The organism is Gordonia sp. UBA5067, from assembly GCF_002414845.1.
In the GTDB taxonomy this organism is placed as follows: Bacteria; Actinomycetota; Actinomycetes; order Mycobacteriales; family Mycobacteriaceae; genus Gordonia; species Gordonia defluvii.
On sequence record NZ_DIAX01000051.1, the window covers coordinates 14,890 to 72,560 of the forward strand.

A 57,671-nucleotide genomic window follows, 5' to 3' on the forward strand; every position below is an offset into this window, starting at 1 on the left:
TCGAGGTCGTTGGTCGGTTCGTCGAGTAGCAGCACATTCGGCTCGGCCATCAGAACTCGCGTCAATTGGAGGCGGCGACGCTCTCCGCCGGAAAGGTCGCCGACCGGGGTGCGCTGACGGGCGGGAGAGAAACCCAGCCGCTCGGCAAGCTGACTGGCCGACATCTCCTTGTCTCCCACCATCATTCGGGTGGCGACGGCCTCCACTGCGTCGAGGACCCGCTGGTCGGGGTCAAGGTCGTCGAGTTCTTGGCGCAGCCAGCCGATCGACACCGTCTTGCCTTCGATCCGCCGGCCGGGCGCAACCGGCACTTCACCGGCCAGTGCGCGCAGCAACGTCGTCTTTCCGGAGCCGTTGACGCCGACCAGGCCGACCCGCTCGCCCGGGGTCAGTCGCCAGGTCAGGTCGTCGAGCAGAACACGGGAGGTGCCGTCCTGGGCCACCGGGGTCGTCAGGTGTGCGTCTTCCAGCTCAATGACGATGCGGCCCAGCCGCCGTTTGGCGAACGCCGACAAGGTGACGCTGTCACGCGGTGGGGGCACGTCGGCGATCAGCTTCTCGGCCGCCTCGATGCGATACTTCGGCTTCGACGTCCGCGCCGGCGGACCCCGCCGTAGCCAGGCCAATTCTTTGCGCGCAAGATTGCGCCGCCGCTCCTCGGCGGCATCGGCCAGTCGTGAGCGCTGCGCCCGCGCGAACACCCAGTCGTTGTATCCGCCGTCGTACTCGTCGACCCCGCCGCCGTGCACCTCCCAGGTGCGCTGGGCGACGGTGTCGAGGAACCAACGGTCGTGGGTCACGACGACAACGGCGTCGCCGCGCGCAACGAGGTGGTCGGCCAACCATTCGACACCCTCGATATCGAGGTGGTTGGTGGGCTCGTCGAGGATGAGGACGTTGGCGTCGGCCACCAGCGCTGCTGCCAGTGCCGCGCGGCGCCGCTGCCCACCCGACAGCTCGTCAGTGCGCCGGGTGAGCAGTTCGGCCACGCCGATGCCCGAAAGCACGTCACGGATCCGCGGATCCCCCGCCCATTCATGTTCGGCGAGACCGAGTGATCCGACGACGATGTCGGCGACCGTGGTGTCCGCTGGCAGCTCTGAACCCTGCGTGACGGTGGCGACACGCGCCTCACTCGCCCGCGACAGCCGGCCGCCGTCGGGCTCGGCGATGCCGGCCAGGATCTCGAGCAGGGTAGTCTTCCCGCCGCCGTTGAGGCCGACGACGCCGATCCGCTGACCGGCGTGCACCCCGACGCTCACCGACTCGAGCAGGGGTTTGATGCCGAAACTCTTGCTGATCTTCTCGGCGTTGATCAGTACCGGGTTGGCCGGGGCGGTCACCGAAAGTACCTCGCGACCGTGCCCATGGTGTCCGCCATCGACTGGCGGGTCACCGCCATGTGGTCGCCCGGGTACACGCCCATCGCCACCGCGACGCCGGCGGCGCGCAGCTGATCCTGCAATGCCAGGGTGCCGATCGGGCTGACGACGTCGTCGGTCAAGCCCTGTTCCAGACGTACCGGGCGAACGAAGCCGGTAGCCGGAATACCGGCGTAGTCCCGGAGTGCGGCCATGAACGCCGGGGAACTGCTCGTCGACCGCGCATACAGCGTTCCGGGCGCGACGGTGCGGAGCGCGACGACGAGATCGTGGACGCACAGATTGCGCGACTTGGCGACCCACTCCCGGCCGACGGGTGTCAGGTAGTCCAGGGCATGCACGTCGGGCCGCGCGTGGTTGAGCCCGCTCATCACATACAGACCAAAACCGGACATCGAGTTGAAGTAGCCGAGACTCGGGGTGCCGGGCTGCTGGAAGAGCGGCACGATCGTGGTGATCTGACTGGCCGGTGCGATCGCCACGGTGCCCAGCATCGTCAGCTCCGGCGCGTAGCGGGGTGCGACCCGCGACGCCCACAGCGCGGCGTGACCGCCCTGCGAATGCCCCAGCGACACCCATCGCTTGCCGATCACCGGGTCAATACTGCGCGCCGCCCGCACCATGTCGATCACGTTGAAGGCCGACGACCGGCCGCCGAGGTACTCGGCGACGCCGCCGCCACCGAGGCCGATGTAGTCGGTGGCGGTGACCACGTAGCCGCGCCGCAGGGCCCCGGAGATGGTGGGCTGGTCGCGGTCGAGGAGTTGCCCCGATTGCACGCTGGGCGCACACCTGGCCGAGATGCCGCTGGTGCCGTGGGCCCACGACACCACCTGCCAGCCGTCGGCGGGCACCGCGCGCCGGGGGTAGTAGACGGCACCGGTACTCAGCGCCGGCCGACCGTTCTGGTCGCGCGTCGTGTATCGAACGGCCACTCCGCGCGCGGCTTCGGACGGCAGGTTGACCGTGGGTACCGCCGATTGTGCCACCACGGTTCCGGTGACCGGGTCCGCCGACGCCGGCGGAGTCGCACACACGCTGGTCACCGCGAGAACCGCACCGAGGAACACCGTCACGATCCGCATGTGAGACACCCTATCGACCGCCCGACTACCCACTCAAACAATCCGGCACCCCGGCACTGGGCCGTGCGCGGTGCGCACGGACTTGGCCACGCCGCGACCGGCCAGTTCGGCGGCGACCCGCACCGCCGCCTCCTCGTCCGCGCACAGGAACGCGCACGTCGGCCCCGAACCGGAGACGATCCCGGCCAGCGCACCGGCATCGACCCCCGCGCTCAGCGTCCGGCGCAGCGTTGGCTGCAGCGACAACGCCGCAGGTTGCAGATCATTGTGCAGCAGCGCTGCGACCTGCTCCACCTCGCCCGCGGCCAAGGCCCGCAGCAGGTCGTCGGGCCGGTGCGTCACCGGCTCGGCGGCGGCTTCTTTGGCCCGCAGCCGATCGAGTTCGGCAAACACCGCGGGGGTGGCCAGGCCGGTCTTGGCGATCGCGAGCACCCAGTGGTACTGGCCGCGCGACAACACCGGCGAGAGCCGTTCCCCACGTCCGACGCCCAGCGCGGTGCCGCCGTGTAGCCCGAACGGCACATCGGAGCCGAGGTCGGCGGCCGCGGCAATCAGTTCGGCGCGACTCCAGCCGACGCCCAGCAGCCGGGTGCAGGCGAGCAACGAGGCGGCCGCGTCGGCGCTGCCGCCGGCCATTCCGCCCGCGACGGGGATCGACTTGCCGATCTCAATGGCCACTCTGGCATCCGGGTCGACGCGGACCGCCGCGCGCCCGGCAAGGTTGAGCGCGGGATCGTCGGGCACCTCGGCCGCCCCTTCGCCCGACGTCTGCACCGACAGCACGTCGGCTGCTCGTACGGTGACGTCGTCGAAGAGTGAAACCGCCTGGAACACCGTAGTCAGCTCGTGATAGCCGTCGGCTCGAACTGCACCGACACGAAGGTGCAGGTTGACCTTGGCCGCGGCACGCACCGTGATCGCAGCGGATCGCGCGCGGGGTTTGAGGGACACGAAACCTCAGGGTAGTGCAGTCCTCGCGAGCGCGACATAGTCGGCGACGCCGAGGCGCTCCCCGCGCACAGACGGATCGATACCGGCCGCCCGCAGACGGGCCTCGGCCTGCGGCGGCGAACCGGCCCACCCGGCCAGTGCGGCGCGCAACGTCTTGCGCCGTTGGGCGAAAGCCGCATCAATCACGGTGAACACCTGCTTGCGCGTCTCCGCGTCGCGCGGGTAGTCATCGGTCCGATCGATGCGCACGAGACCGGACTCGACCTTCGGCTCCGGCCAGAAGACGTTGCGACCCACCGAGCCGGCCCGCGACACCCGGCCGAAGTACCGGGCCTTGACGCTCGGTATGCCGTACACGCGGCTGCCCGGTTCGGCGGCCAACCGGTCGGCGACCTCGGCCTGCACCATGACCAGCGCGACCTGGAGTGAATCGACCTCCGACATCAAGTGCAGCAGGACGGGGACGGCGACGTTGTAGGGCAGGTTGGCGACCAACGCCGTCGGCTCGCCCGTCAAGTCCGACGCGGAGATCCGCAGCGCGTCAGCAGTAATAACTTCGAATGAATTCTGTTGTGCCGGAGCGTATTCGGCAACCGTCGCCGGTAGCCGGGCGGCTAATACCGGGTCGATCTCGACGGCCTCGACCGATCCCGCGGCACCGAGCAGCGCCAGCGTCAACGAGCCCAGCCCAGGCCCGACTTCCAGGACCCGATCGGCGGTCCCGACCCCCGCCGAGGCAACGATGCGACGCACCGTATTGGCGTCGTGGACGAAGTTCTGGCCGAGTGTCTTGGTCGGCCGCACCCCCAATTCGGCGGCGAGCCCGCGAATCTGGGCCGGGCCCAGCAGACGCGGCGACGGCGTCGTGGTCAGCGCAGGCCCAGTTTCGACGTGCACGCCGGCCACGCGCCCCATCCTTGCGCGGCCAGGGTCTTCTTGGCGATGTCGATCTGCTCCTCGCGGGTGGCGAGGTCGGCGCGCGGCGCATACTTGCCCCCACCCCACCGCAGCCAGGTGCCGGCGTCGAACTGGACGCCGCCGTAGAAACCGTTCCCGGTGTTGATCGCCCAGTTACCGGTGGCCTCACATTGCGCCAGCGCATCCCACACCGAGCCGTGCGGAACGTAGGGCGCGCCCGGCTTGGTCCCCACCCGTACGGTCGCCGCTACCGGCTGAACCAGCGTCTGCGAGTCCAGCTTGGTGCGCTTGACCTCTTTGCCGTTGACGACGGTCACCGTGTAGGTCACCCGCGCCTGGCCGGGCTTGCCCGGATTCTCGACGACCTTGCGGTCCCGGATGAGGTTCGCATCCGCTTTGGCGATCTGCGGCGGCGCCACGTTCTCCACTCGGGTCGACGCCACCGTGCGGATTCGCGTGACCGTCACGGCCATGTCCTTGGTTACCGGGGTGTTCGCGGCCGGCACCACCTTGTCGGTGGGCGCCAACGGTTTCCCGGTGCGGGCGAGCAGGTCGCCGACGGTCAGGGCACCGATCACCGGACGCCAGGTCACCGTGCCGTCGGTCACGGTCACCGGAACCGGCTTGCTGACCGCGATCACCGCGCCGGCCAGCGGCAGGGTGGTGAGGTCGGTGGCCGCCGCCCAGTTCGTGAGCTTCTGCTCACCCAGCAGTTCGTCGACGGTCGAAGCGGTGGTCGTCACCGCGCGTTTTTGCCCGTCCAGGTCGAGGGTGACCTGCTTGTGCCGTTTGAAGGTGACGGTCTGACCGTCGCGGAGCTTGGCCGCGGCCGCGGGGACGACGACATCGGCCGGCACCGGTGTATAGCCCTGTGCGCGGAGCACCGAGTCGACCGACAGCGCCATCGTCGACACCGTGCGGGACTGGCCGTCGACGTCGAGCGTGACCGTTTTGTGCGACGCGAGGCCGACGACGCCGCCCGCGGCAAGCGTGGCCAAGACGGCGCCGACCGCGATACGCGGCCGCAGAGACGTCGACCTGTTCACCCTGGTCAGGGCGCGCGGGGCTGCTGGCGCCGCCTTATGGCGGGTCACGTTGTGCGTCATCGATTCAAGTCCTGCTTCGTCGTTCCGTGTCTCCCTCACCCATCGACACGCCGACGGGCGGCCCGTTCACGACGGACATGTCACGAAATGATATCGAACTAGCGACTTTCCGGCCACCCGAAAGTGGACAACTAGGTGCTGAACAGCGACTTCTACGAGCTGATTCCATACACTCGGCGGGCATTGCCGCCCAATATCGCAGCCATCTCACCGTCGGACACGCCGCGCAACTCGGCCAGAAACCGTGCGGTGTACGGCAGACAATACGACTGATTGCGGCGCCCCCGATAGGGATGCGGGGTGAGGAACGGCGCGTCGGTCTCGACGAGGATCTGCCCGTCGGGCACGAGGAGCGCAGCCTCCTGCAACGTCTGCGCATTGCCAAAGGTCACGGTGCCCGAGAAGCTCAGCACATACCCCCGCTCGACACACTCGCGCGCTATCGCCGCGTCACCGGAGAAACAGTGCATGATCACCGTCTCCGGCGAGCCCTCGGCAGCCAGGATGTCCAGCAGCGCACGGTCGGCCTCGCGATTGTGGATCATCAGGGGCTTGCCGACCCGTTTCGCGAGATCGATATGCCAGGAGAACGCCTCGGCCTGTACCTGCGGCGAGGCACAGTCGGGCGAGCGCGACGGCCAGTAGTAGTCCAAGCCAGTCTCCCCCACGGCGACGACGCGCTCATGACGCGCCATCTCCTCGAGTTCGGCCTGCGTCTGCGCGGTGAGGTCGCCGGCATGCATCGGGTGCAGCGCCACCGCCGCGTAACACCGGTCGTCCCACTCGGCGGCCGCGATCGCCCACCGGGCGTCGACCATGTCGTCGGCCACCGTGACCACCTGTTCGACCCCCACCGCGGCGGCGTGGTCGAGGATGGCGGCCACGGTCTCCGCCGAGCGGCCGCCGCATGCGGCGAGGTGCGTGTGCGCGTCCACCAGTCCGGGCAGCTGCTGCGGATCGGGCGGAGGTTCGCGGCGGTCAGTCTTCTTGCTCACCGGTTCACCGTCTCATAGATTGGAGGTGCCCCTGTGCCGCCGGACGAGGAGTTCGGTCGCGGCGGCGTCCAGCGCGCACTGGCCGGATGAAGGGAAGCCGCATGGGACACGGGATGACCTGGACCGGAGTGGTGAAGAAGTCGCGCGAGCTGCTGGACGGCTCGAACTTGGTCACCGATGGCGGGCCGGAGCCTCACCGCACATGAACCTCACGGTCAGCCTGCAGGTCACCCTCGACGGCGTCGCCCAGGCGAACGGCGGCAACAACGAGGCGACGGACCCGGGATTCACCCGCGGCGGATGGGCGCTGCCGCACAACGACGGCGACGTCGTGCAATACATCCTTGACACCTGGCGGCGTCCCGACGCCTTCCTGCTCGGCCGGCGGACCTACGGCCTGTTCGAGTCCTACTGGGGCGCCCGCCGCGACGACCACAGCTTCGGCGAGGCGATCAGCTCGAAACCGAAGTACCTTGTCTCCACCACCGTGACCGAGCCGACATGGGAGCAGACGACGGTCATCACCGGCGATGTCGCGGCCCGCGTGCGCGAACTCAAGGCGCGGCACGGCGGCGAGCTGCTCGTGGTGGGCAGCACGGCGCTCGCCCGGTGGCTGCTCGAGAACGAGCTGGTGGACCAGCTGAACCTGGTGCAGTTTCCGGTCATCGTCGGCGAGGGCGAACGACTGTTCCCCGCACAGGGCCTGGATTTCGCGCTCGACCTGATCGACTCCCGCGTGTTCGGCACCGGCATCGTCGCCCTCACCTACGACGTGGTCGGTCGCCCCAACTACGCCTGAACGATCGTCGTCGAGACTCCGTCGGATTACCCGTGGAAAGGATCACGAGCAGATCGAGCCGACAGGGCCGCCGGACAGGCGCCGCGCCCGGTTGAGTCGCACGGGCCTACGTGGCGTCGCCCTCGACCGCAAACGCCACTATCGCTTTGACGAGTGTGCGCCGTTGCGCCGACGCCGGCGATGCCTCCGGCTCCAGAAGCCAGCGCAACACGTAGCCGTCCATGAAGTTCATCGCAAATAGCCCCAGCTCATCAACATCGATCGCCCAGTTCACCCTCGCGACCTCGGCGCACGTAACCAGCATCGCCGTGATGTAGGCAGTATTCAATCGGTACTGGAGCAGAGCGGTGTCGAGTATGGGACCACCGCCACGGATGCCGTTGGTGGCGATCTCGTAGGTCACCAACCGCCGTGTCGGCGTCGAAGAGATGATCCCCCACCAGGACTCCACGGCCTGGGTCAACAGGTTGTCCAGGCCCGCAACTCCACGCATGTCTGTTGCACCGGGCGGTAACTGTCCAGCGACTTGAACCACCTGATCAGCCAATTCCAGAGCCACTGCACGAACCAGTTCGTCCTTGCTCGGATAGAAGTACTGCAGCGTGCCCAAGGAGACACCGGCGGCCACCGCGACATCCCTCATCGTGAACGACGAGAACCCTAACCGCTCGGCCAACTCGACCGCCGCTTCGAGCAACTGCCGCCGCCTGGCCGAGGCTGTCATCCGTGGAGCCACGAGGTTGAGGGTAGCTCTGCGTCCACCCAGTCCAAGAAGTTCGATCGGTTGACCATCGGTATTCGTACGATTTTGGTATCTGTCAGTCGTACGATTATGGTATCTGTCAGTCGTACGATAAGTCTGTCCGACAGTCGGTCGCAGTCCTACCCTCGACTCCTAGAACTCGCAACGAAAGGCCAGTTGAGAATGAAGAGATTAGCCTCGAGTCATCGCCGGATATTCGGCGCCACAGTCGTCATCGGTGCGCTTTTCACCGGTTCCGTAGCCGGAGCATCCATCGCCGCTGCGGACGACGGCCCACCGGAACCCGGTCAGAATCAGATGCAGGGCCCCAACAGTGGGCCACCCGAGCCCGGCCAGAATCAGTTTCAAGGTCCCGGACAGACGCCAAGCCCGAAGAAGCCCGCACCGAAGGCCGGATTCTGGTTAGGTCCGTTCTGGATCGCTACCGATTCCTAAGCTAGAGCGCCCCCCACCTCGGTGGGGGGCGCCTTTGTATGTCGCCCCGCGAAAGGACTGCAGAACCACAATGAATAAAGATGCATATTCTCGACGCCGCGCACTGATCACTCTCGCCGCCGCCGGGCTAATTCCGGGCATCGTGGGCGGTGCCTCCCAGGCTCAGGCCGAAACCTTCACCATCAACGCGGTCGCAGACGGCAACACCATCGCAGCCAGCTCGTTCGGCGCTCCCGAATGGGGCGATCCAGACAACAACGGCTGCGCCCTGGTAGACGTTGGCCGCGGCCGAGTCATCGGATCTGGAAATCGCGATAGCGCCAACCCCGGCCGCATCTACATCAAAAGTGAACCAGTGGCGAACGGCACATATACGGTCGCCATCCGGTGCTACACCGGATTCTACTCGTCTTCGGTGGTCTCCAACCGTGTCGTCGTCACCGTTCCCGGAGCTCCGGGGTTCGGCAGCTAGTCTCCACACTCCCCGAGTTGCCTGAAACTAAAGGACCTTATCGTGAGACTTGTACGCAATTCCAGGCTCGCCGTTGCCATTGCAACGATCACAGCGTTCGGCGGCCTCGTGATCGGCGGCGTCGTGAATGGCAGTGGCGGAGCGGTTGCCGACGTAAATCCGCCATCGCACCACGGGTTCGGCGCATTCAATCCGAAGCTGCACAAACAAGGCGACCGGTGCACCGCTGCCGGGCGCCGCGGCGTGTGGGTGGTGGACCATTCGAAGTCGAACCACCGCTGGGTCTGCGACACCGACGACGGCCTGCCCACCTTCAACCCCAGCGCGCACGCAAAAGGTGATTCCTGCACGAGCAACGGCCGAGTCGGCGGGTGGATGCCCATCGATAGCGGACACGGGCGGGAGTGGGTGTGTTACACCGACCGCTGAGCATGCCCGGTGCATGTCAAATCACCATTTCCTGACATGCACCGAACGTGGTTGTCGCCGCGCAGCGCATGCAAGATTCGCGTAGCGTGTTCCCAATGCTGGGGCTGCCCGAATCCGTCACCGTTGCACTCTTCGACCTCGACGGTGTGTTGACAGACACCGCCTCGGTCCACCTGACCGCGTGGACCGAGGCGTTCAACAACCTCCTGCCCGACATCGTCGACGACGACGGCCACACCCCGGCGCCGTTCACCGAGTCCGACTACCGCGCGCATGTCGACGGGCGGCCCCGCGAAGACGGTATCAACGCCTTCCTCGCCGCCCGCCGGATCACCGTCGACCCCGATACCGTCGCAAAACTGGGGCAGGCGAAGAACCGCCGCTTTCTGGCAATCCTCGATCGCGACGGCGTGACCCCCTACCCCGACGCCGTCGCCTACCTGCACGCCGCCCGCGACGCCGGCCTGGGCATCGCCGTGGTGACCTCGTCGCGCAACGGTGGACCCGTCCTCGAGGCCGCCGGTCTGACCGAGTTCGTCGCGGTTCGGGTCGACGGCAACGACATCGTCGAGCGCCACCTCGCGGGCAAACCCGCACCCGACTCCTTTCTGCTCGGCGCAGAGCTGATGGGCGTTGGCCCCGCGGGTGCCGCCGTCTTCGAGGACGCGGTATCCGGGGTGGCGGCCGGATCTGCGGGCGACTTCGCCGCCGTGATCGGCGTCGACCGCACCACGAGCGAAACCCAGCCGAGCCCGCACGCCAAGGATCTCGCCGGCGCGGGTGCGACCGACGTCGTCACCAGCCTGGACCGGCTGCGCATCGGCGGGCAGCCGGAAGGAGCACCGCAATGACCCACTCCCATCCCGATCCGCACGGCCCCCTTCGCGAGATGGGCTTCGAGGTCCACCCGTGGCGACTCCAATGGAGCGGGCTGCGCGTCGACATGCTGGCACGCACCGAATCCCTGTTCGCACTCTCCAACGGCCACATCGGCCTGCGCGGCACGTTCGAAGAAGGCGAGCCGACCGTGTTGCCCGGCTCCTATCTCAATGGGTTCTACGAGTTGCGCGGCCTGCCGTACGCCGAATCCGGCTACGGCTACCCCGAATCGGGGCAAACGGTTGTCAACGTGACCAACGGCAAGATCATCCGGCTGCTCGTTGAAGACGAGCCGATGGATCTGCGCTACGGCACCACCGAGTCGCACACCCGGACCCTGGACTTCCGCACCGGCACGCTTCAGCGCGAAACCGTCTGGACATCGCCGACCGGCCGGACGGTGCGCATCCGCTCGGAGCGGTTGGTGTCGTTCACCAAGCGGGCAATCGCCGCCATCCACTACGAGGTGGAACCGCTCAGCGAGGACATGACCCTGGTCCTGCAGTCCGACCTCCTCGCGAACGAGCCCATCCCCGTGCCGGGCAACGACCCGCGCCTCGCGGCCGCCCTCGATTCGCCCCTGGTGTCGGACATGGCCGACAGCCGCGGCTACTCCGCCGTGCTCGCCCACCACACGCGCAACTCCGAGCTATACATGGCTGCGGGCATGGACCACATCCTGGATCTGCCGTCGGACGCGGAAACATCGATCCGCGCCGACGGCGACCTGGCGCGGCTGACCGTCTCGGCGACCGTGCCGCGAGGGCAGAAGCTCACCCTGACCAAGTACATCGGCTACGGCTGGTCGGCCCGGCGCTCGGTGCCGGCACTCGGCGCGCAGGTCGAAGCGGCACTCGCACTGGCCGTCGACACCGGCTGGGACAAGCTCGTCGCCGAGCAGACCGCCTACCTCGACGACTTCTGGCACGACGCCGACATCGAACTCGACGGCGACCCCGAATTGCAGCAGGCGGTGCGCTTCGCGCTGTTCCACGTCTTACAAGCCGGCGCGCGCGGTGAATCTCGTGCCATCCCGGCCAAAGGGCTAACCGGGCCCGGCTACGACGGGCACGCGTTCTGGGACACCGAGAGCTTCGTGCTGCCCATGCTCACATACACCCTTCCGGTCGCCGCCAGCCAGGAACTGCGGTGGCGGCACGCGACGATGGACAAGGCGAAGGCGCGCGCCGCCGAGCTGGCCCAGAAGGGCGCGATGTTCCCGTGGCGGTCCATCAACGGCGACGAGTGCTCGGGGTATTGGCCGGCCGGGACCGCCGGGGTGCACGTCAGCGCCGACATCGCCAACGCCGTCGCCCGATACCTGAACGCGACGAACGATGAACAGTTCGACGTCGAATGCGGCGTCGAACTACTCGTCGAAACCGCGCGCCTGTTCTCCGGCATCGGTCACTTCGACATGAACGGCGAGTTCCGGATCGACGGTGTCACCGGGCCCGACGAGTACACCGCAATCGTCAACAACAACGTCTTCACCAACCTCGCGGTGCAGCAGAACCTGCGCGACGCCGTCGCGGCCGTCCGACGGCAACCGGAGGTGGCCCGACGGCTGGCCGTCACCGACGAGGAGACGGCGCGCTGGGAGGCATGCGCCGACGCGATGTGCATCCCCTACGACAAGCAACTCGACATCCACCAGCAGTGTGAGTCATTCACCCTGCTCGGCCAATGGGACTTCGAGGCGTCCAAGGACCGCTACCCGCTGCTGTTGAACTACCCGTACTACGACCTGTACCGCAAGCAGATCGTCAAGCAGGCCGATCTGGTCTTCGCCATGTACACCCGCGGCGACGCCTTCGACGACAACGCCAAGAAGCGAAACTTCGACTACTACTACCCGCTGACAGTGCGCGACTCCTCACTGTCCGCGTGTTGCGAGGCGGTCGTCGCCGCCGAGGTCGGCTACCTCGACCTCGCCTACGACCTGATGTGCGAGTCGGTGTTCACCGATTTGCACGACCTGCACGCCAACGTCGAGTCCGGCTTGCACATCGCGGCGCTGGCCGGCGCCTGGATGGACTGCGTTGCCGGATTCGGCGGGATGCGCGACTTCGGCGGCAACATCACCTTCGCCCCGCGCCTGCCAAAACGGTTGACCTACATGTCGTTTCGCATGATTGTCCGTGACTCGTCGATCGTCGTCGCAATCGACCGTGAAACCGCGACGTATCGCTTGCTGTCGGGCTCCTCGATCACACTGGCGCATCACGGCGCGGAGTTCGAGCTGGACGGGACGCCGGTGACCATGCCGATTCCGGAACGGCCCGCACTGGTTCCACCCCTCGCGCCGCCGGGGTGTGAGCCGTATAGCCGTCCCGAGTAACCTGACTGGCACTATGGCCAGCCACTCCTCCTATGGCGAGTACCGCCCGTTCTACCTGACGACGGCGATCGCCTACCCCAATGGCGCCCCGCACATCGGGCACGCCTATGAGTACATCTCCGCCGATGCCTTGGCGCGGTTCAAACGACTCGACGGCTTCGACGTGCGGTTCCTCACCGGCACCGACGTCCACGGCCAGAAGATGCAGCAGACCGCACAGGCCCAGGGAATCGCCACCGCCGAGTTGGCGTCGCGCAACTCGGACGAGTTCCAGGCACTGCAGGAGCGGCTCGGCTCCAGCTTCGACCGCTTCATCCGGACCTCCGACGACGATCACAAGCGGGCGTCGACCGAGATCTGGAATCGGATGGCGGCGGCCGGTGACATCTATCTAGACAAGTACTCGGGGTGGTACGACGTCCGTGACGAGACCTTCTACGCCGAGGTCGACACCACCGTCGGCGACGACGGTCAGCGCGTGGCCGGCGACAACGGCCACGTCCTCACCTGGACCGAGGAGCAAACGTACTTCTTCCGCCTGTCGGCCTACACCGACCGGCTGCTCGCGCTCTACGACGAGGAACCGGGCTTCCTCGGGCCCGAAAGCCGCCGCAACGAGATCGTCAGCTTCCTGCGTGGCGGTCTCACCGACTTGTCCATCTCACGCACCACGTTCGACTGGGGCGTGCCGGTCCCCGGCAACGCCGGCCACGTCATGTACGTGTGGGTCGATGCACTCACCAACTACCTGACCGGGGTGGGCTTCCCCGACGACACGGCGCTGTTCGACCGGTACTGGCCGGCCGATCTGCATGTCATCGGCAAGGACATCATCCGGTTTCACTGCGTCTATTGGCCGGCGTTTCTGATGAGTGCGGGAATCGAACTCCCCAAGCGGGTCTTCGCGCACGGATTCCTCTTCAACAACGGCGAGAAGATGAGCAAGTCGGTGGGCAACGTGGTCGACCCCGTCGAACTGATCGACGCGTTCGGCCTCGACCAGGTGCGCTACTTCTTCTTGCGCGAGGTTTCCTACGGCCAGGACGGCTCCTACTCCGCAGAGTCCATGGTCGCGCGGATCAACGCCGACCTCGCCAACGAGTTCGGAAACCTCGTCCAGCGCACCTCCTCGATGATCGCGAAGTACTTCGACGGTGCGGTCCCCGCGCCGGGCGACTACACCGACGCCGATAGCGCCCTGCTGCGGCAGGCCGCCGAACTCCTACCAACGGTGCGTGCGCACTTCGACGCGCAAGCGATCCACCTCGGCCTCGAAGCGCTGTGGCAGGCCCTCGCCGAGGCGAACCGGTACATCTCCGCCCACGAGCCGTGGAAGCTGGCCAAGACGGATCTGGCGCGCACGGCATCGGTGCTCTACGTCTGTGCCGAGGTGGTCCGCATCGTCGCCCTGCTGACCCAGCCGGTGATGCCGCTGTCCAGCAGGCAGATTCTCGACCAACTGTCGGTACCGGCCGCCGACCGGGACTTCACCGCCGTCGACCGGCGCCTGACGCCCGGCACCGAACTGCCCCGGCCCACCCCCGTCTTCCCGCGCCTCGAGGCGCCCGCGCGGGACTGATCGGAGATGAGCCCCAGCGCGCTCGACGTGCTGCGGTCGTTGCACCGGCACACGCGCGAGGAGGGGCTGCCGCCGCCGGCGGCACTCATCGGTTCCTGGTTCGGGGCCGAGGCCGTTATCGCGCCCTCCCTCGAACTCGTCGCGGGTCTGGGTCCGCCCGATCATCCCGATCGGTTCTGGTTGGGGCACCTGGGCTTCCCGGTCCACAGCGAGCATGCGCCTTTTCCCAGTGTGGCGGGCGGGCTCGCCGACGCGATCCTCATCCTGCGCGGCGGTCAATGGTCCTATGCCGATGTGACGGGCGCGGCGTGCCCGGGCTGGATCACCGACGTGCTGACCTCTCCCCCGCCGCGGACCGAGCCGGTGACCGGGCACTGGCACGAGCCGTCGGCCCACCGCCGCGCCGACCACGGCCGGGCGGTGGCGGACGCGCTGGCGGCGATCGCCGCCGGCGAGATCTACCAGGCGTGTATCTGCACCCGCGTCGACGGGCGCCTGCGGGGAGAGCCGATCGAGTTCTTCGGGACCGTCGCCGCGGCCACTGCGCCGGTGAAGGCCGCCTTCCTCCAGGGGCCCTGGGGCACCGTCGCGAGTTTCTCCCCCGAATCCTTCCTGCGCCGCCGAACCGGCGCCGTCACCTCGTCGCCGATCAAGGGCACCGCGCCCGCGAGAGCCGATCCCGGCGTGCTGGCCGCCTCGGTCAAGGATGTCGCCGAAAATGTGATGATCGTCGACCTGGTCCGCAACGACCTCGGCCGGGTCGCACGCGTCGGGTCGGTGACCGTGCCCGAGTTGCTGACGGTCGTCGGCGCCCCCGGTGTGTGGCACCTGGTGTCGACGGTGCGGGCCGAGCTCGATCCCACCGTCGGCAACGATGCGCTGTTGGCCGCGACCTTCCCGCCCGCCTCGGTGACCGGCACACCCAAGATCCGCGCAGCCGAACTGATCGGCCGGTGGGAGTCCCGGCCGCGCGGGGTCTACTGCGGGGCGGTCGGTATCGCCGGGCCCGAGCACGAGCTCGACCTGTCGGTCGCCATCCGGACCGTTGAAGTCGATCGTGACGGTGCGATGCGCCTGGGCGTCGGCGGCGGCATCACCATCGACTCGGTCCCCGAGCGCGAATGGCAAGAGTGCCTGGACAAGGCGGCCGCCATCATCGCGGCGACCTGATCGCCGGCACTCATGCGTCGTGTGCGGCCTCGTAGAGTTCGCGCTTGGACGCCCCGGTCTCCTCGGCGATCTGGGCGCACGCGTCCTTGAGACGCATCCCGCCGCCGGCCAGGGTCCGTACCCGGCCCACAAGATCGTCGATCTCCGGGACCTGCGCCGCTCCCGGTGCCAGCACGACGGTGATCTCCCCCCTGACCCCGTCGGCCGCCCATGCGGCGACGTCGTCGAGACGCCCCCGACGCACCTCTTCGTAGGTCTTGGTCAACTCGCGGCACACCGCGACGCGCCGGTCCGGGCCGAGCGCGTCGACGGCGTCGGCGAGCGTGTCGGCCAGCCGGTGCGGCGATTCGAAAAAGACGACGGTGCGCGGCTCGGCGACCAACTGGGCCAACCACTTCCGCCGGGCGCCGGGTTTTCGTGGAGCGAAACCGTCGAAGCAGAACCGCTCGCACGGCAGTCCCGAAACGGCCAGCGCCGTCGTCACCGCCGAGGGGCCCGGCAGGCAGGTGATCGGCAGGCCGGCGTCGGCGCAGGCGGCGACGAGCCGAAACCCCGGGTCGCTGACCGACGGCATTCCCGCATCGGTGACGACGAGGACGGTGTGCCCGTTCTCGATGGCTTCGACCAGCCCGGGGGTCCGAACGGCCTCGACCTGGTCGTAGTAGCTGACGATCCTCCCGGTGATCACCACCCCCAGCCCGGCGGCCAGCGCACGGGTGCGGCGGGTGTCCTCGGCGGCAACGATGTGGGCCGAGGCCAGTGCCGCCCGCAGGCGCGGCGACGCATCGCCGTACTGTCCCATCGGCGTGGCGGCCAACACCAGGGCGCCGGCAGCGGGGCCATCCCCCCTTGGTTTCGCGTGCGCGGCACTCATGGTTGACCAGCCTAGGCGCAACCTCGGTCGCGCCCACTACCATCGACCTGGTGACGACCGCCGACGACAACGCCACCAGCAGTTGGCTCGTCGTTCGGCCGAGCGGCACGCCCAGGTCGATTTCCTCGCCGGGCGGCGTCGAGGACCTTGGCCGCAGCCCGGGCAGAACGATTCCGGACCCCGTTTTCGGCGCCGCGGACCGGCGGCGCGGACTCCTGGTGGGGATCGTCATCGCTGTGCTCGCCAGCCTCACACGACTGTGGGATCTGACGCATCCCACCGACAAGGGAACCCCGGTCTTCGACGAGAAGCACTATGTCCCGCAGGGCTGGCAGGTGCTCACCGGCGCGAACTGGATCGAGGACAACCCGGCCTACGGCCTCATCGTGCACCCGCCGGTCGGCAAATGGATGCTTGCGATCGGGCAAGCCGTGTTCGGCTACACCCCGATGGGCTGGCGGATCGTCTCGGCCCTGTGCGGCATCGCCATCGTCGTCATGGTCTATTGCGCCGCCCGCCGGCTCGCCCGCTCGACGCTGGTCGGCGCGATGGCGGGCATCCTCGCCATCTGCGACGGGGTGCTCTTCGTCCAATCCCGCATGGGCATGCTCGACATCTTCCAGACCTTCTTCGTCGTCGCCGCGTTCACCGCGCTGATCGCCGACCGCGACCAGATGCGCCGCCGGCTCGACGACGCCTACCATCGTCGCGGACCGTTCTCCGGCGCGTACGGCCCGCGGCTGGGCTTCCGCTGGTATCGCTTCACCGCGGGTGTGCTGCTCGGCCTCGCGTGTGGCACGAAGTGGTCCGGCATCTACTTCGTTGTCGCGTTCACCCTGATGTCGCTGGCGTTCGACGTTGCCGCGCGCCGCGCATACGGGGTCGAGCGGCCGTGGGTGGGCGTGTTGGCACGCGATCTCCTACCGTCGTCGCTGAGCCTGGCCGTGATGCCGGTCCTGCTCTACCTCGGCTCTTTCGCCCCGTGGTTCGCCTCGGAGACCTCGGTGTACCGCTACCAGGTCAGCGGCGGGGGCAGCGGCGCCCTGGGCTGGGTGCCGGCGGCGTGGCGTTCCCTCTGGTACTACCAGTCGGGGATCCTCAAGTTCCACGAAGGGCTGACCAACGCGGCCGGCAACCACCACCCGTGGGAGTCGAAACCGTGGACGTGGCCGATGGGGCTGCGCCCGATGCTGTATGCGGTGGAGACGGGACCGGACCGCTGCGGCGCCGACGAATGCGCGCGCGTGCAGATGCTGATCGGCACCCCGGCGATCTGGTGGGCCGCACTTCCCGTCCTCGCGTGGGCAGTGTGGTCGTTCGCGGGCCGCCGGGACTGGCGGTACGGGGTGGTTCTCGTCGCCTATGGCGCGGCATTCGCACCGTGGTTCGCCAACATCGACCGGCAGATGTACTTCTTCTACGCGACCCTCATGGCGCCGTTCCTCATTATCGGCCTCGCCTTGTGCCTCGGTGACGTCCTGCGCTATGGCGCGACGATCCCCAGGCGCGCGAACGATTCACCCTCGGATCGCCAAATCCTCATCGTCGGTCTGGTTGCCCTCTATCTGGCGGTGGTCATCCTCAACTTCGCCTGGCTGTGGCCGGTGCTGACCGGCGTGCCGATCACGAAACTGCATTGGCATCAAGAGATTTGGCTGCCGAGCTGGTCGTGACGAGCGGATCGTGGCGGATGTCCCGCACGAAGGACACACCGAGGGCGATCATCACGATGACGAACGGTAGGGCCGCCAGGATCGCCATCTGCTTGACCCCGGTCAGCGCATCGGCACTTCCTTCGCCGCCGCCGACGACAAGCAGCAGGAGCGCCACCCCACCGGTCAGCACGCCCCAGAAGACGGTGATCCAGCGGCTCGGCTCGTGGGCACCGCGTTGCGACAAGGTGCCCATGACCAGTGACGCGGAATCGGCGCCGGAGACGAAGAAGATCGCCACCAGGACCATCACCAAGACCGAGGCGATCCCCGTCAGCGGGAGATGGTCGAGGACGCGGAATAGCAGGTCCTCCTCGTCGCCGGCCGATCCGACGCGGTAGTTCGCGCCCTCGTTCTGCTGTCGGATCGCGGTACCGCCGAAGATGGCGAACCACACCAGCGACACCGTCGACGGCACGATCATCACGCCGACGACGAATTCGCGAATCGTGCGGCCCCGGCTGATCTTCGCCAGAAACATGCCGACGAAAGGCGTCCACGAGACCCACCACGCCCAGTAGAAGATGGTCTGCTCGGCGAGCCACTGTTCGCCGGCCCCGTCGACCGTCGCCGAGGATCGTGCGGCCATCGCCATGATCTGGTCGAAGTAGGAGCCCAGCGTCGTCGGAATGACGTTGAGGATGAACACCGTCGGTCCGACCAGGAACACGAAGACCGCCAGAATCAGCGCCAGCACCATGTTGATGTTCGACAACCACTGGATACCTTTGGCGACACCCGACACCGCCGACGCGACGAAGGCCGCGGTCAGCACGGCGATGATCGCGACGAGCATCATCTTCGACGGACTCGACACCCAGTTCACCGCCTCCAGTCCAGAGCCGATCTGCAGTGCCCCCAAGCCCAGCGAGGCGACGGTGCCGAACAGCGTCGCGACGATGGCAAGCCCGTCGATGACCTTCCCGGCCGGGCCGTTGGCGCGCCGCGATCCCAGGAGCGGCGTGAAGGCGGCAGACAGCAGCTGGCCGCGGCCCTTCCGATACGTCGAATAGCCGAGCACCATGCCTACCAGCGCGTACATCGCCCACGGGTGCAAGCCCCAGTGGAACATCGTGGTCGCCATCGCCGCCGGTAGATGGTTCCCCACCGTCCCCGGCGGGGTCCTCACCGTGGCACCCGGGGGTTCCTGCAGGTAGTGCAGCAAGGGCTCGTAGGCGCCGAAGAACATGAGCCCGATTCCCATGCCCGCGGCGAACATCATCGAAATCCAGCTGATCGTCCGGTACTCCGGCTTCTCGCCGTCGCGGCCCAACGGAATGCGGCCATACTTGGTGAACGCGACGACCAGCACAAAGACGACGAACCCACTGGCCGCGACGATGTAGAGCCAACCCATGTTGGCGGTGACCCACGTCATCGCGCTCGTCGTCGCGACACGCATCGAATGCGGGGCTACGATTCCCCATCCGACGAAGGCAAAGACGACGACAGCGGTGCTTCCGAATACCGCATAGTCCAGCCGAGGCTTGCTGACAACGTTCCGTACCCGGCCGGTTTCCACCAGCCCACCATAGGCACGCGGCTGCTCCTACGGGGTCACTCGCGCACGATCATGACCGGGCAGCTCGCATGCTGCAGGATCTTCTGACTGGTCGAACCGAGCAGGAGACCTTTGAAGCCACCGCGTCCACGGCTGCCGGCGACGATCAGCGACGCGCCGCGCTCGTCGGCGGCGGCGACGATGGCCTTGGCCGGATCATCGGGTACGACGACGCGCTGAACCTCCACGTCGGGATAGTCCTGCGAGTAGCCGGCCAGGCGCTCGGCGACCGCTTCATTGGCCTCGGTGCTCATCCGCTCGACCGCGTCGGGCTCAATACCGAAGCCGTGTAGCGCGTCGGCGTCGAGTTGCGCCCACGTGTGGACCGCGACGAGCGGTACCCGCAGCGAGTCCGCCTGACGGTAGGCCTCCTTGACGGCCGGATCGCTGATCGGCGTGTCGCCAACGCCGACCACGACCGGTCCGGCCTTTCCCTCTCCGTCGATGACGACGACCCGGCCGTGGTAGTGCGCCGCGATGGTGACGCCCACCGAGCCGAGCACCAAGCCGCGCACGCTGCCGAGGCGACGGGTGCCGATGACGATGGCCGTCGCGTCCTTGCCGACTTCGAGGAGGGTCCGCGCGGCGTCACCCTCGCCGACGCTGGTGCGCACCCGGACATCCGGTGCCGCCTCCAACGCGGCGGCGGCCGCCTGCTTCACGGCGTCCTTGGCCTCGCCGGCGATCGCCTCGACGACATCCTGCGGGATCACCAGGCCGGGGGCATAGTCGCTAGTGCTGGCATCATACGCACCGACGATGTGTAGTTCCGACTCCTCGCGGGCGGCCAGCGAAGCGGCCCAACGAGCCGCGTGCAGCGACGTTTCGGTGCTATCGACTCCGACGACGACAGTGGGCATGAGTGATCCTCCTCGAGTGGCGATCGGCAACCTATCGGGCACCTTGTGTCCATCGTTACCCCAACCGCTGCGACCGTCAAACGAAGTAGTGTGACGTAGGCTGAATAGGGACGAATTGCCCACGGCAGGCTGAAAGTTTCATCGTCCGTTCACTTCAGCGTCGACCTGAATTCCCACTTGAGGAGCGATGTCCGTGACCACCGATCCAACGATTCGACGTGCCTTTATCCACGGTTCCGTCACCGTGGCACTCGCGTTGGGGGCCCTCATCGCCGGCGGCGCCGCCGACGGGACCACGCGGACCGTGCTGCTCGCCGCGTGCCCGCTGATCACCCTTATCGGTGCGGTGGCCGCGGGGATCCGGACCTACCGGGCCTGGAAGGTCAACAATCGGTGGCCGGTGTGGCAGGGGCTCCTGTGGTTCCTCCTCATGACGACACTGCTTTTGTTCATGAGTGTCGCCCCGACAGTTCTCGGGCTCACCGCGTAGCCGGAGATCGATCCCGGCGTCAGTGATAGAGGTCGACGCTGATCTGCTCGGCGTCGAGCCGCGCGAGCGCCTCGGTCAGCACCTGTGAGCTGAACTGGCCCTCATCACGCAGCGCCAGCAGCTCGGACCGCTGGGCGTCGATCATCGCCTGCCGCAGCGCCGCGAACTCCGCGCGCCCGACATGCGCGACGGTGCCGTCCTCGGAGTCCTCGGACCGCACCACCACCTCGCGCACCCGCCGGTAGTGCTCGGGGTCGGTGGCGAACCGGTCGGCGAGGTCGTCCTCGATGACCCCGCGGAGCCGGACGTGCAGGGTATTGCGCTCGACGTCGATCTCCGCGTCGTCGGGGGTGACGCCGAGCAGGCGGACCAGCGGGCCCAGCGTCAATCCCTGGAGCAGCAGCGAACCCAGCGCGACGAGGAAGGCGACCAGCACCAGCAACGATCGTGACGTTGTCTCGATCGGCAGGGTCTGTGCCGCGGCCACCGTCACCGCCCCGCGCATACCGGCCCATACGACGACGGTCGACTCCCGCCAGCCGAGCGGCGAGGACAAGAAGTAGTCCAGGTCGGCGAGTTTGCGGTTCAACTTGCGGGACACCCTGGGTGGGGCGTCGTCAGGCATCCGACTGCCGATCTCGCGCAGTTTGGGAGCCAGGTCGTCGAGCCGGCGCGCACGGCGGTGCAACATTCCAGCCATCGGACCGACAAACGCGACGCGGACCGCCAGCACCACGACGAGCACCAGCGCGGCCAGGCCGAACGCCGTGTGCAGCCGCCCCCCGTCCCGGCTGACATCCCCGATCAGCGAGGACAGTTCCAGGCCCATCAGCAGGAATACCCCACCCTCTAGGAGTAGTTCGATGGTGCGCCAGTTGTGTACCTCCGCCATGCGATGCGCCGCGCTGAGGTGGCTGGCGGCGCCCACCCCGGTGACGATGCCGGCGGTCACCGAGGCGACGAGACCGGAGGCACCCACATGTTCGGCGGGCAGATAGGCCAGGTACGGGATGGTGAACGACACCGCCGTCGTGACCGTCGAATTGCTCAGCCGGGACGCAACGAGAAGATTCGCCTTGCCCACGAGAAACCCGATGCCGAGCGCCGCGACAACCGCCCAGACGAAGCCGCCGATGGCACCGCCGATCGAGATGCTCACCGCTGTCGCAGCCACCGCGGTGCGCAGCAGGACCAACGCGCTCGCATCGTTGAGCAGGCTTTCCCCCTCGAGGATCGCGACCACCCGGCTGGGCGCCCCCAGTCGCTTGACCATCTGCGTCGCCACCGCATCGGTGGGCGAGACGATCGCACCCACCGCGATTCCGGTCCATAGCGAAATCTCGGGGATGAGTGCGTGCACGACCACACCGACCACAACTGCACTGAGCACCACCAGGGTCAACGACAGGCCGCCGATCGCGGCCAGATTGCGGCGGAACTCCATCGTCGGCATCGACACGGCCGCCGAGTACAGCAGCGGCGGCAGGACGCCGAGCAGGATCCATTCCGGCGAAACCATCACGTTCACCTGTGGCAGGAGTCCGACGAGCAGGCCGCCGGTCACCAGGATCAGTGGCGGCGCAATCGCGACCCGCGGGCCGAGTGCGTTGGCCGCGGCAATGGCCAGGACCCCGACGATAATCACGAGAATCGCTTCCATGGGCGTCATTGTGCCCGGCGCCCAGCGGTTCGCGTGGCGTCGTGTCGCAATGGCGCCCGCAGGGATATGCCGGGAGACTCCGGCTCCCGGCACCGAGGGCGCCGGGCCACTGTCGATGACGGGCTACCCGCCGGGAATGAGCACGACCGCTCAATCGAAGCAGGCCAGCGGTCATCCCGAGAAGCATCATTCCCAATGCCACCAAGAACCGTTACAATGGCTGTTGAGACATGGCGCTGTTGCCGGCCCGGCGAGAGCGACACCGCTTCCCCGCCCTCGGAGGTCGACGATGACCAGCACACTCAACCCGCAGAGTACGAGCCACCAATACGTCCCCGTGGCCAAGTCCCAGGTTCGTGAGGACTACCACCAGGTCCTCGACGACCTGTCCGACGCGTCGGTGCACCGCAACTTCGACCCGTACCTCGACATCGACTGGGACTCGCCCCAGATGGCCGTCGTTCCCAATGACCGGCGCTGGATCATGTCCCCGCACGATCCGGTCGGGCGGCATCGGTGGTTCGCCGAGCAACCGGTCGACAAGCAGATCGCCATGGGCATGTGGCGCCAGGCCAACGTCGCCAAGGTGGGCCTGCAGTTCGAGTCGATCCTCATCCGTGGCCTCATGCAGTATTCCGACCGGTTGCCCAACGGCGCCAAGGAGTTCCGCTACACCACGCATGAAGCCAAAGAAGAGTGCAACCACACCCTGATGTTTCAGGAGTTCGTGAACCGCACTGGCGTCGACGTCCCCGGCGGCCCGCGCTGGTTCCGCCGCCTGTCCCCGATCATCCCGTTGTTCTCGACAATCTTCCCCAGCGTCTTCTATTTCGGCGTGCTCGCCGGCGAAGAGCCAATCGATCACATTCAGAAGGAGTTCTTGCGCAAGGATCAGAATCTGCATCCGACCATGCAGGCCATCATGCAGTTGCATGTTGCCGAGGAAGCGCGCCATATCTCCTTTGCCCACCACCTGCTGCGCGAGTCCATCCCCAAGAAGGGGCCGCTGACCCGGTTCGCCCTGTCGATCACAATGCCCATCGTCATGCGCCTGTTGTGCGAGGTGATTGCCAAGCCACCACGCGAGTTCCGGCGCACCTTCGATATTCCGCGGTCGGTGTGGAAGGAGCAGTTCTGGCGCTCGCCGCAGTCGCGCCAGTTCCTGGCCAACGTGTTCGGCGACGTCCGGATGCTCGCCGAGCAGTGCGGCCTGATGAACCCGGTCTCCCGACGCGTCTGGCGGTTGATGCGGATCTCCGGTCGGCCGTCCCGCTACCGCAGCGAGCCGACCTACTCGGCCGCCGCGTAGCGCGCAGGCCGACCAGAAAGCAGCCCACCTCAATGCCCCACGTCGTCACTCAGGCGTGCTGCGGCGACGCCTCCTGCGTCTACGCATGCCCGGTCAATTGCATTCACCCGACCCCCGATGAGCCCGGTTTCGGCACCGCCGAAATGCTCTATATCGACCCGACCACCTGCGTCGACTGTGGAGCCTGTGTCACCGCCTGTCCGGTCGGCGCGATTGTCCCCGGCCATCGCCTGAAGCCCGAGCAGACGCGCTTCGCCGAGGTGAACGCCGCCCAGTACGGCGCGAATAGCATCCTCGGCGAGGTCCGCTTTCCCGTGGACATGGCCAAGCGTCTGCCGCTGGCCCCGGTCGCCACGCCCGGACCGTTGCGCGCCGGACCGCAACACGTCGCCATCGTCGGCTCCGGACCATCGGCCATGTATGCGGCCGACGAATTGCTGCGCTTGCCCAACGTCACCATCACCATGTACGAGCGGCTGGACGCCCCGTTCGGCCTTGCCCGCTACGGCGTCGCGCCCGATCACACCGCCACCCGCGCGGTGATGCACCTCTTCGACGACATCGCCCGCCATGAGCGCCTGCGCATCCTGCTGGGCGTCGAGGTCGGCCGCGACCTCACCGTCGACGAATTGCGTGCGCGCCACGATGCAGTGTTCTGGGCCGGTGGCGCCGCCACCGATCGCCCGTTGGGGGTGGCCGGTACCGATGCTGTCGGCTTCGCTGCCGCCACGTCGCTGGTCGGCTGGTACAACGACCATCCCGATTTCGCCGACGCGCAGTTCGATCTGTCCGCACCGCGGGTCATCGTCATCGGCAACGGCAATGTCGCGCTCGACGTCGCCCGGATCCTGACTGCCGATCCGACCGGCCTCGAGTCGACAACTATTGCACGTGGCGCATTGGATACGCTGCGCCGCAAGGGAATTCGCGAGGTTGTCGTCGTCGGGCGACGCGGTCCGCGGGAAGCAGCATTCACCCTGCCCGAACTCATCGGCCTGGTGGATCACCAGGATCCCACCATTTTCGTCGACCCGGCCGACCTTGTCGGCGTCACCGCCGACCCCGACAACATCACCGAGCAGGAGAAACTCGCACTCCTCCGCGAGATTTCGCAGCGCACCTACACCACCGAGGAGTTGGCCCGCCCCACGATCCGCTTTGCCTTCGGCCTCGCGCCAGCCGAGATTCGGACTGAAAACGGCACGGTCAGCGGGGTTCGCTTCGCGCGCAACACCATTGCCGCCGACGGCACCGCCACCCCCACCGGCGAAATTCTCGACATCGACGCCGGGCTCGTCCTGTCCTCGGTTGGGTATCACGGTGTGGCAGTGCCGGGCCTTCCCTTCGACGAACAAAGCGGCGTGATCCCCAACGACGCAGGCCGCGTTGTCGACGGCGATATCCCCGTCCCCGGTGTCTATGTCACCGGCTGGATCAAGCGCGGTCCGAACGGCTTCATTGGGACCAACAAGACCGACTCCGCCCAGTCGGTCGCATCGTGGCGCCATGATGTCGAGACCCGATCAGGACGGCTGTCGCGTGGCAATTGAGCCGTCGCACAACATGTATTACACTAGTTCACGTGTTCTAGTAATATTGCGACATGGTACCTCCTACCAGCACAGCTCCCCCCTTCGCGACAAGCGCAGCGGGTGCTAGCGCAGGCGAGGATGGGGTTCCTACTTCGGCCGCCGATCCGTGGCGCCTGGTCCACCAGCGGCATCAGCAACCTCGCCGACCGCATCGTGTTCCGCCACGACCCCGACTCGGTGCGAAGACCCGCGAACGCAGCATCGCCGACCGCAGCACCACCGCCCGCATCGTCGTGCACGTTGTCTGCGACGAAGCCACTGCCGCCGGCACTGCCGACCACCCCGGCTTCCTCGCCAACCACGGTGTCATCAGCGCCGACCACATCCACGGCATTGTCAACCGCCCCGACACCACCGTGCGCCCACTGGGCAGGTCGTCGGCGCCGTCGGAGACGGCACCACCCGAACCGAAGCCACCGTCGCTGCCGCTTTACCAACAGGCCAGCCCCTACCGCCCGTCTGCAGCACTGGACACCTTTATCCGCATCCGCGACGGCTACTCTGCACCACCCCCGGATGCGACCGGCCCGCCTTCACCGGCGAGCTCGACCACGTTGTGGAATACGACCATCGCGACCCCGCCGCCGGCGGGCACGCCCGTACCATCGGGATTACCCCTGAACACATCAGCATCGACGGCCCCGCCGCGTCAAGACTCGCACGCAACGCAAACATGAACGCCGACAGGGCCGAACGCACTCGAAACCGAAGAACGCGCGAACAGCTGGCGCAAGTCCGGCAGCAGGCCCGACAACCCGCCCTACTAGACCTAGTCCAACCCGAACCGGTACACGGTTTCGTTGGGCAGATACGCCGCCCAGCCCGGGTCACCAGTCTTGGCAAACGCCACCCAGGCACTGTGCATGACATCGGCGACCGCCTGCGGCGCATCCGGGCCGGTCAGCCGACGGGCGACGGCAAGGTGGTCGAACACATATGGGATCTCGACCGCGTGGGCGGCGCCGATCCCGGCCTCGTTGTTGGGCACGCCGAACTCGTACAGGTACGTCGGCTCGGTCGGCCGTAGCCGCGCCAGCTTGAGTGAACCGGCCCGGAAGGCGATATCGGTGAGCACCATGCACAGCGCGTCGCCCGGTGATGTGCCCGCCGTCACGTGCTCGTCGAACTGCTCGACCGCGCCATCGATCCCGCCGATCATTCCCCGTGCGAACTCCGGCGTCGCCATCGCGGCCACCCCCGTGGGGACGAGGAAGAAGCGAAACTCGTCGGCATTCCACCCGGTGATCAGCGGGATCCCGGATGACTGACTCGCGATCGAGGCGATCGGCAGGTTCGGCAATACCTCGCCGTCGACGACGGGCATGGTCGACATAATGCCCATCCCCACCGCGACGACGGTGGCGCCGAAGATCTCCGGATCAGGATTCAGGGTCAACTCCAGCGCCACGTCGGTCTGCGCCTGGAGTAGCAGGGCTGCTGAGACCGAGCCCAGCCCGGCCGCATCGGCGCCAACCCCGAGCAGCCCGGCCACGCGCGCGGTCACCTTGCGCGCGTCGGATACGGCAACAGCAGCGGTAGCGTTGCCGCTCTGCATGATTGCGCGGTGGATCAGCCCCGTCGCCAGCGGCGAGGACAGCAGTGAGGCAACGCTCATCGCACCCGCGGACTCACCGAAAACAGTGACCTGCCCCGGATCGCCACCGAATGCCTCGACATTATCCCGAACCCACCGTAGGGCCGCGAGTTGGTCGAGAAGCCCACGGTTCTCCGGCGCACCGTCCACCGACGCGAAGCCGGGTACGCCGAGCCGGTAGTTCACGCTGACGAAGACCACGCCGTCCCGGGCAAAGGAATCACCCGCATACATCGGCAACCGGTTCGACCCGCGCGCAAATGCGCCCCCGTGGATCCACACCATGACGGGCAGGCCCGATGCGGACGGATCGCGCGTCCAGACATTGACGGTGAGGTAGTCGTCGCCGAGTTCGATGTCGTTGTCCAACAACGCCGCGATCGGCGCCGGATATCCGACCTGTGGTGCCGTCGGCCCGTATGCGGTCGCATCACGCACCCCGTCCCACGCGGGCGGCGGGGCCGGCGCCTGGAATGCCGCCGGCCCGATGGGTGGCGCCGCATAGGGAATACCCAGGAAGGCGATCGTGCCGTCGCGGGCGGTGCCCCGTACCGCACCAGCGGAAGTGGTGACGATCAAACCCGCCGTGGAACCGTCCGTGTCGCCCATGACCCCAACCTACGGATCGGGACTCGCGCGACGGGCCCGTTCGCCCGGACCGGTCTGCGGCACTAGCTGTGCGACGCGGCCCGCTGCTGTCCACCACGGGTGCCGCGGCTCCGCGAGCGGGAGCCGCCGGCGTTGCGGTTGGCCGAGTTGCGGGCGCCACCGGAGTGGCCGCCGGAACGGCCGCCACCACGCCGACCGCCGCCCGCCCTGGGTGCCGCCGGTGCCGGCCGGGGGGCCGGCTCGACGTGGGCTGCGCGCGGGCCGACCAACTGGTCAACCGACTCCGACGCGGCCGTCACCCGCTGCGGCTGAACGTCGATCTTGGCGTTGCGCAACAGCTTTCGCAGATCGCCACGCTGCTCCGGCAGGCACACGGTCACCACGTCACCAGCCTCACCGGCGCGCGCCGTACGGCCCGAGCGGTGCAGGTATGCCTTGTGCTCGGCCGGCGGGTCGACGTGGACGACCAGCTCGACGCCGTCGACGTGCACGCCACGAGCCGCAACGTCCGTGGCGACCAGGACGCGCGCCCCGTCGCCGCCGAAAGCGGCGAGGTTGCGGTCGCGCTGAGCCTGGCTGAGGTTGCCGTGCAGATCGACGGCCGGAATTCCTTCGTCGGTCAGCTTCTTGGCCAGCTTCTTGGCCTGATGCTTGGTGCGGGTGAACAAGATTCGCCGGCCGGTTCCCGACGCCAACTCCCGCACCAGCGCATGCTTGTCGGTTGCGTTGGACGCTTCATAGACATGATGGGTCATCTTGGCCACGGGCGAGTTCGCCTCGTCAACCGAATGGGTCACCGGGTCGTGCAAGAACTTGCGGACGAGCTTGTCGACACCGTTGTCCAGCGTGGCCGAGAACAGCAACCGCTGCCCGTCCTGCGGGGTGGCCGACATGATGCGGGTCACGACGGGAAGGAAGCCGAGGTCGGCCATGTGGTCGGCCTCGTCGAGCACGGTGATCTCAACATCGTCGAGTTTCACAATGCCCTGCTTCATCAGGTCGTCAAGGCGGCCCGGGCAGGCGACGACGATGTCAACACCGCGTCGAAACGCCTGTTCCTGGCGGGCTTGTTTCACACCGCCGAACACCGTGGTGACCGACAAGCCCATCGCCTGGGCGAGCGGGGTGACCGTGTCGGCGATCTGGGTGGCAAGCTCGCGGGTCGGGGCGAGCACGAGGCCCGTCGGGCGCCCAGGTTTGGTGGTCACCCCGATCTCGCGCAGTCCCGCGACGAGCGGGATGGCGAAGGCGAGGGTCTTACCGGAGCCGGTCTTGCCGCGGCCGAGGACGTCATCGCCCTCAAGGGTGTTTCCCAGCGTGGCGGCCTGGATGGGGAAGGGTTCGGTCTTTCCTTGGGCGTCGAGCACTTTGACAAGCGCATCGGGCACACCGAGGGAAGCAAAAGTTGTAGTCATGTTTAGTGGGTGCCTTTCCGGCATGGCGATCCACGGGCGCGCACAGTTGCGCGCTATCGAGTGCGGATCAGAAATGGCGAAGACGCCCGGCCGGGCGCATTCGTTCGCCGTTGTGAAGTCAACCAGCCGGTGCAATCCGGCGGAGAAGAAGCGTTCTAACGACGCATGACAGTGCGTTGACGCCTGTCAGTTGGGATCAAGCCTACCTGACGGCTGCCAATTCCCGTGATCTATCCTGCGCGACCTTGCTCACACCCCCTCACAGCCCACGCATAGCTTTGACCTAGCAATTGCATAGCCGGACGGCGGATACTGTGACGGTGGTGTCGACAACTCCCCAACGGCTGATGCTGACCCGCACTGACGGTTCTCCCATCAGTGCGCTGGTCGTCGACGATGAGGCGGTCCTCGCCGAGATGGTCTCGATGGCCCTTCGCTACGAGGGCTGGACGGTGACGACCGCCGGCGACGGCGCCTCGGCCATTGCCGCGGCCCGCGAGTGCCGTCCCGACATCGTCATCCTCGACGTCATGCTCCCCGACCTGAGTGGCCTCGAAGTCCTGCTCCGGTTGCGGAAGCTCAATCCGGCACTGCCGGTCCTCATGCTGACCGCGAAGGACTCCGTCGAGGACAGAATCGCCGGACTCACCGCCGGTGGCGACGACTACGTCACCAAGCCGTTCAGCATCGAGGAGGTGGTGTTGCGTTTGCGGGCGCTGCTGCGCCGGGCGGGCATCACCACCGACGATGGTGACTCGCAACTCGTCGTCGGGGATCTCGTCCTCGACGAGGACAGCCACGAGGTCGCCCGCGACGGCGAATCGGTGACCCTGACCTCCACCGAGTTCGAACTGCTGCGCTTCCTCATGCACAACCCTAAGCGGGTGCTCTCCAAGGCGCAGATCCTCGACCGGGTATGGGACTACGATTTCGGCGGACGCTCGAACATCGTCGAGCTCTACATCTCTTATCTGCGCAGAAAGATTGATGACGGCCGGGAACCGATGATCCACACGGTGCGCGGCGCCGGATATGTCCTCAAGCCCGCCCGCTAACCCTGCCCGACGCCGGGGGTCGCCGGCCACGTGGCCGTTGCGCACCCAGCTTCTGGTCGGCCAGGTCATCCTCCTCGCCCTGGTGTGCCTCGCAATCGGCACCGTCACCGAACTCGCGCTGCGCCACTATCTCGTCAATCAGCTCGACGAGGAACTGCGTGAAGTCTCGCACCGCTCGACGATGATGGCGGCCTCGCCCGCAGTCCCGGAGCCGCCCCGGCATTCTCGGCGCCAACAGGCCGGTCCCGGTCCGGAGTTTCTCGACGCCGCCGGCCAGCCCGCCGGCTTGATCGCCGCAGTCGTCCCGAATGATGGCCAGGTCGCCGCCGGTTCCCTCGACAGCCATGGTGCGCGGCACAGTCTGAGCGACGACGAGGTCGCGCAGCTGGCCGCGGTGATTCCCAGCCCGGCACCGACCACGGTGCCGATCGGCGACCGCGGCCAGTATCGGGTGATCGCCACCACCACCCCGAAGGACGATGTCGTGGTGACCGGACTTCCGCTGGCCGACATCAACAACACGATGTGGACGGCGCTGCTGATCATGACCGTGGTTGCCCTCGGCGCACTCCTGGCCGCGGCCACGCTCGGAGCCGCGATCACTCGCCGGGCACTCGCGCCGCTGCATCGGGTCGCCGCGACGGCCCGCGAGGTCGTCGAACTGCCACTCGACCGCGGCGAGGTGATCCTTCCGGTCCGTGTCCCCGAGGCCAACGCCGACCCCAACACCGAGATCGGCCAGATGGGCTCGGCGCTGAACCGGATGCTCGACCACATCGGCACCGCGCTGGCGACCCGTCAGGCCAGCGAAAGCCGGGCCCGTCAGTTCGTCGCCGATGCCAGTCACGAGTTGCGCACTCCGCTGGCCGCGATTCGCGGCTACACCGAATTGTCCCGCCGGCGCCGCGCCGACGTGCCCGATGAGGTGGCCCACGCGATGGGGCGGGTGCAATCGGAATCCGATCGGATGACCCACCTGGTCGAAGACCTGTTGCTGCTCGCCCGACTGGACTCCGGGCGTCCACTCGAACGCGAAAAGGTCGACCTGTCGAACCTGGCCGTCGACGCGGTGAGCGACGCCCACGTCGCCGGACCCGACCACAGCTGGAACCTCGACCTGCCCGACGAGCCCGTGGTTGTCGTCGGCGATGCGGCTCGCCTACACCAGGTGCTGGCCAATCTGCTCGGCAACGCGCGGGTGCACACCCCGCCCGGTAGCACGGTGACCGTCGAGCTCACCTCGACCGCCGACCGTGCCGCGTTGCGGGTGACCGACGACGGGCCCGGGATAGACCCGGCCCTGCAGTCGGAGGTGTTCACCCGGTTCGCACGGGGCGACACGTCTCGCTCGCGCAAGGCCGGTAGCACGGGATTGGGCTTGTCCATCGTCGATGCGGTCGTCAAGGCCCACGGCGGCACCATCGCACTGCGCAGCCGGCCGGGAGCCACCGAATTCACCGTGAGCATCCCGGTAGACGCATCCGCCTGAAACCTTCCGCACCTGGCATCCCCGGCGATGGCCCCCTACCGAAAACGACCCCGGTCCCGCCTGGAGGGCGGGACCGGGGTCGTTGCGCGCGAAGTCTTACTTCTTGCCCTTCGGCTTCGACTTCGTCTTGGTCTTGGTCTGCACAGGCTGCGGGAAGCGGTGGCGGACCTGGGGCTTCTGGGTGCTGGTCAGGTGACGGAACATGGTGACTCCTCGTTAACTGTGTTGAACTCAGGTGGTTGGCCTGACTCCACTGACGTTATGAGGCCCAAATTTGTGTCAGTCCTGTCTTAGCTATGAAATTGCTATGTGTGCGAAACCATGGCGAAGACCACCCCGGTGACGTCCGGGTCCGATGGGTTGAAACCGCTGGTCCCGCCGGCCCCGATTCCGCTGGTGACGACCGATCAGGGATCGACGGCCTCGGTACGCGTCGAGGTGGCTAGTTCCTTGGGGTCGATGAAACACAGCACCGCGAACGCCACCACGGCCAGCGGGACGAGGAACAGGAAGATCGGCAGCAGCGCCTCGTTGTAGGCCTCCACGATCGGGGTCCGCACCGCGTCGGGCAGTGCGTTCACCGCGGCGGGGGTCAGGTGGTTGCGCCCCTTGTCGCCGCCCTGGACGGCACCGGTTCCGGCCAGCTTCTCCGCGAGGATGGACATCAGCCGCGACGCGAAGACCGAGCCGACGACGGCGGAGCCCAGCGTGGCGCCCACCTGGCGGAAATAGTTGCTCGCCGCCGTGGCGGTACCGACAATCGCGCCGGGGAACGAGTTCTGCACGATCAGCGTCAGGATTTGCAGGCTCAAGCCGATACCGATGCCGAGAATCGCCAGGTAGGTGCACATCAACCAGTTGGGCGTCGTGACCGTCATCGTCGACAGCAACGCGAGCCCGATGCCGATGACCACGGCACCAGCAATGGGGAAGGCCTTGTAGCGCCCGGTACGTGTGACGGCCTGGCCGGAGATGACTGATGCGACGAGCAGGCCGCCCATCATCGGGATCATCAGCAGGCCCGAGTGGGTGGCGTCCACGCCGGTCACCATCTGGATGTAGGTGGGCATGTAGCCGATGGCACCAAACATGGCGACCCCGATCGCGAGGGCCGCAACAGTGGTCACCGCGAAGTTGCGGTCCGCGAACAGCGACATCGGGATGACCGGGCTCTGGGCGCGGCGCTCGGCCCAGACGAACGCGCCCGCCAGGACCACGGTTGCCACCGCAAGACCGATGATCTGTGCCGAGCCCCACGGATAGGTGTGTCCACCCCAGGTACAGATCAGCACCAGCGTCGTCGTCGCCGCGGCGATCAGCGCCATCCCCAGATAGTCGAGGCGTGGGCGCTCCGCGGCCCGCGTCGCCCGGGCCGGAAGGAACACAATGGTGGCCGCTATCGCAAGCAGGCCAAGGGGCAGGTTCATCCAGAACGCCCAGCGCCAGCCGGGGCCCTCGGTGAGCCAGCCGCCGAGCAACGGGCCGGCGACCGATGCGACGGCGAAGACCGCCCCCATCGCACCCATGTATTTGCCGCGTTCGCGCGCCGGGACGGCGTCGGCGATGGCCGCCTGCGACAGAATCATCAGTCCACCGCCACCGAGCCCCTGCAGGACGCGGCCGGCGATGAGGATCCCGATATTCGGCGCCAGCCCGCCGACTATCGACCCGACGATGAACAGGATGATGGCCACGACCAGCACCGGCTTGCGGCCCAGCTGATCGCTGATCCGACCGTAGACGGGCATCACGATCGTGCTGGCCAGAATGTAGCCGGTGATGACCCAGGTCATCTGGTCGACGCCGTTGAGTTCGCCGACGATTGTCGGCAGCGCGGTCGACAACACCGTCTGGTTCAGCGAGGCCAGCAGCATGGTGATCATCAGGCCGATGAATAAGAACAGGACGGTTCGCTTGTCCTTCTCGCCGGCCGGGCCGGCCGGTGTCGAGGGCGGCAGCGATTCAGGGTGGTTGCGGGTGGACATCAAATTCCTTTCAAGGCTTCGCGAAATGCCGCCATCGCGGCATCGATCGCCGCTTGGTCCGGGTTGTCGAGCAGCGCGGGTTCGCTGCCGCGCGCGTATCGCAGCACGGCTCCGGCCAGGAGCACCATCGCCCGGGCGCTGTCGGAGGCCTGCGAGGTCGGATTCTCTTCAGCGAGACGCCTGGTGAGCACGACGACGAGTTCATGCTGAACAGCGTCGCGGTGGGCGCGCAGCCGGTCGAGGAGTTCGGGATGCGAGGCGACCACCGCCATGAGTGCGCCGTCTTGACCCATCGGGAGCCCGAGCGTCGCCAAGGTGGTCACCGTCATCCGCAGCGCACGCCGGAACCGCTCGCTGCCCGCGGAAACGGTGGGCTGGCCGACGGCGTCCTCGACGAAGGCGTCGAGCGCTTCCGGCGAGATCTGCGGTTGCTGAATGCCGAGGACGGCATCTTCCTTGGAGTCGAAGTAGTTGAAAAAGGTGCGTCGCGAAACTCCGGCGCGCTCGGCGATCGCACTGACCGTCGCCTCGGCAAGTCCGTCCCGTTTCGTGAGTTCGGCAGCTGCGTCGTGGATGCGCCGCAACGTCTCCGCCCGCTTGCGGTCCCGCACCCCGCCCACCATTGTTTGCACTAGTGCACTATTGCACTAGTGCACTCTTCGTGGTGGCATCTGGCGAAAGCTGGTCGATGCCATTTGTGCAGCCGGAGACCAAGCGCCAGGCGCTACCCTGGACCGGTGATAAAGCAGCTGCTCTGTGCGACGGCGCTCACGCTGACACTCGGCAGCGGCGGGCAGAGCGCTGCGGCAACCGGCCCCCACTACATCGCACTCGGGGACTCCAGGGCGGCGGCGCCGACCTGGACATCACCATTGACCGGCGACGGTTGCGGACGCACCACCGACGCGTACCCGGGGAAAGCAGCCGCGCTACTTGGCGTCACATTCCGGTCGGTGGCATGCACGGGTGCCACCACCGAGGACGTCATGGACGGGCAGACGACCGGGTCGGGCCGAAAAATCGCACCACAGATTGCTGCGCTCACTGCTGACACAAAGCTGGTCACCTTATCGATCGGCGGTAACGACATCAAGTGGTGGTCACTGGTCGCACCATGCTTCAGCCCGGTCGGGGATGCGAACTGTCGCACGAATCCGGCAGTCGAGCACGCCATTGACAGTGCCTTGCGCGGTCTCCCTGCCAAGGTCGACCGGGTGCTTGCCGCGGTGGTGCGGCGTGCATCGCACGCCCGAATCGTCGTCGTCGGCCACGGCGGGATATTCGGACCATCGGGGTGTTTCCCCGAAGCGACGATCAGCGACGGCGATGCCGCGTTCGTGGCGCGATTCTTCGACCGGTTCAACACAGTGCTGCGGGACGCCGCCGGACGTGCCGCCGGCATGTTCATCGATGTGTCGGGCGCAGCCGTCGGGCACGACGTGTGCTCGCGAACTCCGTGGTTTGCCGGGAACTGGCCGGACTCGGTGATTCAGGTGCGACATCCAACTCCCCTGGGAAGCAAGGGCATCGCGCGGCTGATCGTCGATCGGCTCGGCGCCACGCCGGTCTAGCAGACAAGAAAAACGCCCTCCCCCAGGGTCGGGAAAGGGCATCTGACCTACATATTGTGGTGGAGCTAGGGAGAATCGAACTCCCGACCTACTCGATGCGAACGAGTCGCGCTACCAACTGCGCCATAGCCCCGGGCGACCGTCGCCGGTCGACCGCCAGCAACCCTATCACCTCGACGACATGCGCCGCGAAGCACCCGACCACTAGTCTGTGAGCGTGCCAGAACTGAGTGAACAGCAGATCATCGACGCATTGAACAGGACGATCGCGGCGATCAATCCGGTCATCGACGTCCTGTCGCAGACCGACGTGACCGGCCTGAGGGCAAAGACCTTTGACGCCGAGCCGAGGAATGGCAGCATCGTTCGCCGCGTCGAGCATGTTGTGGCCAAGGCCGTCGACTTCACCGCGCTCCCCGGCACCAAGCACTGGGACGAACTATCCATGGATGAGCGTGCACAGTGGTGGGTGACCCGGATCGGCGGCCTCAACACCGTCGGCGTCGCCTTCCCCAACATCTTCGGATTGTGGGCTCGCCGCCTGCCCGTGACGACCGTGCTCGGCTTTGTGAATCAGGCGATGGTCCTTGTTGCCGTCGCGCGGGAGTATCGCGTGACCGACCGCGAGCGACAAGTCGAACTGCTCGCCAGCGTCCTCGGCAACCGGGCGATCACTCCCCGCGGCCTGACCCCGGTCCCCGACGCGATTCCGGTGGAGGGCAAACGCAAGTCCCTGCTCAAGGCGACGTGGGAGATTGCCCGCACCCTCCAGGGCGGCGTCGACGAAATGGGGAAACGACCGCAACCGGCCCGCGTGTTGCGCTGGTTGTCCCTCGTTCCCGTGGTCGGCGCACCGTTCGCCTACGCCGGTGAACGATTGGCACTCCAGCATGCGGTGAACGCCGGCCGGGCGTGGATCGTCGCCCACCCCGAGGCGATCGCCCACCCACCGAAGAACGCCGAACCCCGCTGACCCTCGCTGCCGGCAAAGCGGGTCAACCAACCGCTGCCGCGCGGTACCCATCGTCGGAACGCATCATGCGCGGCGGTTCGTAAATCGGCAGGTGGTCGAACACCGGGTCCTCGTCGTCAATGCTCACCACAGTCATCCCACTGGGTCGCCGCACCCGCGGCCGGGGCTGCGGCGCCACGTCAACAGTCGGCGACGCCGCCTCGCTGCGCCGACGACGAGCCACTTCCTCTCGCCGCGACCGCTCGAGGCGCGCCAGGCGCCGCTGCCGGATCTGCGCCTCACTCTTCACCGCGCGGCGCAGGAACACCAGGTAGGAAACCAGGAAGAAGCCCGCCACCCCCGCCGCAATCCAGCCCGGCGTCTTGACGAGGACCCCGGCGCCGACTGTGAGCAGAGTGAGGCCTACCAGTGTCAGCAGTACTCGCTGCCGCTCTTTGTATTTCAGATCCAGGCGCTCCTGGTCCACCTCGGGATCGAAGCCGCCCCGGCCCGGGCGCGTCATCAAGACCTGGGTGAGTTCGTTCGGATCGACGTCATCCCACCGCGCCGTCAGTTCCGAATCCTCCTCGACCCCGTCAACCTCGTCGGGGACCTCGTCGGCTTCGGCCACCGCTTCGACGGATTCCGCTTCGTCCGCCACCGCTTCGACGGATTCCGCTTCGTCCGCCACCGCTTCGTCCGCCACCGCTTCGTCGGCCACCGCGTCGTCGGATTCCGACACCGTCTTCGCATCCTCGACAGACTGGTCCGACTCGCCGGCCGGCTCGTCCTTGACGTCGTCGTCGGCGGGAGTCGTAGCGACGGTATCGAGATCAAACAGGGTCGCTGCGACAGGCTCTGCTGCACCGTCCGCCCGCCCGCGCTTCATACCGCTGGTCTTCGGGCCGGACACTTTGCCGATCTTCGCGGTCGGCGCCTCGTCTGCGACCGTCTCGATCCGTTCGGTGATCTCGACGTCGATCACCTCGACCGCCTGCACCTCGACGATCCCCGTGCGTTCTTCCACGACTTCGGCATCGATGATCGCGTCCTCGTCGACAGCGAGAATCGACCCCCCAGCGTCGGCGCCTCGCGCGTTCGACCGATCGGTGTCGACCACCGGGATCACCTCGGTGACCTCCTCGGCAACGGTGCGTGTGGCGGTCACGCTGACCACACGACGCATCCTTGCGACGACCGTCCGGGCGCTCGCCCGCTTGCGCGTGGGAACTTTGCCCGGGATGCGCGCCGGATCGACCTCGTCGGCCTCCTCGAGGTCGTTGGCATCCTCGAGGTCGGCGAGCGGGAGCGGGTCGGCGGGCGCTGCGCGCCTCGCCGAATCGGTGTCAGCCGCCTCAGCCTTGACCGGCTGATAGTCCGGGTCATGCGGGTGCGCGCCCGCACCGATGCCCCGGCGGCGCACCGCCTCCTCGCCACGCTTGAGCACTCGGGTCGCCGCAGCGACCGGGGTGGACTTACGGATCTCGGGCCGACCCTGAATCACCATCGGGACCAGTACGAACAGCCAGATCGCCACCAGACATACCCACAACACTGAGTTCGGCATCCGACTCTCCCGTCTTTCACTCTGGTCACACGTGCCCGACTTCAATCTAGGTCCGGCGAAGCCGATTACGGCGCCGACGCGCCGACAGTCGGCGATCTGATCCGATACGACTGAGCGCGGCGGCGGCCGGGCGCGGGTACGGTTGCCGCCATGGCCACGCAACCGGCGGTGCGATGTACTTCGGTCACCGTCCACCGCGGCGACACGGTCGCCTGCGACAACGTCTCGCTGCACATCGATCGCGGCTCCATCACCGGCCTCTTCGGCCCCTCCGGATGCGGAAAGACGACCTTGATGCGCTCCATCGTCGGCACGCAGGCCAAGGTCGCCGGCAGCATCGACGTCCTCGGCGAGCCTGCGGGGACGGCCACACTGCGGCGACGGATCGGATACGCGACCCAGTCCGCGTCGACGTACGCCGACCTCAGCGTCATCGACAACGTCACCTACTTCGCCAGCCTGCACGGTACGACCGACAACGTCGCCGAGACCCTCGCTGCCGTCGGCCTCGCGGCCTACGCGAAACGCCGCGTCAGCGATCTTTCCGGCGGGCAGATCAACCGCGTATCGATTGCCTGCGCACTCGTCGCCAAACCAGAACTGCTGATCCTCGACGAGCCGACTGTCGGACTCGACCCGGTACTCCGTGCCGAACTGTGGCACTACTTCGCAACGCTGGCCGCCGACGGCACCACGCTGCTCGTCTCCAGCCACGTCATGGATGAGGCCGAACACTGCGCCGAGATGATCCTCATGCGAGCGGGCAGGGTGCTCGCCCAGTGCACGCCCGCCGACCTCAAATCACGCACCGGCAAACCCTCCATCGACGACGCCTTCCTCGCGCTCATCGAAGGAACCGCAGCGTGAATCCGAAACTGTTGGGCGCCACCACGATTCGCGTTCTACGCCAAGTCCGCGCCGATCACCGCTCACTGGCGATGGTGCTGCTGCTGCCGCTGCTGCTGCTCACACTGCTCTACTTCATGTTCGTCAACGTGCCCGTACCACCCGGGCACGCAACACCGTTCGACCGCTTCGGCATCATCATGCTCGGTATCCTTCCGTTCACGGTGATGTTTGTAATCACCTCGGTGGCAATGCTGCGCGAGCGTCGCGCCGGAACACTCGAACGACTGATGACGACGCCGCTGTCGCGCCTGGGTCTGCTCGGTGGTTACGCGGTGGCGTTCGGTCTGCTGGCCGTCGCGCAGACCGCCATCACCTGCAGCTTCACCTTCTGGGCACTGCATCTGCACACCGTGGGCTCACGCGGATGGATCGCGGTAATCGCACTGTCGGTAGCCCTGCTCGGTGTTGCGCTCGGCCTGCTGTGCAGTGCCTTCGCACAGACCGAGTTCCAGGCCGTGCAGTTCCTGCCCCTGGTGGTGATCCCCCAACTCTTCCTGTGCGGATTGTTCGTCGCGCGCGCCGAACTACCCGGCTGGATGCAGGCACTCGCCAACGTCATGCCGCTCAGCTACGCGGTCGAGGCGCTCCAGCAGGTCGCGACCGAAGCGTCGGTCACCTCGACGATGATTCGCGATCTGCTCGTGGTCGTCGCCATCATGCTGGTGTCACTGGCGTTGGCGGCGGCCACGCTGCGACGCCGAACGCCGTGAGCAGCCGTCAATCCCCGACGGTGAACCGGGCATCGACGGCAACGGCGATCACGATATCCTCGGGACGCAAGTCCAGTGACAATTCTGAGCCACCCATATCGGACATCACCGCACGCGCCAGCATGGGGCCCGGTTCGGGCTGAGCCGTGCCGAGCATGTCCGGGTCGGCCAGCGCGACGGCGGTTACCGTCCCGCGCCCGACGGCGTCGGCATAGGCCTGCGCCTTCCCCACGGCGTCGCGGACCGCCTCACGTCGCACCGCGGCCTCATACCGGGGCCGGTTCTCGTTCAGCACATCCCACACGATTTGCCCGACCTCCAGCCCGTCCCGGCCCGCCCAGTCGACGAGGAAGGCGGCGAGCGCCGCGAAGTCGAGGAACTCTGCGGTCATCGCGATCCGAGTGGTGTAGACGATGTCCGACGACAGTTTGCCGTCAACCCAAGGACGGTGCCCGAAAAAGTGAATGTCGTTGGCGTGCCACGTGTTCAGTGCATTGGTCTCGTCCAGCCGCGTCAACTCTGCCACGACTTCGCTCTGCAGTTCCAGCGCCTTTGCCTGAGCTGATCCGCTGGTGGACTCGGTGAACACCGCGGACAGCAGCACCGTCCCCTGTTCGGGCCGGTACCGATGCTCGGCGCGTCCGCGCACCGTGATCTCCAATGCACTCACCGGAACTGCGCCCGACCCGAGCGGACCAGGGTTTCGACAGCACTGCTGATGACTTCCTCCGCTGTCAGCGCAAACAGATCGTGGTCGCGCCAGCGACCATTGACGTCCATGTAGCGCTTCAGCACGCCTTCGTGCCGGAAGCCGACATGGGTCAACACGGACCGAGACGCGGCGTTGGACGGTTGGACGGTCGCCTCCAGGCGGTGCAGGCCAACCGGCCCGAACGCGTGGTCGACCCCGAGTGCGACGGCGGCCGTTGCGACGCCCTTGCCGGTCCAATCCTGGTCCACCCAGTAACCGATCCACGCACTGCGCACCGCCCCACGCTGCAGATTTCCGATGGTGAGCTGTCCGGTGTACTCGCCGTCCACCTCGATCACGAACGGCAGGAGTGCACCGCGCTTGGCCTCGGCCTTGAGGACGGAGTACAGCGCCGGCCAATTGCTGCGGTGGTGCCGTGCCGCCCAGTTCCCATCGGCGGTCGGCTCCCACGGCACCAGCCAGTCGCGGTTACGAATCCGCAGCCGGCTCCAGTCGGCCGAATCACGCATCCTGATCGGCCGCAAGGCGACCGCACCAGCCCCAACCCGCAGCGGCTCCAACCGCGCCGGCCAGCCCGGGCGTGAGCGCGAATTCGAACCCCAGCTGAACACGCTACAACTCTAGACGCCGGCGGACTAACCGCGCTGGGCGAGGAACATGACGTCGACCTCATCGCCCGGGTCGAGTTTCGCCGCCGCTTCCGGGACGACGACCAGGCAGTTCGCCTCGGCCAACTCGGCGAGCAGGTGCGACGACCCGGTGGACGACCCGCCGATGACCTGGACCATATAGTCACCGGTCCCCTCTTCGCGCATGAGCTGACCACGCAAATAGCCCGAACGCCCCTCCACCGAGGCGATCGGTCCGATCGTGCGGGCCCGGATCAACCGGCGCAGCGGGTCACGCTTGCCCAACGCGATCCGGATCAACGGGCGGACCACTACCTCGAACGTCACCAGCGCCGACACCGGGTTCGCGGGCAACAAGAAGGTGGGAACCTCGTCCCGGCCGAGTCGGCCGAATCCCTGCACCGAACCCGGATGCATCGCTACCCGCGCGATCTCCAGATCGCCCAGGTCCCCGAGTGCTTCGGCAATCGCCTTCGACGACGAGCCGCCGACCGCACCACAGATCACGACGATCTCCGAACGGATGAGCTGGGCCTCGACGACCTCGCGCAGCCGGGCGGCGTCGCGCTCGGCGATGCCGACCCGGTTGACGTCGGCACCCGCATCACGCGCGGCCGCTGCCAGTGCGTAGCTGTTCACGTCGTAGACCTGGCCTTGCCCGGGCACCCTGTCGATGTCGACGAGTTCGGAGCCGACGGCGATCACCGACAGACGCGGACGGGGGTGGACCAACACCCGGGCCCGTCCGACCGCAGCGAGGAGCCCGACCTGCGCGGGCCCGATGATCTCGCCGGCCCGCACCGCAACGTCGCCCGGCTGCACGTCGTCACCGACGCGTCGCACGTAAGAGCCGCTATCGACGCCGTGCGCCACGCGCACCTTCTGGCTTGCGCCATCGGTCCAGCGCAGCGGTACCACGGAATCGGCGAGGGTCGGCATCGGCGCACCGGTTTCCACTCGCACCGCCTGGCGCGGCTGCAGCCGGATCGGCGTGCGCGACCCCGGTTCGACATCCCCGACCACTGGCAGGAAGACCGCGATCGATTCGCCCTCGACGAGGGTGTCGAGGTCGGCCTCCCCGGCATCGAACTCCTCATCCCCGCTCGGCGCCACCACACCGGCCAGCGCGACATCGACCGCGCGCACGGCATAGCCGTCGACGGCGGCCTGGTCGAAACCGGGCAGCGGGCGCTCGGTGAGGACCTCCTCAGCGCACATCAAACCCTGCGCCTCGGAGATCGCAATCTTCACCGGCCGCGGGACCACGGCGGACGCGGTCACCCGCGCCAAGTGCTCATCGACCGACCGCATCTCGCCTCCTTCACGTACCCAATGTCAGGTTCTGGGTCAACAGACCGACTCTAGCGCCGCCCCCCACCGGGTCAGCGGCGCCACGCCGACTCCCGCCGGCCGGCCTACCCCTCGTTGAGGCGCTCGACGAGCCAGGCGCGCAACTCGGGTCCGTAGTCGTCCCGGTCCAAGGCAAAGTCCACGGCCGCCTTCAAATAGCCCCCCGGGTTGCCCAAGTCGTGCCGGGTGCCGCGGTGGACGACGACGTGGACGGGCTCCCCGTCGGCGATGAGCAGCGCGATCGCATCGGTGATCTGAAGTTCACCGCCGGCACCGGGGGTGATTCGGCGCAGCGCGTCGAAAATTTTGCGGTCCAGGATGTAGCGGCCGGCGGCGGCGAGGTTCGACGGCGCATCAGCGCACTGCGGCTTCTCGACCATCCCGCGCACGCGCAGCACGTCGGGGTTGGCCGCATCGGGTACCGCCTCGACGTCGAAGATCCCGTAGGACGACAGCTGTTCGTCGGGCACTTCGATGGCGCACAACACCGAACCGCCGCGCCGCTCACGCACCCGCGCCATCGTCTCGAGGACCCCGCCGGGCAGCACCAGGTCATCGGGCAACAGCACGGCAATGGCGTCCTCGTCGTCGGCGAGATGCGCTTCGACGCAGCCGATCGCGTGCCCCAGGCCCAGCGGCTTGTCCTGGATAACCGACGCAACCTCGAGGAGGTTGGGCGCTTTACGCACCTTGGCCAGCATCGCGGCCTTGCCTCGCTTGGCGAGTGTGTTCTCCAGGACGAGGTCTTCCACGAAATGCGCCACGACGCCGTCCTTACCCGGCGACGTGACGATAAGGAGCCGCTGCGCTCCTGCCGATTTGGCCTCCTCGGCGACGAGTTCGATGCCCGGCGTGTCGACGACTGGTAGCAGCTCCTTGGGAACAGTCTTTGTCGCCGGCAGAAAGCGAGTGCCCAGACCGGCAGCGGGCACGACTGCCGTGCGCGGAATGGGCGGTGCGGCCTCGATGGCGGGTTTGGTGGAACTCATGGCTCTACACTGTATTCGGCGCGCCGCCGTGCACGACAACCGCGGGAGAAGTCGATGACCAAGGACGAGGTTCGGGCCCGCCTGCGCGCCAAGCGCGAGGCCATGTCAGTCTTCGCCGTGGAGGGCGCGGCGGCGAACCTCGCCGAATGGATGTACCGCCTACCGATGCCGGTCGGCGAGGGCGAAACCATCGGCTGCTATCTGCCGATAGGCAGCGAACCGGGTTCCGACGCGATGCTCGACGCCCTCATCGACCAGGGATTTCGGCTGATCGTTCCGGTCGTCCCCGACGGGGATCCGCAGCCGCTCCACTGGGCGGCCTACTCGTTGGCCACTCCGCTGGAGACCAGGCGCTGGGGTCTGGTCGAACCGAAGTCCGAGTCACTCGGGCCGGGCGCCCTTGCCGACGCCAGCGTGATATTCGTACCCGCCCTCGCGGTGACGCACGGCGGGGCCCGACTCGGCCGCGGCGCCGGGTATTACGACCGCAGCCTGCCCGCGTCGCGCGCAGTGCGGATCGCGATCGTCTACGACGACGAGGTCCTCAACGACCTGCCGGTCGAACCGAACGACGTGCCGATGGAATGGGTTCTGACTCCGGAGGCCGGCTTCCGCCGGCTGGACGGTTAGGACGCAGCCGTCGCGGCGGGCTTGCTGGTCGAGGATTCGGTACTGCCCGAGGTGCTCGATGAACCACTGCCCGTACTCGAATCCGAGGATCCCACGCTGGCTGCCGACGAGTCCTTCGAGGCGGGCACCGAGCCCGAGCGCGAGTCGGTTCGATAGAAGCCGCTGCCCTTGAAGACGATACCGACGCTGTTGAACAGTTTGCGCAGCTTGCCCTGACATTCGGGGCACACGGTCAGCGCATCATCGGAAAACGACTGCACGACGTCGAACTTGTTATCGCACGCCGTGCAGGCATAGGAGTAAGTAGGCACAATCAAACCTCCACACGGATCAGCGTTACTCTCGACAATTCTAACCGACGCTGGCACTCGTTCATTCCGAGTGCCAGTCCACCTCGCCTGGCACGGGTTCCCCACAGTCTTCGGCCCTCCACAACGACGCCCAACCGAACCCGACGACCGCCGCTCACCGCATCCCGGACGCGTAGCTTTCGCAGCATGCCCACCCACCGCCGCGGCCAGTACCTGGCGCCCCGCTTACGCGACCGCCTCCGCCACGCCCTGCGCCCCGGCTGGACCCGAACGCTGGCGGTGCGCCGCACGGCGGCAGCCGTGCTTCTGGTGGCCGCGAGCGTCGCCTTCATCGCCGATCACCGCCAGGCCCCGGGGACCGCCACCGTCGTCGCCGCCCGTGATCTACGGCCGGGAAAGACACTGACCGCAGCCGATGTCACCGTCATCCGGATACCGGCGGAAGCTGTTCCCGACGGTGCCCTGCGGCTATCGGCCGACGTCCGCGAGCGCACCGTCACATCAATCGTCCGGCGCAACGAAGTCATCACCGACTCCCGGCTACTCGGGTCACGCCTCCCCGGGCAGCTGACCGGTGACCCCGACGCCCGTCTCGTCCCCATCCACCTCGCCGACGACGGCACTGCCGATCTGTTGGTGCCCGGCGACGTGGTGGACGTCCTCACCAAAGGCGGTCCGTCCGAGCCGCCGAGGGTCATCGCCGCCGGCGCCGTCGTCGCGCTGGGGTCGGGCCCAACCGGGCGACGAGGCGGGAACAGCGGGTCCCCGGTACTCCTGGCCCTCAACGCTTCGGCCGCACACCGGGTAGCCGCGGCGGGGCTGACGACGGCACTGACCGTCGTGATCCACTAGTGGAGCCTGCCGAGACAACCCCGTCCACCGGCAAACCCGTCCAACAATGTCTCAAAACGTGCACGAAACCACCTCGGTGCGGTGTCTTAGGCGATTTGTCGACAGAAACCTCTCAAGACTGGTTTAGGATTCCTTTCGATTGCTTGGGCTTTCGCAATCCGGCCTGCGTCAATACCGAGGGAGGGCTCGCAGTGCTCAAAGGATTCAGAGATTTCGTCTTGCGCGGGAATGTCGTCGAGTTGGCCACCGCGGTCATCATCGGTGCTGCGTTCAACTCGATCGTCGAGGCGTTCACGAAGCGGGTGCTTGAGCCGCTGATCAACTCGATCCCGGGCGGCGACCCGGCGAAGGCCGCTGAAGGCGTCGGCTTTTGCGTCGGCGAATGCCGCTATGCCAATCCGAACAATGCCAATCCGATGGATGCGCTGAACTACATCGACCTCGGCGCCGTGATCACCGCGGCCATCAATTTCCTCATCGTCGCCTTCGTCGTGTACTTCATCATCGTGCTGCCGTACAACAAGCTTTCCAGCCTGGTAATCGGCGATAAGGAGGCAGAGGCCACCGAAGTTGCGCTGCTCACCGAGATCCGAAACCTGATGGATCCCGAGGCCACCGCACGCGCCGAGGCCGAGGCGGCGGAGAAGGCGGACAGCGAAGCCCGAACCGCCCACCTCGAATACGCACCGTCACCGCCCGCCATCGCGCCGCTGGCCGGTGGCGAACCCCTGATCCGACCGAGCACAAGCAATCCCGCATCGGGCGCAATACCACGATGGGAACAGGGCGGCTACCCGACTGGAACGCAACGACCGGTCGCCGGTGGCGGCTACCCGACCGGATCGGTGCCACCGGTCGCCGGTGGCGGCTACCCGACCGGATCGGTGCCGCCCGTCGCCGGCGGCGACTACCCGGGCGCGCCGACTCCACCACCGGCCAGGGGCTACGCACCGGGCGGCGACTATCAGCCGCCGCCGTTCCCCGGCGAAGGCCCAGAATTCCCCGGGGAGCACCCCAGCCGGCATTCCCGCTGATCTCCCGGCCAACCACGGCCCGCCGTCGATGATTCGATGGCGGGCCGAGTTGCTCGTTAGCAGCCGATACCGACCCCGCTAGTCGAGGCGGTCCGCCGATGCCGCAGGATACGGCGTCATCTCGACAATGCGCGGTGCTTGCGCAGCGAGCTTCTCGTCGTGGGTGATCAGGATCGTGGTGCGCGAGCGGGCCAATCGCAGCATCGGCTCCAGCACCCGCTCGGTCGTTGCCGCGTCGAGCCCCGTCGTGGGCTCGTCGAGGATGAGTAGCGGGGTGTCGCGCAAGAACGCCCGAGCCATCGCGATCCGCTGTCGCTGCCCACCCGACAGGTTCGCACCGGCATCGCGCAGCTGGGTGTCGTAGCCATCGGGCAGACCAACGATGAAGTCGTGCGCATCGGCGGCCTGCGCCGCGGTGACGATCTCCGCGCGGGAGGCATTCGGGCAGGAGAAGCCGATGTTGTCGGCGATGGTGCCCCGGTACACCGCGATCCGCTGCGGCAGCAGGGTGATGTGGCTGCGCACCGCCTGTAGGCGCTCAGTGGACAGGTCGGTGTCGTCGATCAGCACCCGCCCCGAATCCGGGTCGTAGAAGCGCAACAACAGGTGGGTCACGGTGGACTTGCCAGAGCCGCTCGGCCCCACCAGCGAGACGAATTCGCCGGCGCCGATGGTGAGTGAAAACCCATCGAACACTCGCTTCCCCGAGTCGGGATAGGTGAAGCCGACATTGTCGAACACCACCCGAACTCCGCCGGCGGTGTGCGCTGGCGGCGCGCTCGGCACCGGCACCGGCGCGCCGGGATCGGTGTCAATATCGGCGTCGCCAATGGCGATCGGCTCATCGAGGACCTGCGCCACCCGTTCGGCACTGGCGGTCGCGGTCGTGATGGACACCGCGAGGCTGCCCAGCGACTGGATCTGCGGATACAGCTGGCCGAGATAGCCGGTGAGGGCGATCAAGCCGCCCAGCGTCGTGCGGCCGGTGGAGATCATCCACGCACCGATCACCAGCACACCGAGCATCACCAGCAGCTCGACCATGCCGACCGCCTGAGAGTAGAGCTCGCCGGCCTTGAGTTCGGTGATCCGGGCGCGCATCCACTCCCGCGATTGCGTGCGGACCCGGCGCCGGTCTGCGGGCCCCTGATTGTCTGCCTGGATGGCCAGTGAATTGTCGACTCCCTCGGCGACGAGGGCACTGATCTTGCCGTTGGCCACCCGTTCGCGCCGGGACACGCGCTTGAGGACCCCGCCGAACCATCGGGACACGACTGCCAGGATCGGGGCCAGCGCGAAGGCGACGAGGGCGAGTTCCCACTGCACCAGCAGCGCCGCCGTCGCGTACACCGCCACCGAGATGATCGCCAGACTCGCATCGACGACGGCCGACGACACCAGGTGCTCGGTCGACTCCACGTCACTGCTGTGCCGGGCGATGAGGTCGCCCGAAGGGTACTTGCGCCGCACATGCGGAGCCAGTTGCTGGGTTCGCTCGTACAGGTCGTCGCGAACGCGGGTCACCATGCGCTCCGCCACAATCCCGGTGGTCACCTCGCCGAAATACGATGCGGCCGCGCCGAGGATGGTGACGCCCACCCACGCGATCATTGGTCGCACCAGCGCCGCGAGATCTCCGGTCACCAGGACATGGTCGACAATATAGGCGAACAGGGCGATCGTGATCACCGTCGAGACCAGGTCGACGACCTGGAGGACGATCCCCACGATCAGGCGGCCGTACAGGCCGTGCATGTAGGGGCGGAACCGCCGGATCGCCGCCAAGACGTGCAACGGGGAGGCGGGCGGCACCAGCATTGCATCGGGCAGCGGTTCGCCGTCGCCCTCCTGCCAGCGCCGTCCGCCCGAATCTGGAGCCGTGTCGACCTCGGGCCCGGCCTCGCCGTCGTGGTCCTCGTCGTGGTCGGCCGGGACGGACGTCATTCGATTGCGGGCCATCTGATCCTCTGGGTTGACGGGAGCCCACGGTGCGGGAGACGCCGCACCCGGTGCGGGCCCGCAGCGCTCAACCGCCGGTGAACGTTCTTCCACCCTAAGGGCGGCCTCGGGGAAATGCTACGAGTCGCAAGCACTCTCACAGCAACACACAGCGGAATCCCAGCGTCCGGTACCCCGGGCGTCGGAGGTGTCAGCCGAGGCTAAAGGGCTTGCCCCACACGACGGCCTGCGCGCGCACCGTCTCGGTCTCCACCTCGACGGTGAAGCGGGCGCGGGCCGATGCGTAGCCGCCGCACCCGTTGACCCGGAAAGCCTCTTGGCTGAAGGCGACACCGCCGCGGTTGCCGCGGAACGTGAACTGGTTGACGTTGTAGTCGCGATAGTTGGTGTACTCGCCAGAGGTGGTTTGGATGATCGGCACCCACCCCGCCTGACCGGGGCCGAGGTGAAGCGTGGTGCCGCTGTTCGCGAGAGTCCCGCTGAACGTGGTCGGCTCCACCCCGCCCGAGTTCCCGCTGTCCATCCCGGAGATGTTGAGCTGGCAGCCCACGACATAGCCGCCGTAGATGGTTCCGCCGCGCGCACCGCCGCCCACCGTGGCGACAATCTTGCCCGAGACCCACACCTCGCGGCTGGTCGGGACATTCGCAACGTTCCCCGTGTGGTGCTGCGCGGACTCATCGTAGAGCCGGGCGGTGACGGTGGAACCATCGACGAATTTGCGGGAGATCTTCCCGCCGGGCAGACGCATGGCGTCGGCGTTCGGTGCGGTAACGGCAAACGCGGTGAACGCAACGGCCGCCGCCGTACCGAGTGCGGCGACACGACGTGCGGTGATCAAGGGCGATGTCATCTCGTCAATAATCCTTCGTGGAGGGGGGTCAGCCGATGCTGAACGGCGCGCCGTAGAGGGTGGACTGGATGGCGCCGCTCTCGCCGCTGACGGTGCCGCGGGCAGTGCTGTACCCCTCCGAGGCGAGGACCTTGATGAACGACCGCGCCTGTGCGAAGCCACCGCAGCCCTGCACGGAGATCTCCACGCCAGAGAGCTGGAGGCTCACCACCTTCTTGGAGAAGTTCTTATGGAGGGCCTGGACGACCTGGACTTGCCCGGGGGCGAGGGGGAAGGAGATGTTGCCACTGATGATCGGCAGGACGCCCGGCAGACCATTGGCCGCCGACGTCCCGGTTCCGAAGAGGCCACCGGAGATACCCACGTCCAGGCCACCGACATTCACCTGGCAGCCGACGAGGTAGCCGACCTGGACGCTGCCTCCGCCGCGGTTGATGCGCGCAGTGTAGATGCCCGAGACGCGCGCCGAGCGCGCGAAGCCGTTGTTCGCCTCACTGGGCTGGGCGTACGCCGACTCGGCAGTGCGCTTGAGAGTGACAATCTGCCCGTCGATGCCGGTCGAACGCTTCGACCCGTTGGGCAGTGCCATCGCCGGCGCGCCGCCCGCGCTCGATAGCCCGACCGCCACGGCCGCGGCAATTGCCGCGGCCACGTATCGCCGCAACGACGTAGACGTCGCCCTCATCACATTCCCCTGTCGTGGCCTCATCGCAAAAAATCTCATCGAGACCGTATCATTGCCCGCCCACCCTGCGCCCATCAGCCCCTGCGCACGCGACGAATCGGACCCGCTACCCGTGGTGCGGCGGGCGGTTGCGCTCATACCACTCGCGGGAGCGGCCGCTGCTCGGCGGACCGCTGCGCTCATCGGTGGTCGTCGCCGGCAAATCATCGCCGAATACCTCGGCAATCCGCCGGCGCCGACGCCAGCCCGGATCCGCGTCACCAGCTGCTTCGACATCCGCCATCGGTGCCCTCAAAACTCGGTGATGTCGGCGATCACCTGATGCGCAAGCATGGTGACCGTTGCCATTCCGTCGCGCACCGCGGATCGGGAATCAGCCAGGTTGACCACCAGCGTCTGTCCCGAAATCCCTGCGAGCCCGCGGGAGAGGCCGGCGTCGGTCGCACCCGCGGCCAAGCCCGACGACCGCACCGCTTCCTCAATGCCGGGCAACCGCCGGTCTAGGAGTGGCTCGGTCGCCTCCGGCGCCACGTCACGGGCCCGCACCCCGACACCGCCGACCGAGATGACGACATCGACACCCCCGATGACCGCGGTGTTGAGCGCGTTGCGGATCTCCACCTCGTCCCCGGATACGACGACCTTCGCGTCGACGTGAAAATCGGCCTCCGCCAGCAACTCCCCGACCAGTGCACCGAGGCCGTCGGAGTCCTCGTGGTCGTCGGCCACGACTATGACAAGCGCCCGGGTCGTCTGGACCCGATCGCCGACTGTGCCGGCGGACAGTTCACGCGCGGCCGCATCAGCAACCGAATCGTCACGGGTGGTTTCGTCGAACGCCGAGGTGGGCATCGGACTCCTTGGGGTAGGCGCGGATCAGTTGGGCGACAAGGTCTTGAGCTTGACACTAGTCGTCGCCGACTTGCCGTCCTTGCTGTACTCGACCTCGACGGTATCGTCCGGCGCGAACGACCGCACCGCCGCGACCAGATCGTCGGCACCGGAGATCTGGCGCCCCCCGAAACGGTGGATCACCGCGCCGTCGGGGATGCCCGCCGCCGCGGCCGCACCGCCGGGAACGATCTTCGTGACGCGTGCGCCCGACTGCGTGGCGTCGGTGGTCGAGGCCGGTCCAACCGAAACCCCCAGACTCGGATGCTGGGCCTTGCCGGTCTTGCGCAACTGGTCGGCGATACGCATCGCCTGGTCAATGGGGATGGCGAAGCCCAGGCCGATGCTGCCCGAGGCCCGCGTGTCGCCGTTGGCATCGCTACCGCCCAGCGTCGCGATCGCGGTATTGACCCCGATCAGCGCGCCCCGTGCGTTGACCAAAGCACCGCCGGAGTTGCCCGGGTTGATCGCGGCGTCGGTCTGGATCGCATCCATGACCGAGGTATTGTCCCCGACACGCGACGTCGACACCGGGCGGTTGAGCGCCGAGATGATGCCCGTGGTCACGGTACCGGCCAAACCGAGCGGTGAGCCGATCGCGATGACATCCTGCCCGACGGCCAGATTCTTCGACGAACCGACGTTGATCGGCTTCAGCCCCTGCTGGTTCTTGACCTGAATCACCGCGATGTCGGAGATCGGGTCAGCGCCCCGCAATTCGGCGGGGGCGCGAGTACCGTCGTGGAAAATCACGATGATGGTGGGGCGCGCGTTGGGCGACCGCGCCCCACCCGCCGACACGACGTGGTTGTTGGTCATGATCGTGCCGTCCGCGTCGAGAACGACTCCCGAACCCTCGCCCTCCTGGTTGCCCACGCGCACCGCGATCGACACCACCGACGGCAGAACCTGAGCCGCGACCTCCTGAACACTGCCCGGCGGCGCGGGGACATCCGCTTTCGGCGCTCCGTCGCGGTACCGGTCACCGCCCACTGACATCGGTTTGGAGTCCGATCCGGTGAGGTTGGCGCCCACGACCCCGCCGACCCCACCTGACGCGAGTGCCAGGGCGACCGCGCCGACGACCACCGCGGTCCGCTTGCCCCAACTGCCACGGACCTTGGGTGCCGGACTGACGTTATGCTCGCCGCCCGGGGCTCCGGTCGATCCGACCGCCCCCGGAGCGCCATACGATCCCGGCGACCCGACTCCGTAAGGGTTGGCCGGCGCGGAGCCGTACGCAGAATAGGACGTGGTCGTCGGTTGCGTCGTCGAGATCGTCGGTTGGTCGTCGGCCGGGAACGGCGATGCGGGCGGCCCGCCGTAGACCGGCTGCGGGGGCTGGTTCCCCGACTCGCCGCCGGTCCCGGCGCCACCCGGCGACTGCCACGGCGAGTTGGCGTTGGTGGGGGGTTGCGTCACTGCGCTGCCTCACTGTCTTGGTCGAAAAAGCCTATGCGTTGATGCACCCCTGCGTCGGCGCGCTGCACATTTGCGGTCCACACTACTGACGAACGACGACCGGCGGTGGTTCCACCGGGATCGGATGCCCCGGGAGCGCCATGGTGATCAGTGCGCCGCCCAGATGTGACTGCCCGGCGATCACCGTACCGCCGATTCGTTCGACGACCTGCCGCACGATGGCCAGCCCCAGGCCCGATCCCGGCATTGATCGCGCGGCGGCGGCGCGGTAGAAGCGCTCGAATACCAGTTCACGGTCCTCGGCGGGGATGCCCGGGCCTGCGTCGGCGACGGTCAGCACCGCGACGTTCACGGCCGTCTGGCGCAGCCGGACTTCCACACTATGGCCGCCGGGCGACCACTTCGCGGCGTTGTCCAGCACATTGAGCACCGCGCGGGAGAGTCCCGCCGACTCCCCGAACACGAACCAGCTCTCCGCGTCGACATCGAACTCGACATCGTTGCGCCGCCGACGGACCCGTTCAAGACTGCGATCGATGATGTCGAGCATGTCGATCTCCTCGTGCACGACCTCGGGCGCCTCCTCTCTCGACAGGTCCACCAGATCGCCGACCAGGGTGGACAACTCCTCGATCTGTCCGACGATGTCGCTGCGCAACTCGATCATGTCGGCCAGCGGCACCGTCGGCGCGCCGGGCTCGGCCGAGGCGATCAACAGCTCGACGTTGGTGCGCAGCGACGTAAGGGGGGTCTTGAGTTCATGTCCGGCGTCGGCGACCAGGCGGGCCTGTTTGTCGCGCGAGTTGGCCAGCGCGACGAGCATCGTGTTGAACGACTCGGTGAGTCGCGCGAGTTCGTCGTTGCCACTGACCGGGATCGGGTCGAGGACCTCGGTTCGGGCAACGCGTTCGGCGGCGCGGGTCAGGCGGGCCACCGGCCGCAGACCGGTGCGCGCGACGGTCGTGCCGGCGAGTGCGGCCAGTGCCACTCCCCCGCCGCCAACCACGAGCAGCACCCACGCGAGACGTTTGAGGACGCGTTCGGTGTGCAGCAGGTTCTGCGACATGATCAGGGTGTATCCGCGGTCGAGTTTGCGTGCCAGCACCCGCTGCTCACCCGCGGTCCGCAGACTCTGGTTGTACTGGCCGGGCGCGTTCACACTGCGCACGATCCGGCGTTCGGGCCCCTCGAACGGCACCGAGCCGACGAGGAAGGTCTGGCCGTCGGGACGGATCAGGGCGATCGAGATATTGGTTGAGAACACCGCCCCGGACACCACCCGCTGCGGGTCGCCGCGCAGCGCCCCGGTGCGCGACAACGCCGTCATCCCGTCGGCCCGGCTCTCCAACTGCCGGTCGACCTCGTTGTACATCGCCCGGTAGACGACGAAGTACGCGGCGGCGGCCATCAGCGACACCGACACCGCGACGACGGTCGCCGACAACAGGGCGACGCGCGTGGTCAGCGATGCCGAGCGGGTGAGCGCGAACGGCTCGCGCATCTCGCGGTGCGCGACTTCTTCACGATGGCGCTGCGACCACCGTCGCAGGTCGGACCAGAGGCTCAGGGCGGCGTCTCCCGAAGCACATATCCGACGCCGCGCACGGTATGGATCAGTCGGCGTTCACCCTCGGCCTCAGTCTTGCGGCGCAGATAGCCGACATAGACTTCCAGCGCATTGCCCGACGTCGGAAAGTCGTAGCCCCACACCTCTTCGAGGATCCGGCTGCGGGACAGGACTCGCCGCGGGTTGGCCATCAACATCTCCAGGAGTGCGAACTCGGTGCGCGTCAGGCTGATCGCCCGGTCGCCCCGGGTGACGTCGCGGGTCACCGGATCCAAGCGCAGATCCTCGAACTCCAGCGCCTCGGAGTCCTCCTCCTCCGGTGTCGCGCGGCGCAACAGGGCGCGCAACCGCGCAAGAAGCTCTTCGAGGGCGAACGGTTTGGCCAGGTAGTCGTCGGCGCCGGCATCGAGACCGGCCACCCGTTCGGACACCGAGTCGCGCGCGGTGAGGACCAGGATCGGCAGATCGTCGCCGGCCGATCGGAGGCGGCGGCAGACCTCGAGTCCGTCCATCCGCGGCATCATGACGTCGAGGAGTAGGACGTCGGGACGTTGCGCCACGACTTTTTCCAGCGCTTCGAGCCCGTCCCCCCCGGTGTCGACGGTGTAGCCGTTGAAGGTCAACGACCTGCGCAACGACTCGCGCACCGCACGATCGTCATCCACCACCAGAATCCGCATGACTAATTCTTAGCGCAGCACGGCTGAGAATTGGTGAAGGCCGACCGATCGGACCGCAACGAGTTACCCGGACAAGCGGCGGCCGGTGACGGCGTTGCGCAACTGGGCGACCGGCAGCACGATGATTCCCACCACCGGCTGGATCGCCGGCGTCAGCTACGGCGCGATCGTCTCGTCCGCGAGGCGGCGCAGCGCGAACAGCGCGATGAGCGTGACGATTGGCCCGGTCACAATGATGAACAAGCCACAGACGCTGTTCCCGACGATCCACACCATCCCGAGAAGCAGTGCAGTGACCAGGGATTCACCGAGATTCGCACGCACGAGTGCCGCGCTGGCCTTCATCGCTACCAGTGGCCCGACGCCGCGGTCGACGATGATCGGGATGGTGAACCAGAATAGAAAGACGACGATGACTCCGCCGACGATCACGATTGATCCGATCGCGACGGCGACAAGCAGGATCAGCGTTGCGGCCACCACCGATCCGTAGCGCCGCGGCGTGAAGAAGGAGCCGATACTCGTCAGCGCACCATTCGCAATGTCGACGACACCCCCGATATAAGCGCTCAGCGAGTAGGCGAGCAGGGCGAGGGCGACGAGCACTCCGAGAACGATGGCGACAATGCTGCCCGGCGTCAGGGACACTTCGACGACCTCGACGCCCGCTCGCCCGATCGTGGTCGTCCGCTGACTCAGCGCGAACGCACCGCCGATCGCCACGGCCGGCCCAACGGCCTGCAACAGCGTATGAACGACGGCGCCGCCGACCAGACCGACCGCATTCGACGAAAACTTGCTCAACGCCCAGGTGAACGCCGCGCCGATATTGAACGGCACCCCGTTTGGATCGGCATGGACGGCAGAGGAGACCGGCTGCGGCGGACTGGCGCCAACGTGCACCGGGTAGGCGTCCGAGCGGTGCGAAGTTTCGTCCGAGGGCAGGGGTTGCGTCATCGTCGAAGTCCTTTCGAGCAGCGGGCCGGGGCGGCCGGCCAACACCGAACCTACCCGGTCACCACACGCATTCGGGCCCCCGCCACGGCGGGGGCCCGAATACTGAAGATCGTGGCTACGGCGTAGCCGGCGCGACGTAGCCGCCGGTCAGTCCACGCCACGAGTAGGCCACCAGCAACGCTGCCACCGGGACGGCAACGAGCAGGCCGACACCACAGAGGATCGCACCGACCAGCACGATCACGATGGCGAGCAACCACACGAGGAGCGTCTGGCCGAAGTTATCCTTGACCAGGTTGAAACTAAGGCCCATCCCCTCGGTGGCCGAAGCGTTCCGGTCGACCACGGCAATGGTGGTGAAGTACAGGAACAGCGCAGCGATCAGACCCGGCAGGACGCACAAGATCGATCCGATGCCCGTGATGATACCGACGAGGATCGACGCGATGATCACATTTGTGACGTTGCGCGGCTGGAAGAAGGATCCCAGCGTGACGTGCTGGCCATCGGCGATCTGCAGGATGCCGTTCCAGTACGAGGCTGCGACGTAGCCGCTAAGCACTGCCAGAACGATATAGCCGAGCGCCATCACCAGGTAGCTGCCGACACCGTAGCTCGACGTCACCGCGAATGAATCGCCGTCGCTGATGCTCGAGGTATCACCCAACGCGGCGGCGATGAACTGGAACAGCGAGCTCACCACGCCGAGGATCAGGCCGAAAACGAGGGTGGCAAGGATCAGGGGCCCGACATTCTTGCCGAACTTGTTGAACGCCCAGCTGAAACCGTCACCGACACTGAACGGCTGACCCGCGGCCGGACCGGGCGGGTAGGACCCCGGGGGCGGCGGCGGGTACGAGCCCGGCGCACCGGGCGGGGGCGGCGGGTACGCGCCCGGCTGCTGGCCCGCAGGTGGGTACGCCCCCGGCTGCTGGCCGGCAGGTGGGTACGCCCCCGGCTGTCCCGGGTTGATCGGTTGCTGGCCCGGATCGAAGGGCGGTTGAGTCATTAAGGAGCTCCCCTATTATTCGTGTTGATACGGAACAGGCCCGAAACTACCAAATGTCGGCGGCGACACGCACGCCTTAGTAGCCAATCGTGATCCCGTGGAACGAAATGGCCGGAACGAAATGGCCGGAACGAAATGGCCGGAACGGAATAGCCGGACCGGCCGACCATCCCACCGGTCGAGAGGGCACCCACGGTTAGCTGCCAGAATATGGTAGAAGCAGCAGTGTTGCACTGTGATGACGCAATCGAAAGCAGGCACGCAATGCCCTCCATCTTCATTTCCGGTGGCGCCGCCGGCATCGGCCTCGCCACCGCGCAGCGCTTCGCGCGCGACGGGTGGACCGTGGGCGTCTACGACGTCAACCCGCAGGCCGTGGCGGCGGTCAAAGCCGACCACCCGGAGTTCATCACGGGCACCCTCGACGTCCGTGAACCCGCGCAGTGGGCCGAGGCGCTGACCGACTTCACTGCGCACACCGGCGGCGCCCTCGACGTGCTGGACAACAACGCCGGCATCCTTGCCGGGGGACGCCTCGATGCCATCTCACCGGAGGCCGTGCGGGCACAGATCGACATCGATGTACTGGGCGTCACGCTCGGCGCACAGGCGGCCTACCCCTATCTGAAGGTCACCCCGGGATCGCATCTGGTGAACATCGCGTCGGCGTCGGCCATTTACGGACAGCCCGACATCGCCACGTACTCGGCGGCGAAGTTCTACGTCGCGGGCCTGACCGAAGCCCTCGAATTAGAATGGCAGCGCGATGACATCCGCGTCGTCGCGATCTGGCCGCTGTGGGCCAAGACCGCACTGGCCGACGCCGACACCAAGTCGGCCAAGACGCTCGGCATCCGGATAACTCCCGAGGAGATCGCCGACCGGGTTTGGACGTCGGTGCACCCGAATACCGCCGACAAGCTGATCCATCGCACCCACTACTCGGTGGGCGTGCAGACGACGGTTCTCAACAACGCGAGCAAAGTTGTACCCAACTTCGTCTCACGCCTGGTGAACAAGGTAATCGCACAGCATTGAGCAAACATGCAGCAGGCGCCCGCACTGTTCAGTGCGGGCGCCCGGCAAGCCGTTCTCGCGTACTAGCGGCGGTCGATGTCGATCAGGCCGAGCTCCGCGGCCTTCACGAGGCGACGGGGAAGGCGCTGCGGCACCCCGTTGACCTTGACTTCCTGCAACACAGGATTGTCAGCCTTCCACTGCGAGCGGCGGCTGTGGGTGTTGGCCCGCGACATGCGGCGCTTCGGTACGGCCATGGGACTGCCCTTCTTTCACTCAAGTTCTTTGTCATTGCGCCAACATCCCCGGGTTCATACCCAGGTGGGCGCGCAACCCGACCAGAATACAGGGCAGGCACCACAACGACCAAAACGCGTGGTGCGGCGGCCTTAGGAGCCCGACACCGCGGCGATGACAACCCCAACCAGATACACCGCGATGACGACGCTGGCAATCGCGCCGAGCACGATTCCCGCGATCGCCATCCCACGACTGCCGCCCCCATCCAGTGGATTCCGATTGTTGTTCCGGAGGCTGACTATTCCGAGAATCAGCGCGACCGGTCCGGGAAGGCAGCACATCAGGCCAAGGACACCGCACACCAGTGCCGCGACGGCCAACCCGTCGGTCCCCGAACCCCGCACCGGGTATGCGGCATAGCCGTAGGCCGCCGAATAGGGATCCGGCGTAGCGGAGGGATACCCGGGTGTCGCGTATCCGCGTGCTGCCGCGGAGTAGTCCGGCGGTGGCGCAGTCTGCCCCGTTTGCGGCCCTGTGAACCCCGGCTGCGCCGCAGTGTATCCGGGCCCCGGATCGGGGTAACCCGGCGGCGGCGAGAATCCATGGTCCGGAGGGGACACCGACTTGTTCAGGTTGACCGGCGACCACTCATCGGGTGCCGCTGCG

At 67.3% G+C, this 57,671-nt stretch carries 53 protein-coding genes and 1 tRNA gene (1 of these 54 running past the window's edge); 20 read left to right on the top strand and 34 right to left on the bottom strand.

All coding sequences use genetic code 11. From position 1 onward, the window contains the following. The 6 genes from B4M62_RS08330 to B4M62_RS08355 form a co-directional block, all read right to left on the bottom strand. A partial coding sequence (locus B4M62_RS08330) for an ABC-F family ATP-binding cassette domain-containing protein (RefSeq protein ID WP_290706607.1) occupies positions 1-1,343 on the bottom strand: 1,343 nt, incomplete at its 3' end. Further along, positions 1,340-2,467, bottom strand: coding sequence for a lipase family protein (locus tag B4M62_RS08335; protein ID WP_290706609.1), 1,128 nt, complete (start codon positions 2,465-2,467; stop codon positions 1,340-1,342). The genes B4M62_RS08330 and B4M62_RS08335, both read right to left, overlap by 4 nt. 33 nt (positions 2,468-2,500) lie before the next feature. After that, positions 2,501-3,418 (bottom strand): 4-(cytidine 5'-diphospho)-2-C-methyl-D-erythritol kinase, encoded by a 918-nt coding sequence (locus tag B4M62_RS08340; RefSeq protein WP_290706611.1) that lies wholly within the window; start codon positions 3,416-3,418, stop codon positions 2,501-2,503. Positions 3,419-3,424: 6 nt separating this feature from the next. Beyond that, positions 3,425-4,324, bottom strand: a complete 900-nt coding sequence (gene rsmA, locus B4M62_RS08345) for a 16S rRNA (adenine(1518)-N(6)/adenine(1519)-N(6))-dimethyltransferase RsmA (protein WP_290706613.1) — start codon at positions 4,322-4,324, stop codon at positions 3,425-3,427. Then, positions 4,288-5,442 (bottom strand): resuscitation-promoting factor, encoded by a 1,155-nt coding sequence (locus B4M62_RS08350; protein ID WP_290706615.1) that lies wholly within the window; start codon positions 5,440-5,442, stop codon positions 4,288-4,290. The genes rsmA and B4M62_RS08350 overlap by 37 nt, the downstream gene beginning before the upstream one ends. A gap of 152 nt (positions 5,443-5,594) precedes the next feature. Continuing rightward, positions 5,595-6,437, bottom strand: a complete 843-nt coding sequence (locus B4M62_RS08355; RefSeq protein WP_290706617.1) for a TatD family hydrolase — start codon at positions 6,435-6,437, stop codon at positions 5,595-5,597. A 202-nt stretch (positions 6,438-6,639) separates the two neighbouring features. Between B4M62_RS08355 and B4M62_RS08360 the strand changes: the two genes are divergently transcribed. Beyond that, entirely contained in the window at positions 6,640-7,236 is a 597-nt protein-coding gene (locus B4M62_RS08360) for a dihydrofolate reductase family protein (RefSeq protein WP_290706619.1), read from the top strand. Between the two features lie 106 nt (positions 7,237-7,342). Here B4M62_RS08360 and B4M62_RS08365 read toward each other — a convergent pair whose 3' ends face one another. Further along, a complete protein-coding gene (locus B4M62_RS08365; protein WP_290706621.1) occupies positions 7,343-7,933 on the bottom strand; it encodes a TetR/AcrR family transcriptional regulator in 591 nt (196 codons plus the stop codon). Positions 7,934-8,504: 571 nt separating this feature from the next. On the opposite strand from B4M62_RS08365, the gene B4M62_RS08370 reads away from it, so the two are divergent. The 5 genes from B4M62_RS08370 to B4M62_RS08390 all read left to right on the top strand — a co-directional run bounded on the left by B4M62_RS08370 (position 8,505) and on the right by B4M62_RS08390 (position 15,304). Next, positions 8,505-8,906: a hypothetical protein gene (locus B4M62_RS08370; RefSeq protein WP_290706623.1), complete on the top strand. Its 402-nt coding sequence runs from the start codon at positions 8,505-8,507 to the stop codon at positions 8,904-8,906. Between the two features lie 524 nt (positions 8,907-9,430). Further along, a complete protein-coding gene (locus B4M62_RS08375) occupies positions 9,431-10,186 on the top strand; it encodes an HAD family hydrolase (RefSeq protein WP_290706625.1) in 756 nt (251 codons plus the stop codon). Then, on the top strand, positions 10,183-12,555 hold the full coding sequence (locus B4M62_RS08380; protein WP_290706627.1) for a glycoside hydrolase family 65 protein: 2,373 nt from the start codon (positions 10,183-10,185) through the stop codon (positions 12,553-12,555). Before B4M62_RS08375 ends, B4M62_RS08380 begins: the two co-directional genes overlap by 4 nt. A 13-nt stretch (positions 12,556-12,568) precedes the next feature. Then, a complete protein-coding gene (gene metG, locus B4M62_RS08385; RefSeq protein ID WP_290706629.1) occupies positions 12,569-14,134 on the top strand; it encodes a methionine--tRNA ligase in 1,566 nt (521 codons plus the stop codon). Positions 14,135-14,140: 6 nt separating this feature from the next. Beyond that, positions 14,141-15,304 (top strand): aminodeoxychorismate synthase component I, encoded by a 1,164-nt coding sequence (locus tag B4M62_RS08390; protein ID WP_290706631.1) that lies wholly within the window; start codon positions 14,141-14,143, stop codon positions 15,302-15,304. Between the two features lie 10 nt (positions 15,305-15,314). On the opposite strand, the gene rsmI is transcribed toward B4M62_RS08390, so the two are convergent. Next, complete coding sequence (rsmI, locus tag B4M62_RS08395) at positions 15,315-16,178, bottom strand: 16S rRNA (cytidine(1402)-2'-O)-methyltransferase (RefSeq protein ID WP_290706634.1); 864 nt, start codon at positions 16,176-16,178, stop codon at positions 15,315-15,317. Positions 16,179-16,297: 119 nt separating this feature from the next. Between rsmI and B4M62_RS08400 the strand changes: the two genes are divergently transcribed. Further along, entirely contained in the window at positions 16,298-17,851 is a 1,554-nt protein-coding gene (locus B4M62_RS08400; protein ID WP_290706710.1) for a dolichyl-phosphate-mannose--protein mannosyltransferase, read from the top strand. Here B4M62_RS08400 and B4M62_RS08405 read toward each other — a convergent pair. Then, positions 17,802-19,412: a BCCT family transporter gene (locus tag B4M62_RS08405; RefSeq protein WP_290706636.1), complete on the bottom strand. Its 1,611-nt coding sequence runs from the start codon at positions 19,410-19,412 to the stop codon at positions 17,802-17,804. The two genes, B4M62_RS08400 and B4M62_RS08405, sit on opposite strands and share 50 nt — an antisense overlap. A 35-nt stretch (positions 19,413-19,447) precedes the next feature. Then, a complete protein-coding gene (locus tag B4M62_RS08410) occupies positions 19,448-20,311 on the bottom strand; it encodes a universal stress protein (RefSeq protein ID WP_290706638.1) in 864 nt (287 codons plus the stop codon). A 193-nt stretch (positions 20,312-20,504) separates the two neighbouring features. Here B4M62_RS08410 and B4M62_RS08415 point away from each other — a divergent pair, with 193 nt between their 5' ends. Continuing rightward, a complete protein-coding gene (locus tag B4M62_RS08415) occupies positions 20,505-20,801 on the top strand; it encodes a hypothetical protein (RefSeq protein WP_290706640.1) in 297 nt (98 codons plus the stop codon). 19 nt (positions 20,802-20,820) lie between these two features. Here B4M62_RS08415 and B4M62_RS08420 read toward each other — a convergent pair whose 3' ends face one another. After that, complete coding sequence (locus B4M62_RS08420) at positions 20,821-22,461, bottom strand: cation:proton antiporter (RefSeq protein ID WP_290706642.1); 1,641 nt, start codon at positions 22,459-22,461, stop codon at positions 20,821-20,823. A gap of 289 nt (positions 22,462-22,750) precedes the next feature. On the opposite strand from B4M62_RS08420, the gene B4M62_RS08425 reads away from it, so the two are divergent. Continuing rightward, entirely contained in the window at positions 22,751-23,770 is a 1,020-nt protein-coding gene (locus tag B4M62_RS08425) for an AurF N-oxygenase family protein (protein ID WP_290706644.1), read from the top strand. 32 nt (positions 23,771-23,802) lie between these two features. Continuing rightward, positions 23,803-25,320, top strand: coding sequence for a 4Fe-4S binding protein (locus tag B4M62_RS08430; RefSeq protein ID WP_290706646.1), 1,518 nt, complete (start codon positions 23,803-23,805; stop codon positions 25,318-25,320). An 811-nt stretch (positions 25,321-26,131) separates the two neighbouring features. On the opposite strand, the gene B4M62_RS08435 is transcribed toward B4M62_RS08430, so the two are convergent. After that, a complete protein-coding gene (locus B4M62_RS08435; RefSeq protein ID WP_290706648.1) occupies positions 26,132-27,565 on the bottom strand; it encodes a carboxylesterase/lipase family protein in 1,434 nt (477 codons plus the stop codon). Positions 27,566-27,627: 62 nt separating this feature from the next. Further along, the gene (locus tag B4M62_RS08440; protein ID WP_290706650.1) at positions 27,628-28,980 is read right to left on the bottom strand and encodes a DEAD/DEAH box helicase; all 1,353 of its coding nucleotides are present in this window, start codon (positions 28,978-28,980) and stop codon (positions 27,628-27,630) included. A 350-nt stretch (positions 28,981-29,330) separates the two neighbouring features. Between B4M62_RS08440 and B4M62_RS08445 the strand changes: the two genes are divergently transcribed. Both B4M62_RS08445 and B4M62_RS08450 read left to right on the top strand, forming a co-directional pair. Further along, on the top strand, positions 29,331-30,035 hold the full coding sequence (locus B4M62_RS08445; RefSeq protein WP_290706712.1) for a response regulator transcription factor: 705 nt from the start codon (positions 29,331-29,333) through the stop codon (positions 30,033-30,035). After that, positions 30,013-31,524: a sensor histidine kinase gene (locus tag B4M62_RS08450; RefSeq protein WP_290706652.1), complete on the top strand. Its 1,512-nt coding sequence runs from the start codon at positions 30,013-30,015 to the stop codon at positions 31,522-31,524. The genes B4M62_RS08445 and B4M62_RS08450 overlap by 23 nt, the downstream gene beginning before the upstream one ends. A 407-nt stretch (positions 31,525-31,931) precedes the next feature. On the opposite strand, the gene B4M62_RS08455 is transcribed toward B4M62_RS08450, so the two are convergent. Together B4M62_RS08455 and B4M62_RS08460 are read right to left on the bottom strand one after the other, a co-directional pair. Beyond that, on the bottom strand, positions 31,932-33,509 hold the full coding sequence (locus B4M62_RS08455; protein WP_290706654.1) for an MDR family MFS transporter: 1,578 nt from the start codon (positions 33,507-33,509) through the stop codon (positions 31,932-31,934). Beyond that, complete coding sequence (locus tag B4M62_RS08460; RefSeq protein ID WP_290706713.1) at positions 33,509-34,132, bottom strand: TetR/AcrR family transcriptional regulator; 624 nt, start codon at positions 34,130-34,132, stop codon at positions 33,509-33,511. Before B4M62_RS08460 ends, B4M62_RS08455 begins: the two co-directional genes overlap by 1 nt. A gap of 114 nt (positions 34,133-34,246) precedes the next feature. Here B4M62_RS08460 and B4M62_RS08465 point away from each other — a divergent pair, with 114 nt between their 5' ends. Then, entirely contained in the window at positions 34,247-35,080 is an 834-nt protein-coding gene (locus B4M62_RS08465; RefSeq protein WP_290706656.1) for an SGNH/GDSL hydrolase family protein, read from the top strand. A gap of 57 nt (positions 35,081-35,137) precedes the next feature. Here B4M62_RS08465 and B4M62_RS08470 read toward each other — a convergent pair. Continuing rightward, positions 35,138-35,213: transfer RNA gene (locus tag B4M62_RS08470), tRNA-Ala, on the bottom strand. Between the two features lie 84 nt (positions 35,214-35,297). Between B4M62_RS08470 and B4M62_RS08475 the strand changes: the two genes are divergently transcribed. After that, positions 35,298-36,053: a hypothetical protein gene (locus tag B4M62_RS08475; RefSeq protein WP_290706658.1), complete on the top strand. Its 756-nt coding sequence runs from the start codon at positions 35,298-35,300 to the stop codon at positions 36,051-36,053. Positions 36,054-36,075: 22 nt separating this feature from the next. Here the strand turns inward: B4M62_RS08475 and glpR are convergent, their stop codons facing one another. Next, positions 36,076-37,599, bottom strand: coding sequence for a gephyrin-like molybdotransferase receptor GlpR (gene glpR / locus B4M62_RS08480; RefSeq protein WP_290706660.1), 1,524 nt, complete (start codon positions 37,597-37,599; stop codon positions 36,076-36,078). 150 nt (positions 37,600-37,749) lie between these two features. Here glpR and B4M62_RS08485 point away from each other — a divergent pair, with 150 nt between their 5' ends. Continuing rightward, positions 37,750-38,466: an ABC transporter ATP-binding protein gene (locus B4M62_RS08485; protein ID WP_290706661.1), complete on the top strand. Its 717-nt coding sequence runs from the start codon at positions 37,750-37,752 to the stop codon at positions 38,464-38,466. After that, positions 38,463-39,218 carry an ABC transporter permease gene (locus B4M62_RS08490; RefSeq protein WP_290706663.1) on the top strand — a complete coding sequence of 252 codons (756 nt, stop codon included), beginning with the start codon at positions 38,463-38,465 and terminating at the stop codon, positions 39,216-39,218. The genes B4M62_RS08485 and B4M62_RS08490 overlap by 4 nt, the downstream gene beginning before the upstream one ends. Before the next feature lie 7 nt (positions 39,219-39,225). Here the strand turns inward: B4M62_RS08490 and B4M62_RS08495 are convergent, their stop codons facing one another. The 4 genes from B4M62_RS08495 to B4M62_RS08510 form a co-directional block, all read right to left on the bottom strand. Continuing rightward, on the bottom strand, positions 39,226-39,888 hold the full coding sequence (locus B4M62_RS08495; RefSeq protein ID WP_290706665.1) for an SIMPL domain-containing protein: 663 nt from the start codon (positions 39,886-39,888) through the stop codon (positions 39,226-39,228). Then, positions 39,885-40,541: a GNAT family N-acetyltransferase gene (locus B4M62_RS08500; RefSeq protein ID WP_290706668.1), complete on the bottom strand. Its 657-nt coding sequence runs from the start codon at positions 40,539-40,541 to the stop codon at positions 39,885-39,887. The genes B4M62_RS08495 and B4M62_RS08500 overlap by 4 nt, the downstream gene beginning before the upstream one ends. 24 nt (positions 40,542-40,565) lie before the next feature. Next, positions 40,566-41,870, bottom strand: coding sequence for a gephyrin-like molybdotransferase Glp (gene glp, locus B4M62_RS08505; RefSeq protein WP_290706671.1), 1,305 nt, complete (start codon positions 41,868-41,870; stop codon positions 40,566-40,568). A gap of 104 nt (positions 41,871-41,974) precedes the next feature. Then, the gene (locus B4M62_RS08510) at positions 41,975-42,898 is read right to left on the bottom strand and encodes a UTP--glucose-1-phosphate uridylyltransferase (RefSeq protein ID WP_290706673.1); all 924 of its coding nucleotides are present in this window, start codon (positions 42,896-42,898) and stop codon (positions 41,975-41,977) included. Between the two features lie 54 nt (positions 42,899-42,952). Between B4M62_RS08510 and B4M62_RS08515 the strand changes: the two genes are divergently transcribed. Next, a complete protein-coding gene (locus tag B4M62_RS08515) occupies positions 42,953-43,528 on the top strand; it encodes a 5-formyltetrahydrofolate cyclo-ligase (protein WP_290706675.1) in 576 nt (191 codons plus the stop codon). Here the strand turns inward: B4M62_RS08515 and B4M62_RS08520 are convergent. Then, positions 43,525-43,839 carry an FmdB family zinc ribbon protein gene (locus B4M62_RS08520; RefSeq protein WP_290706677.1) on the bottom strand — a complete coding sequence of 105 codons (315 nt, stop codon included), beginning with the start codon at positions 43,837-43,839 and terminating at the stop codon, positions 43,525-43,527. The two genes, B4M62_RS08515 and B4M62_RS08520, sit on opposite strands and share 4 nt — an antisense overlap. A 186-nt stretch (positions 43,840-44,025) precedes the next feature. Here B4M62_RS08520 and B4M62_RS08525 point away from each other — a divergent pair, with 186 nt between their 5' ends. Then, positions 44,026-44,691, top strand: coding sequence for an SAF domain-containing protein (locus B4M62_RS08525; RefSeq protein ID WP_290706679.1), 666 nt, complete (start codon positions 44,026-44,028; stop codon positions 44,689-44,691). A gap of 143 nt (positions 44,692-44,834) precedes the next feature. Next, positions 44,835-45,725, top strand: coding sequence for a large conductance mechanosensitive channel protein MscL (gene mscL / locus B4M62_RS08530; RefSeq protein WP_290706681.1), 891 nt, complete (start codon positions 44,835-44,837; stop codon positions 45,723-45,725). Between the two features lie 78 nt (positions 45,726-45,803). On the opposite strand, the gene B4M62_RS08535 is transcribed toward mscL, so the two are convergent. The 10 genes from B4M62_RS08535 to B4M62_RS08580 all read right to left on the bottom strand — a co-directional run bounded on the left by B4M62_RS08535 (position 45,804) and on the right by B4M62_RS08580 (position 55,748). Beyond that, positions 45,804-47,669 carry an ABC transporter ATP-binding protein gene (locus tag B4M62_RS08535; RefSeq protein ID WP_290706683.1) on the bottom strand — a complete coding sequence of 622 codons (1,866 nt, stop codon included), beginning with the start codon at positions 47,667-47,669 and terminating at the stop codon, positions 45,804-45,806. Between the two features lie 205 nt (positions 47,670-47,874). Then, on the bottom strand, positions 47,875-48,537 hold the full coding sequence (locus B4M62_RS08540) for an MspA family porin (RefSeq protein WP_290706685.1): 663 nt from the start codon (positions 48,535-48,537) through the stop codon (positions 47,875-47,877). A 28-nt stretch (positions 48,538-48,565) separates the two neighbouring features. After that, a complete protein-coding gene (locus tag B4M62_RS08545) occupies positions 48,566-49,222 on the bottom strand; it encodes an MspA family porin (protein WP_290706687.1) in 657 nt (218 codons plus the stop codon). A gap of 106 nt (positions 49,223-49,328) precedes the next feature. Beyond that, positions 49,329-49,505, bottom strand: a complete 177-nt coding sequence (locus B4M62_RS08550) for a hypothetical protein (protein ID WP_290706689.1) — start codon at positions 49,503-49,505, stop codon at positions 49,329-49,331. 8 nt (positions 49,506-49,513) lie between these two features. Then, on the bottom strand, positions 49,514-50,074 hold the full coding sequence (locus B4M62_RS08555; protein ID WP_290706691.1) for a MogA/MoaB family molybdenum cofactor biosynthesis protein: 561 nt from the start codon (positions 50,072-50,074) through the stop codon (positions 49,514-49,516). A 24-nt stretch (positions 50,075-50,098) separates the two neighbouring features. After that, a complete protein-coding gene (locus B4M62_RS08560; protein ID WP_290706694.1) occupies positions 50,099-51,535 on the bottom strand; it encodes a S1C family serine protease in 1,437 nt (478 codons plus the stop codon). Positions 51,536-51,617: 82 nt separating this feature from the next. Then, positions 51,618-53,036, bottom strand: coding sequence for a HAMP domain-containing sensor histidine kinase (locus B4M62_RS08565; protein ID WP_290706696.1), 1,419 nt, complete (start codon positions 53,034-53,036; stop codon positions 51,618-51,620). Between the two features lie 62 nt (positions 53,037-53,098). After that, complete coding sequence (locus B4M62_RS08570) at positions 53,099-53,782, bottom strand: response regulator transcription factor (RefSeq protein ID WP_290706698.1); 684 nt, start codon at positions 53,780-53,782, stop codon at positions 53,099-53,101. Positions 53,783-53,938: 156 nt separating this feature from the next. After that, positions 53,939-54,739, bottom strand: a complete 801-nt coding sequence (locus tag B4M62_RS08575) for a hypothetical protein (protein ID WP_290706700.1) — start codon at positions 54,737-54,739, stop codon at positions 53,939-53,941. A gap of 115 nt (positions 54,740-54,854) precedes the next feature. Further along, a complete protein-coding gene (locus B4M62_RS08580; protein ID WP_290706702.1) occupies positions 54,855-55,748 on the bottom strand; it encodes a hypothetical protein in 894 nt (297 codons plus the stop codon). 264 nt (positions 55,749-56,012) lie between these two features. Between B4M62_RS08580 and B4M62_RS08585 the strand changes: the two genes are divergently transcribed. Then, positions 56,013-56,786 (top strand): SDR family oxidoreductase, encoded by a 774-nt coding sequence (locus B4M62_RS08585; RefSeq protein ID WP_290706704.1) that lies wholly within the window; start codon positions 56,013-56,015, stop codon positions 56,784-56,786. A gap of 62 nt (positions 56,787-56,848) precedes the next feature. Here the strand turns inward: B4M62_RS08585 and rpmF are convergent, their stop codons facing one another. Continuing rightward, the gene (gene rpmF / locus B4M62_RS08590) at positions 56,849-57,022 is read right to left on the bottom strand and encodes a 50S ribosomal protein L32 (protein ID WP_290706706.1); all 174 of its coding nucleotides are present in this window, start codon (positions 57,020-57,022) and stop codon (positions 56,849-56,851) included. A 132-nt stretch (positions 57,023-57,154) separates the two neighbouring features. After that, positions 57,155-57,671 carry the 3' portion of a DUF4190 domain-containing protein gene (locus B4M62_RS08595; RefSeq protein ID WP_290706708.1) on the bottom strand. The gene runs 44 nt beyond the window's last position, so 517 of the gene's 561 nt are visible here — the last part of the coding sequence; its start codon lies off the right edge, out of view — the gene reads right to left on this strand; its stop codon occupies positions 57,155-57,157.

Coding starts and splice junctions, on each gene's coding strand:
- B4M62_RS08335 (WP_290706609.1), bottom strand. CDS start 2,467: ATGCGGATCGTGACGGTGTTCCTCGGTGCGGTTCTCGCGGTGACCAGC.
- B4M62_RS08350 (WP_290706615.1), bottom strand. CDS start 5,442: ATGACGCACAACGTGACCCGCCATAAGGCGGCGCCAGCAGCCCCGCGC.
- B4M62_RS08360 (WP_290706619.1), top strand. CDS start 6,640: ATGAACCTCACGGTCAGCCTGCAGGTCACCCTCGACGGCGTCGCCCAG.
- B4M62_RS08370 (WP_290706623.1), top strand. CDS start 8,505: ATGAATAAAGATGCATATTCTCGACGCCGCGCACTGATCACTCTCGCC.
- B4M62_RS08375 (WP_290706625.1), top strand. CDS start 9,431: ATGCTGGGGCTGCCCGAATCCGTCACCGTTGCACTCTTCGACCTCGAC.
- B4M62_RS08380 (WP_290706627.1), top strand. CDS start 10,183: ATGACCCACTCCCATCCCGATCCGCACGGCCCCCTTCGCGAGATGGGC.
- metG (WP_290706629.1), top strand. CDS start 12,569: ATGGCCAGCCACTCCTCCTATGGCGAGTACCGCCCGTTCTACCTGACG.
- B4M62_RS08390 (WP_290706631.1), top strand. CDS start 14,141: ATGAGCCCCAGCGCGCTCGACGTGCTGCGGTCGTTGCACCGGCACACG.
- rsmI (WP_290706634.1), bottom strand. CDS start 16,178: ATGAGTGCCGCGCACGCGAAACCAAGGGGGGATGGCCCCGCTGCCGGC.
- B4M62_RS08410 (WP_290706638.1), bottom strand. CDS start 20,311: ATGCCCACTGTCGTCGTCGGAGTCGATAGCACCGAAACGTCGCTGCAC.
- B4M62_RS08420 (WP_290706642.1), bottom strand. CDS start 22,461: ATGGAAGCGATTCTCGTGATTATCGTCGGGGTCCTGGCCATTGCCGCG.
- B4M62_RS08425 (WP_290706644.1), top strand. CDS start 22,751: ATGACCAGCACACTCAACCCGCAGAGTACGAGCCACCAATACGTCCCC.
- B4M62_RS08430 (WP_290706646.1), top strand. CDS start 23,803: ATGCCCCACGTCGTCACTCAGGCGTGCTGCGGCGACGCCTCCTGCGTC.
- B4M62_RS08435 (WP_290706648.1), bottom strand. CDS start 27,565: ATGGGCGACACGGACGGTTCCACGGCGGGTTTGATCGTCACCACTTCC.
- B4M62_RS08440 (WP_290706650.1), bottom strand. CDS start 28,980: ATGACTACAACTTTTGCTTCCCTCGGTGTGCCCGATGCGCTTGTCAAA.
- B4M62_RS08450 (WP_290706652.1), top strand. CDS start 30,013: ATGTCCTCAAGCCCGCCCGCTAACCCTGCCCGACGCCGGGGGTCGCCG.
- B4M62_RS08455 (WP_290706654.1), bottom strand. CDS start 33,509: ATGTCCACCCGCAACCACCCTGAATCGCTGCCGCCCTCGACACCGGCC.
- B4M62_RS08460 (WP_290706713.1), bottom strand. CDS start 34,132: ATGGTGGGCGGGGTGCGGGACCGCAAGCGGGCGGAGACGTTGCGGCGC.
- glpR (WP_290706660.1), bottom strand. CDS start 37,599: ATGCCGAACTCAGTGTTGTGGGTATGTCTGGTGGCGATCTGGCTGTTC.
- B4M62_RS08485 (WP_290706661.1), top strand. CDS start 37,750: ATGGCCACGCAACCGGCGGTGCGATGTACTTCGGTCACCGTCCACCGC.
- glp (WP_290706671.1), bottom strand. CDS start 41,870: ATGCGGTCGGTCGATGAGCACTTGGCGCGGGTGACCGCGTCCGCCGTG.
- B4M62_RS08510 (WP_290706673.1), bottom strand. CDS start 42,898: ATGAGTTCCACCAAACCCGCCATCGAGGCCGCACCGCCCATTCCGCGC.
- B4M62_RS08515 (WP_290706675.1), top strand. CDS start 42,953: ATGACCAAGGACGAGGTTCGGGCCCGCCTGCGCGCCAAGCGCGAGGCC.
- B4M62_RS08525 (WP_290706679.1), top strand. CDS start 44,026: ATGCCCACCCACCGCCGCGGCCAGTACCTGGCGCCCCGCTTACGCGAC.
- B4M62_RS08535 (WP_290706683.1), bottom strand. CDS start 47,669: ATGACGTCCGTCCCGGCCGACCACGACGAGGACCACGACGGCGAGGCC.
- B4M62_RS08540 (WP_290706685.1), bottom strand. CDS start 48,537: ATGACATCGCCCTTGATCACCGCACGTCGTGTCGCCGCACTCGGTACG.
- B4M62_RS08545 (WP_290706687.1), bottom strand. CDS start 49,222: ATGAGGGCGACGTCTACGTCGTTGCGGCGATACGTGGCCGCGGCAATT.
- B4M62_RS08550 (WP_290706689.1), bottom strand. CDS start 49,505: ATGGCGGATGTCGAAGCAGCTGGTGACGCGGATCCGGGCTGGCGTCGG.
- B4M62_RS08555 (WP_290706691.1), bottom strand. CDS start 50,074: ATGCCCACCTCGGCGTTCGACGAAACCACCCGTGACGATTCGGTTGCT.
- B4M62_RS08565 (WP_290706696.1), bottom strand. CDS start 53,036: ATGCGCGAGCCGTTCGCGCTCACCCGCTCGGCATCGCTGACCACGCGC.
- B4M62_RS08570 (WP_290706698.1), bottom strand. CDS start 53,782: ATGCGGATTCTGGTGGTGGATGACGATCGTGCGGTGCGCGAGTCGTTG.
- B4M62_RS08575 (WP_290706700.1), bottom strand. CDS start 54,739: ATGACGCAACCCCTGCCCTCGGACGAAACTTCGCACCGCTCGGACGCC.
- B4M62_RS08580 (WP_290706702.1), bottom strand. CDS start 55,748: ATGACTCAACCGCCCTTCGATCCGGGCCAGCAACCGATCAACCCGGGA.
- B4M62_RS08585 (WP_290706704.1), top strand. CDS start 56,013: ATGCCCTCCATCTTCATTTCCGGTGGCGCCGCCGGCATCGGCCTCGCC.
- rpmF (WP_290706706.1), bottom strand. CDS start 57,022: ATGGCCGTACCGAAGCGCCGCATGTCGCGGGCCAACACCCACAGCCGC.